Origin of the sequence: Isoptericola sp. NPDC019693 (genome assembly GCF_044389085.1) — a bacterium.
In the GTDB taxonomy this organism is placed as follows: Bacteria; Actinomycetota; Actinomycetes; order Actinomycetales; family Cellulomonadaceae; genus Isoptericola.
Genome location: NZ_JBIRXP010000003.1, coordinates 307,897 through 361,658, shown reverse-complemented (window position 1 = coordinate 361,658; position 53,762 = coordinate 307,897). Strand labels below are relative to the sequence as shown.

66 protein-coding genes (2 of these 66 only partly in view) are annotated in these 53,762 nt (G+C 73.7%); 26 read left to right on the top strand and 40 right to left on the bottom strand.

Annotated elements, in window-relative coordinates; genetic code table 11:
- Together guaB and ACH436_RS10825 are read right to left on the bottom strand one after the other, a co-directional pair.
- Positions 1-1,283: the 5' portion of an IMP dehydrogenase gene (gene guaB, locus ACH436_RS10830; protein WP_430560181.1), read on the bottom strand. It extends 235 nt beyond the left edge of the window; the window shows 1,283 of its 1,518 coding nt (coding positions 1-1,283); it begins with the start codon at positions 1,281-1,283; its stop codon lies off the left edge, out of view.
- Between the two features lie 107 nt (positions 1,284-1,390).
- On the bottom strand, positions 1,391-2,512 hold the full coding sequence (locus ACH436_RS10825) for a MerR family transcriptional regulator (RefSeq protein WP_430560180.1): 1,122 nt from the start codon (positions 2,510-2,512) through the stop codon (positions 1,391-1,393).
- Positions 2,513-2,715: 203 nt separating this feature from the next.
- Between ACH436_RS10825 and ACH436_RS10820 the strand changes: the two genes are divergently transcribed.
- On the top strand, positions 2,716-3,006 hold the full coding sequence (locus tag ACH436_RS10820) for a WhiB family transcriptional regulator (protein WP_430560179.1): 291 nt from the start codon (positions 2,716-2,718) through the stop codon (positions 3,004-3,006).
- A gap of 56 nt (positions 3,007-3,062) precedes the next feature.
- Here the strand turns inward: ACH436_RS10820 and groES are convergent, their stop codons facing one another.
- Complete coding sequence (gene groES, locus ACH436_RS10815; RefSeq protein WP_079572552.1) at positions 3,063-3,359, bottom strand: co-chaperone GroES; 297 nt, start codon at positions 3,357-3,359, stop codon at positions 3,063-3,065.
- A 207-nt stretch (positions 3,360-3,566) separates the two neighbouring features.
- Between groES and ACH436_RS10810 the strand changes: the two genes are divergently transcribed.
- Together ACH436_RS10810 and ACH436_RS10805 are read left to right on the top strand one after the other, a co-directional pair.
- Complete coding sequence (locus ACH436_RS10810; RefSeq protein ID WP_430560178.1) at positions 3,567-4,784, top strand: SAM-dependent methyltransferase; 1,218 nt, start codon at positions 3,567-3,569, stop codon at positions 4,782-4,784.
- 75 nt (positions 4,785-4,859) lie between these two features.
- A complete protein-coding gene (locus ACH436_RS10805) occupies positions 4,860-6,011 on the top strand; it encodes a glutamate--cysteine ligase (RefSeq protein WP_430560177.1) in 1,152 nt (383 codons plus the stop codon).
- A gap of 24 nt (positions 6,012-6,035) precedes the next feature.
- Here the strand turns inward: ACH436_RS10805 and ACH436_RS10800 are convergent, their stop codons facing one another.
- The gene (locus ACH436_RS10800; RefSeq protein ID WP_430560176.1) at positions 6,036-6,992 is read right to left on the bottom strand and encodes a class I SAM-dependent methyltransferase; all 957 of its coding nucleotides are present in this window, start codon (positions 6,990-6,992) and stop codon (positions 6,036-6,038) included.
- 84 nt (positions 6,993-7,076) lie between these two features.
- Complete coding sequence (gene tsaD / locus ACH436_RS10795; protein ID WP_430560175.1) at positions 7,077-8,138, bottom strand: tRNA (adenosine(37)-N6)-threonylcarbamoyltransferase complex transferase subunit TsaD; 1,062 nt, start codon at positions 8,136-8,138, stop codon at positions 7,077-7,079.
- A gap of 172 nt (positions 8,139-8,310) precedes the next feature.
- Here tsaD and urtA point away from each other — a divergent pair, with 172 nt between their 5' ends.
- From urtA to ACH436_RS10735, 12 genes are read left to right on the top strand one after another with little or no spacing between them, the layout of a single operon-like run.
- On the top strand, positions 8,311-9,594 hold the full coding sequence (urtA, locus tag ACH436_RS10790; RefSeq protein WP_430560174.1) for an urea ABC transporter substrate-binding protein: 1,284 nt from the start codon (positions 8,311-8,313) through the stop codon (positions 9,592-9,594).
- Between the two features lie 21 nt (positions 9,595-9,615).
- Positions 9,616-10,500, top strand: a complete 885-nt coding sequence (urtB, locus tag ACH436_RS10785) for an urea ABC transporter permease subunit UrtB (RefSeq protein WP_430560173.1) — start codon at positions 9,616-9,618, stop codon at positions 10,498-10,500.
- Complete coding sequence (urtC, locus tag ACH436_RS10780; protein ID WP_430560172.1) at positions 10,497-11,672, top strand: urea ABC transporter permease subunit UrtC; 1,176 nt, start codon at positions 10,497-10,499, stop codon at positions 11,670-11,672. The genes urtB and urtC overlap by 4 nt, the downstream gene beginning before the upstream one ends.
- Complete coding sequence (urtD, locus tag ACH436_RS10775; protein ID WP_430560171.1) at positions 11,669-12,532, top strand: urea ABC transporter ATP-binding protein UrtD; 864 nt, start codon at positions 11,669-11,671, stop codon at positions 12,530-12,532. Before urtC ends, urtD begins: the two co-directional genes overlap by 4 nt.
- Positions 12,529-13,230 (top strand): ATP-binding cassette domain-containing protein, encoded by a 702-nt coding sequence (locus tag ACH436_RS10770; RefSeq protein WP_430560170.1) that lies wholly within the window; start codon positions 12,529-12,531, stop codon positions 13,228-13,230. The genes urtD and ACH436_RS10770 overlap by 4 nt, the downstream gene beginning before the upstream one ends.
- 28 nt (positions 13,231-13,258) lie before the next feature.
- Complete coding sequence (locus ACH436_RS10765) at positions 13,259-13,561, top strand: urease subunit gamma (RefSeq protein WP_430560169.1); 303 nt, start codon at positions 13,259-13,261, stop codon at positions 13,559-13,561.
- A gap of 36 nt (positions 13,562-13,597) precedes the next feature.
- Positions 13,598-14,008, top strand: coding sequence for an urease subunit beta (gene ureB / locus ACH436_RS10760; RefSeq protein ID WP_430560168.1), 411 nt, complete (start codon positions 13,598-13,600; stop codon positions 14,006-14,008).
- Positions 14,008-15,711, top strand: coding sequence for an urease subunit alpha (locus ACH436_RS10755; RefSeq protein ID WP_430560167.1), 1,704 nt, complete (start codon positions 14,008-14,010; stop codon positions 15,709-15,711). The genes ureB and ACH436_RS10755 overlap by 1 nt, the downstream gene beginning before the upstream one ends.
- 7 nt (positions 15,712-15,718) lie before the next feature.
- Positions 15,719-16,480, top strand: a complete 762-nt coding sequence (locus tag ACH436_RS10750; RefSeq protein WP_430560166.1) for an urease accessory protein UreF — start codon at positions 15,719-15,721, stop codon at positions 16,478-16,480.
- The gene (gene ureG, locus ACH436_RS10745; RefSeq protein ID WP_430560165.1) at positions 16,473-17,231 is read left to right on the top strand and encodes an urease accessory protein UreG; all 759 of its coding nucleotides are present in this window, start codon (positions 16,473-16,475) and stop codon (positions 17,229-17,231) included. Before ACH436_RS10750 ends, ureG begins: the two co-directional genes overlap by 8 nt.
- A complete protein-coding gene (locus tag ACH436_RS10740; protein WP_430560164.1) occupies positions 17,209-18,003 on the top strand; it encodes an urease accessory protein UreD in 795 nt (264 codons plus the stop codon). Before ureG ends, ACH436_RS10740 begins: the two co-directional genes overlap by 23 nt.
- Positions 18,000-18,986, top strand: a complete 987-nt coding sequence (locus ACH436_RS10735) for a HoxN/HupN/NixA family nickel/cobalt transporter (protein ID WP_430560163.1) — start codon at positions 18,000-18,002, stop codon at positions 18,984-18,986. The genes ACH436_RS10740 and ACH436_RS10735 overlap by 4 nt, the downstream gene beginning before the upstream one ends.
- Here the strand turns inward: ACH436_RS10735 and ACH436_RS10730 are convergent.
- Entirely contained in the window at positions 18,927-19,379 is a 453-nt protein-coding gene (locus tag ACH436_RS10730) for a MarR family winged helix-turn-helix transcriptional regulator (RefSeq protein ID WP_430560162.1), read from the bottom strand. The genes ACH436_RS10735 and ACH436_RS10730 overlap by 60 nt on opposite strands.
- 86 nt (positions 19,380-19,465) lie before the next feature.
- On the opposite strand from ACH436_RS10730, the gene ACH436_RS10725 reads away from it, so the two are divergent.
- Positions 19,466-20,521, top strand: a complete 1,056-nt coding sequence (locus ACH436_RS10725; RefSeq protein WP_430560161.1) for a substrate-binding domain-containing protein — start codon at positions 19,466-19,468, stop codon at positions 20,519-20,521.
- Between the two features lie 71 nt (positions 20,522-20,592).
- Positions 20,593-21,216: a malonic semialdehyde reductase gene (locus tag ACH436_RS10720; protein WP_430560160.1), complete on the top strand. Its 624-nt coding sequence runs from the start codon at positions 20,593-20,595 to the stop codon at positions 21,214-21,216.
- A gap of 104 nt (positions 21,217-21,320) precedes the next feature.
- Here ACH436_RS10720 and ACH436_RS10715 read toward each other — a convergent pair whose 3' ends face one another.
- From ACH436_RS10715 to ACH436_RS10685, 7 genes are all read right to left on the bottom strand, one after another.
- On the bottom strand, positions 21,321-22,370 hold the full coding sequence (locus ACH436_RS10715; RefSeq protein WP_430560159.1) for a zinc-binding dehydrogenase: 1,050 nt from the start codon (positions 22,368-22,370) through the stop codon (positions 21,321-21,323).
- Positions 22,371-22,450: 80 nt separating this feature from the next.
- Complete coding sequence (locus tag ACH436_RS10710; protein ID WP_430560158.1) at positions 22,451-23,347, bottom strand: sulfurtransferase; 897 nt, start codon at positions 23,345-23,347, stop codon at positions 22,451-22,453.
- The gene (rimI, locus tag ACH436_RS10705; RefSeq protein WP_430560529.1) at positions 23,344-23,874 is read right to left on the bottom strand and encodes a ribosomal protein S18-alanine N-acetyltransferase; all 531 of its coding nucleotides are present in this window, start codon (positions 23,872-23,874) and stop codon (positions 23,344-23,346) included. The genes ACH436_RS10710 and rimI overlap by 4 nt, the downstream gene beginning before the upstream one ends.
- 113 nt (positions 23,875-23,987) lie before the next feature.
- Positions 23,988-24,719: a tRNA (adenosine(37)-N6)-threonylcarbamoyltransferase complex dimerization subunit type 1 TsaB gene (tsaB, locus tag ACH436_RS10700; RefSeq protein ID WP_430560157.1), complete on the bottom strand. Its 732-nt coding sequence runs from the start codon at positions 24,717-24,719 to the stop codon at positions 23,988-23,990.
- 114 nt (positions 24,720-24,833) lie between these two features.
- Positions 24,834-25,379, bottom strand: a complete 546-nt coding sequence (tsaE, locus tag ACH436_RS10695; protein WP_430560156.1) for a tRNA (adenosine(37)-N6)-threonylcarbamoyltransferase complex ATPase subunit type 1 TsaE — start codon at positions 25,377-25,379, stop codon at positions 24,834-24,836.
- The gene (gene alr / locus ACH436_RS10690) at positions 25,376-26,629 is read right to left on the bottom strand and encodes an alanine racemase (RefSeq protein WP_430560528.1); all 1,254 of its coding nucleotides are present in this window, start codon (positions 26,627-26,629) and stop codon (positions 25,376-25,378) included. The genes tsaE and alr overlap by 4 nt, the downstream gene beginning before the upstream one ends.
- Before the next feature lie 71 nt (positions 26,630-26,700).
- Positions 26,701-27,702 (bottom strand): pseudouridine synthase, encoded by a 1,002-nt coding sequence (locus ACH436_RS10685; RefSeq protein ID WP_430560155.1) that lies wholly within the window; start codon positions 27,700-27,702, stop codon positions 26,701-26,703.
- A 32-nt stretch (positions 27,703-27,734) separates the two neighbouring features.
- Here ACH436_RS10685 and ACH436_RS10680 point away from each other — a divergent pair, with 32 nt between their 5' ends.
- Positions 27,735-28,217: a glutathione peroxidase gene (locus ACH436_RS10680; protein ID WP_430560154.1), complete on the top strand. Its 483-nt coding sequence runs from the start codon at positions 27,735-27,737 to the stop codon at positions 28,215-28,217.
- A 91-nt stretch (positions 28,218-28,308) separates the two neighbouring features.
- Here the strand turns inward: ACH436_RS10680 and ACH436_RS10675 are convergent, their stop codons facing one another.
- Positions 28,309-29,904, bottom strand: a complete 1,596-nt coding sequence (locus ACH436_RS10675; protein WP_430560153.1) for a bifunctional ADP-dependent NAD(P)H-hydrate dehydratase/NAD(P)H-hydrate epimerase — start codon at positions 29,902-29,904, stop codon at positions 28,309-28,311.
- Positions 29,905-30,005: 101 nt separating this feature from the next.
- Between ACH436_RS10675 and ACH436_RS10670 the strand changes: the two genes are divergently transcribed.
- From ACH436_RS10670 to ACH436_RS10655, 4 genes are all read left to right on the top strand, one after another.
- Positions 30,006-30,293, top strand: a complete 288-nt coding sequence (locus ACH436_RS10670; protein ID WP_430560152.1) for a recombinase family protein — start codon at positions 30,006-30,008, stop codon at positions 30,291-30,293.
- A gap of 114 nt (positions 30,294-30,407) precedes the next feature.
- Positions 30,408-31,511, top strand: coding sequence for a recombinase family protein (locus ACH436_RS10665; RefSeq protein ID WP_430560151.1), 1,104 nt, complete (start codon positions 30,408-30,410; stop codon positions 31,509-31,511).
- On the top strand, positions 31,466-32,521 hold the full coding sequence (locus ACH436_RS10660; RefSeq protein WP_430560150.1) for an LLM class F420-dependent oxidoreductase: 1,056 nt from the start codon (positions 31,466-31,468) through the stop codon (positions 32,519-32,521). Before ACH436_RS10665 ends, ACH436_RS10660 begins: the two co-directional genes overlap by 46 nt.
- 4 nt (positions 32,522-32,525) lie before the next feature.
- Positions 32,526-33,356 carry an alpha/beta fold hydrolase gene (locus ACH436_RS10655; RefSeq protein WP_430560149.1) on the top strand — a complete coding sequence of 277 codons (831 nt, stop codon included), beginning with the start codon at positions 32,526-32,528 and terminating at the stop codon, positions 33,354-33,356.
- A gap of 7 nt (positions 33,357-33,363) precedes the next feature.
- Here the strand turns inward: ACH436_RS10655 and ACH436_RS10650 are convergent, their stop codons facing one another.
- Both ACH436_RS10650 and ACH436_RS10645 read right to left on the bottom strand, forming a co-directional pair.
- Positions 33,364-33,714, bottom strand: coding sequence for a holo-ACP synthase (locus ACH436_RS10650; RefSeq protein ID WP_429764727.1), 351 nt, complete (start codon positions 33,712-33,714; stop codon positions 33,364-33,366).
- 25 nt (positions 33,715-33,739) lie between these two features.
- Positions 33,740-34,087: a pyrophosphatase gene (locus tag ACH436_RS10645; RefSeq protein ID WP_430560148.1), complete on the bottom strand. Its 348-nt coding sequence runs from the start codon at positions 34,085-34,087 to the stop codon at positions 33,740-33,742.
- Positions 34,088-34,167: 80 nt separating this feature from the next.
- On the opposite strand from ACH436_RS10645, the gene ACH436_RS10640 reads away from it, so the two are divergent.
- Both ACH436_RS10640 and coaA read left to right on the top strand, forming a co-directional pair.
- Positions 34,168-35,004 (top strand): DUF72 domain-containing protein, encoded by an 837-nt coding sequence (locus ACH436_RS10640; RefSeq protein WP_430560147.1) that lies wholly within the window; start codon positions 34,168-34,170, stop codon positions 35,002-35,004.
- A 154-nt stretch (positions 35,005-35,158) separates the two neighbouring features.
- Entirely contained in the window at positions 35,159-36,118 is a 960-nt protein-coding gene (coaA, locus tag ACH436_RS10635) for a type I pantothenate kinase (RefSeq protein WP_430547513.1), read from the top strand.
- A gap of 10 nt (positions 36,119-36,128) precedes the next feature.
- Here coaA and ACH436_RS10630 read toward each other — a convergent pair whose 3' ends face one another.
- The 5 genes from ACH436_RS10630 to rplM all read right to left on the bottom strand — a co-directional run bounded on the left by ACH436_RS10630 (position 36,129) and on the right by rplM (position 40,166).
- A complete protein-coding gene (locus ACH436_RS10630; protein ID WP_430560146.1) occupies positions 36,129-36,794 on the bottom strand; it encodes a DedA family protein in 666 nt (221 codons plus the stop codon).
- 159 nt (positions 36,795-36,953) lie between these two features.
- Positions 36,954-37,652, bottom strand: a complete 699-nt coding sequence (locus ACH436_RS10625; RefSeq protein WP_430560145.1) for a peptide deformylase — start codon at positions 37,650-37,652, stop codon at positions 36,954-36,956.
- Positions 37,649-39,013, bottom strand: a complete 1,365-nt coding sequence (glmM, locus tag ACH436_RS10620; protein WP_430560527.1) for a phosphoglucosamine mutase — start codon at positions 39,011-39,013, stop codon at positions 37,649-37,651. The genes ACH436_RS10625 and glmM overlap by 4 nt, the downstream gene beginning before the upstream one ends.
- A gap of 182 nt (positions 39,014-39,195) precedes the next feature.
- Positions 39,196-39,684, bottom strand: a complete 489-nt coding sequence (rpsI, locus tag ACH436_RS10615) for a 30S ribosomal protein S9 (protein ID WP_430560144.1) — start codon at positions 39,682-39,684, stop codon at positions 39,196-39,198.
- Positions 39,685-39,716: 32 nt separating this feature from the next.
- The gene (gene rplM / locus ACH436_RS10610) at positions 39,717-40,166 is read right to left on the bottom strand and encodes a 50S ribosomal protein L13 (protein ID WP_430560143.1); all 450 of its coding nucleotides are present in this window, start codon (positions 40,164-40,166) and stop codon (positions 39,717-39,719) included.
- A 307-nt stretch (positions 40,167-40,473) separates the two neighbouring features.
- Between rplM and ACH436_RS10605 the strand changes: the two genes are divergently transcribed.
- The gene (locus tag ACH436_RS10605) at positions 40,474-40,887 is read left to right on the top strand and encodes a DUF5709 domain-containing protein (protein ID WP_430560142.1); all 414 of its coding nucleotides are present in this window, start codon (positions 40,474-40,476) and stop codon (positions 40,885-40,887) included.
- 21 nt (positions 40,888-40,908) lie between these two features.
- Here the strand turns inward: ACH436_RS10605 and truA are convergent, their stop codons facing one another.
- Complete coding sequence (gene truA, locus ACH436_RS10600) at positions 40,909-41,811, bottom strand: tRNA pseudouridine(38-40) synthase TruA (protein WP_430560141.1); 903 nt, start codon at positions 41,809-41,811, stop codon at positions 40,909-40,911.
- A gap of 30 nt (positions 41,812-41,841) precedes the next feature.
- Here truA and ACH436_RS10595 point away from each other — a divergent pair, with 30 nt between their 5' ends.
- Entirely contained in the window at positions 41,842-42,672 is an 831-nt protein-coding gene (locus ACH436_RS10595; protein ID WP_430560140.1) for an ROK family protein, read from the top strand.
- 55 nt (positions 42,673-42,727) lie between these two features.
- Here ACH436_RS10595 and ACH436_RS10590 read toward each other — a convergent pair whose 3' ends face one another.
- From ACH436_RS10590 to rplE, 18 genes are all read right to left on the bottom strand, one after another.
- A complete protein-coding gene (locus ACH436_RS10590) occupies positions 42,728-43,513 on the bottom strand; it encodes an alpha/beta fold hydrolase (RefSeq protein ID WP_430560139.1) in 786 nt (261 codons plus the stop codon).
- 83 nt (positions 43,514-43,596) lie between these two features.
- Positions 43,597-44,145: a 50S ribosomal protein L17 gene (gene rplQ / locus ACH436_RS10585; protein ID WP_430560138.1), complete on the bottom strand. Its 549-nt coding sequence runs from the start codon at positions 44,143-44,145 to the stop codon at positions 43,597-43,599.
- A gap of 76 nt (positions 44,146-44,221) precedes the next feature.
- Entirely contained in the window at positions 44,222-45,238 is a 1,017-nt protein-coding gene (locus ACH436_RS10580; protein WP_430560137.1) for a DNA-directed RNA polymerase subunit alpha, read from the bottom strand.
- A 160-nt stretch (positions 45,239-45,398) separates the two neighbouring features.
- Complete coding sequence (gene rpsK / locus ACH436_RS10575; protein WP_380321664.1) at positions 45,399-45,803, bottom strand: 30S ribosomal protein S11; 405 nt, start codon at positions 45,801-45,803, stop codon at positions 45,399-45,401.
- Positions 45,804-45,877: 74 nt separating this feature from the next.
- On the bottom strand, positions 45,878-46,252 hold the full coding sequence (rpsM, locus tag ACH436_RS10570; protein ID WP_380321661.1) for a 30S ribosomal protein S13: 375 nt from the start codon (positions 46,250-46,252) through the stop codon (positions 45,878-45,880).
- 192 nt (positions 46,253-46,444) lie between these two features.
- Positions 46,445-46,558: a 50S ribosomal protein L36 gene (gene rpmJ, locus ACH436_RS10565; RefSeq protein WP_009740505.1), complete on the bottom strand. Its 114-nt coding sequence runs from the start codon at positions 46,556-46,558 to the stop codon at positions 46,445-46,447.
- A gap of 130 nt (positions 46,559-46,688) precedes the next feature.
- Positions 46,689-46,910 carry a translation initiation factor IF-1 gene (infA, locus tag ACH436_RS10560; RefSeq protein WP_012877432.1) on the bottom strand — a complete coding sequence of 74 codons (222 nt, stop codon included), beginning with the start codon at positions 46,908-46,910 and terminating at the stop codon, positions 46,689-46,691.
- A gap of 240 nt (positions 46,911-47,150) precedes the next feature.
- Positions 47,151-48,041: a type I methionyl aminopeptidase gene (gene map, locus ACH436_RS10555; protein WP_430560136.1), complete on the bottom strand. Its 891-nt coding sequence runs from the start codon at positions 48,039-48,041 to the stop codon at positions 47,151-47,153.
- Between the two features lie 13 nt (positions 48,042-48,054).
- Positions 48,055-48,612, bottom strand: coding sequence for an adenylate kinase (locus tag ACH436_RS10550; protein WP_430560526.1), 558 nt, complete (start codon positions 48,610-48,612; stop codon positions 48,055-48,057).
- A gap of 101 nt (positions 48,613-48,713) precedes the next feature.
- Positions 48,714-50,012, bottom strand: a complete 1,299-nt coding sequence (secY, locus tag ACH436_RS10545) for a preprotein translocase subunit SecY (RefSeq protein WP_430560135.1) — start codon at positions 50,010-50,012, stop codon at positions 48,714-48,716.
- A 304-nt stretch (positions 50,013-50,316) separates the two neighbouring features.
- Positions 50,317-50,781, bottom strand: coding sequence for a 50S ribosomal protein L15 (rplO, locus tag ACH436_RS10540; RefSeq protein ID WP_430550493.1), 465 nt, complete (start codon positions 50,779-50,781; stop codon positions 50,317-50,319).
- A 2-nt stretch (positions 50,782-50,783) separates the two neighbouring features.
- Entirely contained in the window at positions 50,784-50,966 is a 183-nt protein-coding gene (gene rpmD / locus ACH436_RS10535) for a 50S ribosomal protein L30 (protein ID WP_079573239.1), read from the bottom strand.
- Positions 50,966-51,643: a 30S ribosomal protein S5 gene (gene rpsE / locus ACH436_RS10530; RefSeq protein ID WP_430560134.1), complete on the bottom strand. Its 678-nt coding sequence runs from the start codon at positions 51,641-51,643 to the stop codon at positions 50,966-50,968. Before rpsE ends, rpmD begins: the two co-directional genes overlap by 1 nt.
- A 43-nt stretch (positions 51,644-51,686) precedes the next feature.
- Complete coding sequence (gene rplR / locus ACH436_RS10525) at positions 51,687-52,058, bottom strand: 50S ribosomal protein L18 (protein WP_429764754.1); 372 nt, start codon at positions 52,056-52,058, stop codon at positions 51,687-51,689.
- Complete coding sequence (gene rplF / locus ACH436_RS10520) at positions 52,058-52,594, bottom strand: 50S ribosomal protein L6 (RefSeq protein ID WP_430560133.1); 537 nt, start codon at positions 52,592-52,594, stop codon at positions 52,058-52,060. Before rplF ends, rplR begins: the two co-directional genes overlap by 1 nt.
- A 20-nt stretch (positions 52,595-52,614) precedes the next feature.
- The gene (rpsH, locus tag ACH436_RS10515; RefSeq protein ID WP_429764758.1) at positions 52,615-53,013 is read right to left on the bottom strand and encodes a 30S ribosomal protein S8; all 399 of its coding nucleotides are present in this window, start codon (positions 53,011-53,013) and stop codon (positions 52,615-52,617) included.
- Positions 53,014-53,086: 73 nt separating this feature from the next.
- Complete coding sequence (locus tag ACH436_RS10510; protein ID WP_013837851.1) at positions 53,087-53,272, bottom strand: type Z 30S ribosomal protein S14; 186 nt, start codon at positions 53,270-53,272, stop codon at positions 53,087-53,089.
- 1 nt (position 53,273) lies between these two features.
- Positions 53,274-53,762, bottom strand: the 3' portion of a protein-coding gene (rplE, locus tag ACH436_RS10505) for a 50S ribosomal protein L5 (RefSeq protein ID WP_380244186.1). The gene runs 84 nt beyond the window's last position; only the last 489 of its 573 coding nucleotides appear in the window; its start codon lies off the right edge, out of view; it ends in the stop codon at positions 53,274-53,276.

Here is a 53,762-nt window from a genome sequence, read left to right as displayed (position 1 = left end):
TCGTCGCTGGTGACCTCGGCCTGGAAGTAGCGGTCCTTCGAGTAGGACTTCTTGCCCCGCGACGACATCGCCCCCATGGAGCCCATGCCGCGGTACGCCTTGTACTGCTTGCCGTTGACGAGGATCGTCTCGCCCGGGGCCTCCTCGGTGCCGGCCAGCATCGAGCCGAGCATGACGGCCTCCGCGCCGGCCACGATCGCCTTGCCGATCTCGCCCGAGTGGCGCATGCCGCCGTCGGCGATGACCGGGATGCCTGCGGCACGCGCGGCCAGCGACGCCTCGTAGACGGCGGTGATCTGCGGGACGCCGACACCGGTCACGATGCGCGTGGTGCAGATCGAGCCCGGGCCCACGCCCACCTTGATGCCGTCGGCGCCCGCGTCGACGAACGACTGCGCGCCCTCCCGCGTCGCGACGTTGCCGCCGATCACCTGCACGTGGCGCGTCGCCGGGTCCGTCTTCAGCTTGCGGACCATGTCGATGAGCATCCGGACGTTGCCGTGCGCGGTGTCCGCGACCAGGACGTCGACCCCGGCGTCGACCAGCGTGGTCGCCCGCTCCCACGCGTCGCCGAAGTAGCCGATCGCCGCGCCCACGAGGAGGCGGCCCTGGCCGTCCTTCGACGCGTTCGGGAACTGCTCGGACTTCACGAAGTCCTTGACGGTGATGAGACCCGCGAGGCGGCCGTCGTCGTCGACCAGCGGCAGGCGCTCCAGCTTGTGCTTGCGCAGCAGCAGCGTGGCGTCCTCGCGCGAGATCCCGGCCGGGCCCGTGATGAGGGGGGCGGGCGTCATGACCTCGGAGACCTTGGTGGTGGCCCACTCGGCGACGGGCGTGAAGCGCAGGTCGCGGTTGGTCACGATGCCGGTGAGCCGGCCGTCCGCGTCGACCACCGGGAACCCGGAGATGCGGTACTCGCCCGCCCGCTTGTCCAGCTCCTCGAGCGTGACGTCCGCGCCGATCGTCACCGGGTTGGAGATGATGCCGGTCTGCGTCCGCTTGACCAGGTCCACCTGGTACGCCTGGTCCTCGATCGACAGGTTGCGGTGCAGCACGCCGATGCCGCCCTGGCGCGCCATCGCGATCGCCATGCGCGACTCGGTGACGGTGTCCATCGCGGCCGAGACGAGCGGCACGCGCAGGGAGATCTCCCGCGTGAGGCGCGAGGTGGTGTCGATGTCCGACGGGGCGAGGTCGGAGTACCCCGGCAGCAGCAGGACGTCGTCGTAGGTGAGGCCGAGGAATCCGAACGGGTCGTGCGCGGGCGAGGTCGAGTCCGTCATGACAGGAGTCTACGTTCTGGCGGGCCGCGTTATTCCGGCCCGCCAGGCGCTCGGGGCCCGCCGTGGCGGACCTCACGTCGCGGGCCCCGGGGACCGGGCGCTCCCCCTCAGGTCACGACGGCGAGCGCCTCGTGCAGCATCGCGGTGAACGACCGCACCCGCTGCACCGTCGCGGCCAGCGGCAGCTCGCTCGCCGCGTCGTCCCGGCGCAGGCTGACGATGATCGGCAGCTCGGCGAAGCCGTCGTGCACCGCGTGGATGAGATCGAGGTCGGGGCGCCGCTGCGCCGTCGCGAGCACGAGCGCCGCCGGGCGGACCATCGTCACCAGCTCCAGGGAGCGGTGCGTGCTGGCCGGGCCGGTCACGATGCGCGCCGTCGCACCCTTCGCCGTCAGGGCCGCGGCGAGGGCGTGCGCCGACAGCGGCACGACCTCGTCCGGCGCGGCGAAGATGAGCACGATCTTGCGCATGCGGCTCGGGTGGTTCGCCGGCGGGGCGCCGCCCGCGACCATGGCCCGCTCGAAGGCCTCGGTGAACTCGCGCAGCGCGCGCAGGGCCGCCGTCGCGAGCACCACCTCGGGGACCGCGCCGGGGCCGGCGAGGACCGTCCGCTGCGCGACGCGCTGCCAGGCGGGCTCGGCGATCTCGGTCCACCAGGCGGCGGGGTCGCCCTGCGCGGGGATGGCGAGAAGGTCGTCGCACCCCGCCTGGTCGTAGGCGAGGGCCGCGTCGACCACCGCCGACACCCGGCCGGAAGCGCTCCCAGGGGGGACGTGGCCGGGCGACGCCCCGGCGCCCTCGCCGCCACCGGGCAGCGCGCGCAGGTGCGCGCGGGCGCGCGGCGCGTCTCCCCCGGCGGCCGGCGCGCGACGTTCGGGGTCAGGTTCCGCGTCGTCCCCGTCCTCCGGCTCGGCGCCGGCGCTCGCAGCCTCCTCGGTCGCCTCCTCCAGCTCGTCGACGCCCGCCTCGAGGGCCGCCTTCGCGGCGTCGACCGGCGCGACACCCTCGAGGGTGAGCCGCCGCATGACGAGGAGGCGCCCGACGTCCTCGGGCGTGTACCGGCGGTGCGATCCCGCGGTGCGGGCGGACGGGCCGAGGCCGTAGCGACGGTCCCATGTGCGCAGGGTCGCCGGAGCCACCCCGAGGCGCCTGGCGACCGCCGCGACGGCGAGGCCCGGGCTCGACGCGCGAGACCCGCCCCCGTGAGGAGCGGGTCGGGATGAGGTCATGGCCTCGATTCTGCCGAGAGGACCGGAGGGTCGCCACTGCTCCCCCGGGCGCGCCGCGGTAAACCTCGACCGCGCAGGTCAAAGCGGTTCAGAAGTCGGTCGAACCAGTTCAGGCGCCTCGCGGAAGTTGAACACTGAACCATCAAAGCCGGTCACGAAATCGGACCTTGAACAACTTCTGCACAACTTGTAGGTTGTTCGCCATGACGGAGATCTCGAGGCTTCCCGGTCCGGTGATGGAGCTGTGGGAGTGGCAGTACCAGGGCTCCTGCCGCGACGCGGACGACACGTTGTTCTTCCACCCCGAGGGTGAGCGCGGATCCACGCGCCGACGCCGCGCCGAGGCGGCCAAGGCGATCTGCCGCGCGTGCCCCGTGATGATGCAGTGCCGGGAGCAGTCGCTCCGGGTCCGCGAGCCGTACGGCGTGTGGGGCGGGCTCAGCGAGGACGAGCGCTCCGCGATCCTCGCCGGCACCGCCCGCAAGACCGGCTGACACGCACGAAGGCCTCGCACCGACGACGGTGCGAGGCCTTCTGCGTTCCGGCGTCGTCAGGCGACGACGACCGCGAGGATGTCGCGGGCGGACAGGACCAGGTAGTCCTCGCCGGCGTACTTGACCTCGGTGCCGCCGTACTTGCTGTAGATGACCTTGTCACCGACCTTGACGTCGACCGGGACGCGGTTGCCCTTGTCGTCGAAGCGACCCTCGCCCACGGCCAGGACCTCGCCCTCCTGGGGCTTCTCCTTGGCGGTGTCCGGGATGACCAGGCCGGAAGCGGTCGTGGTCTCGGCCTCGATGGCCTTGACGACGATCCGGTCCTCGAGCGGCTTGATGGGGACCGACACGTCGGACCTCCTTGATTCGCGATGCATGGATGGACTAGCTGATTGACCAGGTCGCGTCCGAGGGCTGGCCGTCGTCGCGGGTGCCGGTACAGCCTGCGGTCGCTGACGACAAATCTAGGCAGGCGTTAGCACTCTGACAAGTCGAGTGCCAGAACTCGGCGCGTCGTTCGCCCAGGGCGTCACCCGCGGGCCTGAGACGATGGCCCGATGGACGCCGCCTCCCTGAGCAAGCTGCTGAGCCCGGACGGGTGGGCGCTCGTCAACTCGCTCCCCCCGTACGACGAGAAGCAGGCCATGGCCCTGGCCACCCGGCTGCGCGCCGAGGGGGTCGACCCCGACCTCGCGGCGGCCGCCCTCACGCAGTCCCGGCTGCGGGCCAAGGCGCGCGCCAAGCTCGGCGACTTCGCGGACGGGATGCTGTTCACGCCCGACGGCGTGGAGCAGGCCACGCGGCTCGTCGTCGCCGCGCTGCACGCCCGCCGCTACCTCGCCGCGGGCGTCACCAGGGTCGCGGACCTCACCAGCGGGATCGGCGCCGACGCGCTCGCGTTCGCGGGCGTCGGGCTGCGCGTCCTGGCGACCGACGTCGACGAGGTCACCGCCGCGCTCGCCACCGTGAACCTGCGCCACTTCCCCGAGGCCGAGGTGCGGCACGCCGACGGGCTCACGCTCGACCTCGCCGCCGAGGGCGTGGACGGCGTCTACGCCGACCCGGCCCGGCGCACGCGCGGCGGGCGGCGGGTGTTCGACCCGGCCGCCTACGCGCCCCCGCTCGACGCCGTCTGGGACCTGCGCGCCCAGGTGCCGGCGCTCGGCATCAAGGTCGGCCCGGGCATCCCCCACCAGGGGCTCCCGGACGACGCGGAGACCCAGTGGGTCTCGGTGGACGGCGACGTCGTCGAGGCCGGGCTCTGGTTCGGGCCGCTCGCGCCCGGGGGGCCCGGCCGGTCCGCCCTGGTGCTCGCGACCGCGGGCGGCAGGACCGCGTCCCGCACGCTGCGCGCGGACGCGGACGACCTCGTCCCCGAGGTGGGACCGGTGGGCGCCTACCTGTACGAGCCGGACGGCGCCGTCATCCGCGCCGGGCTCGTGGCGCACGCCGCGGCCGAGCTCGGCGGCCGCCTGCTGGACCGCACCATCGCGTACGTCACGACCGACCAGCCCGCCGCACCGCCCGCCGAGGGCGCGGCGCCGCTGGCGACCGGCTACCGGGTCCTCGACGTCATGCCCTTCAACCTCAAGCGGCTCAAGGCCTACCTGCGCGAGCGCGGCGTCGGGCGGCTCACGATCAAGAAGCGGGGCACGGCCGTCACGCCCGAGCAGCTGCGCGCCCAGCTCTCGCCGAAGGGCGACGCCGAGGCCACCCTCGTGCTCACGCGCGTCGGCGGCGGGCAGCACGTGCTCGTCGTCGAGCCGCTGCGCTGACCTCCCCGGGCCCGCCGCCGGGGCACCGCCGGACCGGCGCGCGGCCCGGCGTCCAGCCGTGGAAGCATGGCCCGCATGGTGCTGGAATTCGCCGCCTCGGAGCGGTCGAGCGTCGGGCTCGAGTGGGAGCTCGCGCTGGTCGACGCCGACTCGGGCAACCTGCGGCAGGTGGCTCCCGCCGTGATCGAGGCGGTGGCCGACGACGTGCGGCACCGGTTCGTGAAGCCCGAGTTCCTGCGCAACACGGTCGAGGTGATCAGCGACGTGCGCCGCACGGTGCCCGAGGCGATCGCCGACCTCGAGCGCGGCATCGCCGCCATCCACGACGCGACCGGTCCGATGCGGGTCGACCTGATGGGCGCCGGCACCCACCCGTTCGCGCACTGGTCGCAGCAGAAGGTGACCGACAAGAAGCGGTACGCGACGGTCGTCGACCGGGCGCAGGTCGTCGGGCGCCAGCAGATCGTCTACGGCGTGCACGCCCACGTGGGCATCGAGGACCGCGCCAAGGTGCTGCCGATCGTCAACTCGCTGCTCGTGTACCTGCCGTACCTGCAGGTGCTGTCGGCGTCGTCGCCGTTCTTCGGGGGCGACGACACGGGCTACGCGTCGATGCGGACGATGATCTTCCAGCAGCTGCCCACGGCCGGGCTGCCGTACCAGTTCGGCGCCTGGTCGGAGCTCGAACGGTACGTCGCCGACATGCTGCACACCGGCGTGATCGACGACTTCACCGAGGTGCGCTGGGACGTGCGGCCCGCTCCGCACTTCGGCACGGTCGAGGTGCGCATCTGCGACGGCACGTCGAACACGTCCGAGCTGGCGGCGCTCGGCGCGCTGGTGCACTGCCTGGTGGAGCACCTGTCCACCCTGCTCGACGACGGCCGCCCGCTGCCCACCATGCCGCCGTGGTTCGTGCACGAGAACAAGTGGCGCGCGGCCCGCTACGGGACCGACGCGATCATCATCCTCGACGACGCCGGCGAGGAGGAGCTCGTCACCGACGCCCTCCCCCGCCTGCTCACGACGCTGGAGCCCGTCGCCGAACGGCTGGGCTGCGCCGCGGAGCTGGACAACGTGCGCGAGATCGTCCGCCGGGGCGCGTCGTACCAGCGCCAGCGCGAGGTGGCCCGCGCGCACGGTGGCGGGCAGGACGCCCTGGAGGCCGTGGTCGCGTCCCTCGTCGCCGAGCTGCACGCCGGTCGGCCCCTGCCCACCGCCGGCTGACGGCGGGCGCCGGGGTCCGGCCCGCTACTCCTTCTCGAAGTCCCAGACGATGAGCGAGGGCGTGCCCGCGTAGGCCGCGCCGGCCGCCGCCGGCACCCACGGCATCAGCTCCCAGATGGTCGGCGGCCTCGTCGGGTCCTCGGGCCCCAGGTCGGCGTGGGGGTCGAACGCGCCGGTCCCGGCGTCCGGGGCCGCGGTGTACTCCGGGCCCTCGACGGCGTCGTCGGCGCCCCCTCCGGCGTACTCGCGGCAGAACCGCGGCGCGAGGCCCACGGGCAGGGCCGCCCGCAGGTACTCGCTCGTGGCGTGGAACCAGTTCGGGATGTACCCGAACTCGCCGTCCGCGCCCTCGACGAGCGGGTAGAGCGGCGACCCGGTGAAGTACCCGCGGGTGTCGGAGACGACGAGGTGCCCGCCCGGGCGCAGCACGCGCGCCAGCTCGGCGAGCACCGGCCCCAGGTCCCGCACGTGGCACAGCGCGAGGGTGACGAGGACGAGATCGGCCGAGCCGTCGGGCACCGGCAGGTCGTGCAGGTCCCCCTCGGTGAACCGGGCGCCGGGCACCTTGGCGCGGGCGATCTCGAGCATGTCGGGCGACGAGTCCACGCCGAGCACGTCGTGGCCCTGCTCGACGAGCCACCCGGTGTGCCGGCCCGTGCCGCACGCCGCGTCGATCGCGACGCCGCGGGGCAGGCCCTCCATCAGCGGCCGCACGAGCGGCTCCTCCATCCCCCAGAACCCGTTCGGTCCGTCGTACCGGGGCGCCCAGTGCCGGTAGCCCTCGGTCGCGGTGATCGGCGGGACGTCGTACCCGTCGCCGAAGCGGTCCGCGGCGTCGAGCAGCGCACGGACGTCGGCGAGCCGGGCCTCGACGAACGCGCGGTCGTGCTCGCCGGCGAACGCCCGCATCAGCGCGACGCCCTCGAGGCCCACGAGGTACGCGAGCGGGTGCTGGTGGATGGTCGGGCGCGTCGTCGTCACGGGCCGCACGCTACCGACGCGGTGCCGCCACGCCGAGGGCTTTTCGGCGGCGGCGCGGGGGCTCGCCGAGCGGGCGGACGACGGTCAGACGGTGATGGTGGTCATCGGCATCGACGAGTCGACCGGGAAGTCGAGGTGCGACGGCGCGGCGCCGGCGCGCACGACTGCGGAGCCCAGCGCGGCGATCATCGCGCCGTTGTCGGTGCAGTACCGGATCGGCGGGATGCGCAGGTCGATGCCGGCCTCCGCGCACCGCTTCGCCGCCATGTCGCGCAGCTGGCTGTTCGCGGAGAACCCGCCGCCCACGACGAGGGTCTCGACGTCGTGCCGCCGGCAGGCGGCGATCGTCTTGGCCGTGAGCACGTCGGCGACGGCGGCGGCGAACGACGCCGCGACGTCGGCCGCCGGCACCTCGCGCCCGGCGTCCACGCACGCCTCGATCCACCGCGCGACCGCCGTCTTGAGGCCGGAGAACGAGAAGTCGTAGGCGTGCTTCGCCTGGTCCTTCGCGGCCGTGAGCCCCCGCGGGAACCGGATGGCCTCGGGGTCGCCCTCGCGCGCGAGCCGGTCCACGTGCGGGCCGCCCGGGTACGGCAGGCCGAGCAGGCGGCCGACCTTGTCGAACGCCTCCCCCGCGGCGTCGTCGAGGGTGGAGCCGAGCTCGGTGACGTTCGTCGCGACGTCCTCGACGAGCATGAGCGTGCTGTGTCCGCCGGAGACGACGAGCGCCATCGTGCGGCCGGAGAACGGCCCGTCGACGAGCTGGTTCACGGCGGCGTGGCCGATGACGTGGTTGACGCCGTACAGCGGCTTGTTCAGGCCGATCGCGAGCGCCTTGGCCGCCGACGCCCCGATCGTCAGGGGCCCGACGAGCCCCGGCCCGGCGGTGACGGCGATCGCGTCCACCTCGGACAGGTCGACGTCGGCCTCGCCGAGCGCGCGGCGGATCGTGGGGACCATCGCCTCCAGGTGGGCCCGGCTCGCGACCTCGGGGATGATGCCGCCGTAGCGCGCGTGCTCGTCCATGGAGCTGGCGACGGCGTCGACCAGGAGGGTGTCCCCCCGCACGAGCGCCACTCCCGTCTCGTCGCAGGAGGTCTCGATGCCGAGGACGAGGGGGTCACCGACCCCGTGCGCGGATGCCATGGCCCCATGATCGCACCGGCGCGGGGACGACTGCTCCGACCGCCTCTCCGACACCGCCCCCACCAGCCGTAACACGATGGTGACACCGAACTCACGGCGCGGACACGTGGGCGTACTTGGGTTCATCTGAACCTAAGACGGGCCCGCGGGCCCCGGCCACGAACGGAGCACCATGCGTCCTCGAAGCAGCACGGGCACCACGCGTACCGGCACCACCCGACCTGTCGTCGCCTCGCTCGCCGTCCTCGCGGTCACGGCCCTGTCGGCCTGCGGGGCGCGGGTCGACGCCGCCGGGGACGGCGCGTCCGCGTCGTCGTCGGCCGGGTGCGTGGACACGTCGGGCGACTCGGTCAAGGTCGGCTTCCTCAACTCCCTCTCGGGCACGATGGCGATCTCCGAGCAGACCGTCCACGACTCCCTGCAGCTCGCGGCGTCGGAGATCAACGCGGACGGCGGGGTGCTCGGCAAGCAGCTCGAGATCGTCTCCGAGGACGGACAGTCCGAGCCCACCGTCTTCGCCGAGAAGGCCACCAAGCTCATCACCAGCGACTGCGTCGCGGCCGTGTTCGGCGGCTGGACGTCGGCGTCGCGCAAGGCGATGCTGCCGGTCTTCGAGGCGAACGACTCGCTGCTGTTCTACCCGGTGCAGTACGAGGGCCTCGAGGCGTCGGAGAACATCTTCTACACGGGCGCCACGACCAACCAGCAGATCGTGCCCGCCCTCGACTACCTGGCCGAGCAGGGCGCGACGTCCCTGTTCCTGGTCGGCTCCGACTACGTCTTCCCGCGCACGGCGAACAAGATCATCAACGCCTACGCCGAGGCCCACGGCATCGAGATCGTCGGCGAGGAGTACGCGCCGCTGGGCCACACCGACTTCTCCACCATCGTCAACAAGGTCAAGGCCGCCGACGCCGACGCCGTCTTCAACACCCTCAACGGCGACTCCAACGTGGCGTTCTTCAAGGAGTACAACAACGCGGGCCTCGCCGCCGACGACATGCCCGTCCTGTCCGTGTCGATCGCCGAGGAGGAGGTGGGCGGCATCGGCGTCGACAACATCGAGGGCCAGCTCACCGCCTGGAACTACTACCAGACGGTCGACAGCCCCCAGAACGACGCCTTCGTCGAGGCGTTCCAGGCCGAGTACGGCGACGACCGCGTGACCTCCGACCCGATGGAGGCGGCCTACACGTCGCTGTACCTGTGGAGGGCGATGGTCGAGAAGGCGGAGTCCTTCGACGTCGCCGACGTGCAGGCGGCCGCCGACGGGGTCACCTTCGACGCCCCCGAGGGGACCGTCGTCGTGGACGGCGACAACCACCACGTGGCCAAGACGGCGCTGGTCGGACGCATCGGCGACGACGGCCTCATCCACACCGAGTGGAGCTCGCAGGAGCCCATCGAGCCCGACCCGTTCCTCGAGGGCTACGACTGGGCCGACGGGCTCTCCTGACCCGGGGCCCCTGGACACGACATGGACACCCTCCTCTCGCAGCTCTTCGCGGGCCTGAGCCTCGGCTCGGTCCTGCTGCTCGCGGCCCTGGGCCTCGCCCTGACCTTCGGTCAGATGGGCGTGATCAACATGGCCCACGGCGAGTTCATGATGGCGGGCGCCTACACGGCGTTCGTGGTCCAGGGCCTCCTCGGCGACCCCGGCGCGAGCCTGCTCGTGTCGCTGCCGCTCGGCTTCCTCGTCGGCGGGGCGCTCGGGCTGCTGCTGGAGGCCACGCTCATCCACCGGATGTACCGGCGACCGCTCGACACGCTCCTCGTCACCTGGGGCGTCGCCCTGCTGCTGCAGCAGGTGGCGCGCGACGTCTTCGGCGCCCCCAACGTGGACGTGGCCGCGCCCGGCTGGCTGTCGGGCGCGGTCACGGTGGGCGGCCTGGCCCTGCCCAAGACGCGGCTGTTCATCCTGGCGCTGGCGGTGGTCTGCGTCGTGGCCCTGGCCCTCGTGCTGCGGGCCACGTCGCTCGGGCGGCGGATCCGCGCCGTCGTCCAGCACCGCGACCTGGCCGAGGCGTCGGGCATCTCGTCCCGCGCCACGGACCGGCTGACCTTCTTCGTCGGCTCCGGCCTCGCCGGGATCGCCGGGGTGGCGCTCACGCTGCTCGGCTCGATCGGGCCGACGCTCGGCACCGGCTACATCGTCGACGCGTTCCTCGTCGTCGTCGCCGGCGGCATCGGGCAGATCAAGGGCACCGTGATCGCGGCGACCGCCCTCGGCCTGCTGCAGGCGTTCTTCGAGTACTCCACCACGGCGTCCGTGGCGAAGGTGCTCGTCTTCGTCGTCATCGTCGCGTTCCTTCAGGTACGACCCCAGGGCCTGGTCTCGGTCCGGACGAGGAGCCTCGCATGACGCGCCCCACGAGCACCCTCACCGCACGACTGGGCGCGCTCCTGCGCCCGGGCCGGGGGCGGGCGCTGGCCGGGTTCGGCCTCGCCGCCGTCCTGCTCCTCGCCGTCGCCCCGGTGCTGCTCAGCCCGTTCCGGCTCGGGCTGCTGGGCAAGTTCCTGTGCCTGGCGATGGTCGCCGTCGGGATCGGCCTCGCCTGGGGTCGCGGCGGCCTGCTCACCCTCGGCCAGGGGGTCTACTTCGGGCTCGGCGCCTACCTCATGGCGATGCACCTCAAGCTCGCCGACGCCGGGCCGGGCGGCGTGCCCGACTTCATGCTGCTGTACGGCACGGGCGAGGTTCCCGGCTGGTGGGAGCCGCTGCGCTCTCCCGGCGTCGCCCTCGCGCTGGTGGTCCTGGTGCCGGCCGCGCTGGCCGCGGTGCTCGGCTGGGCGGTCTTCACGCGGCGGGTGCGCGGGGCGTACTTCGCGATCCTGTCGCAGGCGCTGGCCGCGGCGTTCGCCATCCTGCTCGTCGGCCAGCAGCAGACGACGGGCGGCACCAACGGGCTCAACGGGTTCCGGTCCTTCTTCGGCTACGACCTCGCCGACCCGGTCAACCAGCGGATGCTCTACCTGATCGCGGCCGGGGTGCTGCTCGTCATGGTGGCGGTCGCGCGGCAGCTCATGGTGTCGCGGTTCGGCGAGGTCCTCGTCGCCGTGCGCGACCAGGAGGACCGCGTGCGGTTCCTGGGCTACGACCCGGCCGCGGCGAAGACCGTCGTCTACGTCGTGGCGGCCGTGATGGCCGCCGTCGGCGGGGCGCTCTTCGTGCCGATCGTCGGGATCGTCTCCCCCGCCGACGTCGGCGTCGTGCCGTCGATCGGCTTCCTCGTGGGGGTGGCGATCGGCGGCCGGGCGACCCTGCTGGGCCCCGTCCTGGGGTCGGTCGCCGTGAGCTGGGCGCAGACCTCGATGTCGGAGGCCTTCCCCTCCGGCTGGATCTACCTCCAGGGGGCGCTGTTCGTCCTGGTGGTGGCCTTCCTGCCCGGCGGCCTCGCCTCGGTCGTGACGACGTGGCGCCGCCGGCGTCGGGCGGCGACACCGGGCGATCCGGGCGATCCGGGTGCCCCGGACGGCCCGGCGCCCGGCCGCGCCCCGGCGACCGACCTCGTGACCGAAGGGAGCCGCGCATGACCACCGACGAGAACCCGGAGATCGACCTGGCCGCGGCCGACGCGCTGCTCGGGGACGACACCGCCCGGTTCCGGCACGACTACCTCGAGGTCCGCGGCCTGCGGGTGGAGTTCGGCGGGTTCGTCGCCGTCCGCGACGTCGACCTCACCGTCACCCAGGGCGACCTGCGGTTCCTCATCGGCCCCAACGGCGCGGGCAAGACGACGCTCATCGACGCCGTGACCGGGCTCGTGCGGGCGGCGGCGGGCTCGGCCCGGTTCGGCGGCACGGAGCTGCTGGGGCGGGCCACGCACCGCGTCGCCCGCTCGGGCGTGGGCCGCACGTTCCAGACCGCGAGCGTGTTCGAGCAGCTCACCGTGCTGCAGAACCTCGACATCGCGGCGGGCGCACGGCGCGGCCCGGCCACGATGCTGCGCCGGCGCCGCGGGGTGCCGGAGGCGGTCGAGCAGGCGATGGAGACCGTCGGCCTCGCGGCGCTGCGCGACGTCCCGGCCGGCGTCCTGGCGCACGGCCAGAAGCAGTGGCTCGAGATCGGGATGCTGCTGGTGCAGGACGCGCACCTGCTGCTGCTCGACGAGCCCGTCGCGGGCATGACCCAGGCGGAGCGGGAGGAGACCGGCGAGCTGCTGCGCCGGGTGGGCTCGCAGCGCGTCGTCGTGGTCGTCGAGCACGACATGGAGTTCCTGCGCTCCTACGCCGACTCGGTGACGGTCATGCACCAGGGCCGCGTCCTCGCGGAGGGCACCGTCGCCGAGGTGCAGCAGGACCCCGCCGTCGTCGAGGTGTACCTCGGCTCCCCGGCCGTCAGCGCGACCGCGACGTCCTCGTCCACCACCACCGCCACGGGGGGAACCGCATGATGCTCGAGCTGGACGGCGTGAGCACGGGGTACGGCCGCACCGCCGTCGTGCACGACGTCGACCTCACCGTCGCCGACGGCGCCCTCACGGCCGTGCTCGGCCACAACGGCGCCGGCAAGACGACGTTGCTGAAGGCCGTGCTCGGGCTGCTGCCCGCGCGGTCCGGGGCCGTGCGGCTCGCCGGCGAGGACGTCACCCGCTGGCCGACGCACCGGCGCGTGCGGGCGGGGATCGCCTACGTGCCGCAGGGCCAGCAGTCGTTCGGCCAGCTCACCGCGCGGGAGAACCTCCAGGTGGTCGCGGACGCCCACGGCGCCGCCGGCCGCCGGCGCACGGACGACGCGCTCGACCTCTTCCCCGCCCTGCGCGAGCTGCTCGGCCGGCAGGCGGGCCTGCTGTCGGGCGGGCAGCGCCAGCAGCTCGCCATCGCCCGGGCGCTCGTCACCGGCCCGCGGCTGCTGGTGCTCGACGAGCCCGCCGAGGGCATCCAGCCGAACGTCGTCACCGAGATCTACGCGGCGATCACCACGCTCACGGCCGCGGGCGGTCTCTCCGCGCTGCTGGTCGAGCAGCACCTGGGCTACGCCGTCGAGCACGCCGCCGAGTACGCCGTGCTGGCGTCCGGCCGCGTGACCCGTCGGGGAGCCGGCGGGGGCGCCGAGGCCCTGGCGGGCGCACGCGAGGCGATGGCGCTGTGAGACCGACCGCGACCCCCGAGGAGGAGCCGTGCACCTGACCCCCGCCGACACCGAGAAGCTGCTGCTCGCCGTCGCCGGCATGGTGGCCCGCGACCGCCTGGAGCGCGGCGTGCGGCTCAACCACCCCGAGACCGTCGCGCTGCTGGCGTGCTGGGTGATCGAGCGCGCCCGCGAGGGCGCCGACGTCGCGACGCTCATGCGGACCGGCCGCGAGGTGCTGACCCGCGAGCAGGTCATGGACGGCGTGCCCGAGCTGCTCGCCGACGTCCAGGTCGAGGCCACGTTCCCCGACGGACGCAAGCTCGTGACCCTCCACCACCCGATCCCCTGACCCACCCGACCTGACCTGACCCGAGAGGTGGGCACCGTGTCCGCATCCCCGACCACCGGCCCCGGCGCGATCCGTGTCGCCCCCGGCCGGATCGAGCTCAACGCGCGCCCGCCGCACGAGCGGCTGCGCCTCGTCGTCGAGAACACCGGCGACCGGCCCGTGCAGGTGGGCTCGCACGTGCACCTGCCCGACGCCAACACCGCCCTGCGGTTCGACCGCGACGCCGCCCACGGCTTCCGCCTCGACGTGCCGTCCGGGACGTCGCAGCGGTTCGAGCCGGGCGTCAGCCGGGAGGTCGACCTTGTGACGGTCCGCGGGGCCCGGCGCGTGCCGGGCGTCCAGCGGGGCAAGGCCGACGGCGGCGCGCTCGGCGCCGTCCGGACCGCCCCGCGGGCCCCCCAGCAGGACCAGCAGGGCACGCAGCGCGACACCGAGCAGGAGGACTGATGGTCTGGATCGACCGCGAGCGCTACGCCGCCCTGTACGGGCCGACCGTCGGCGACCAGGTGCGCCTCGGCGACACCGACCTGTGGATCGAGGTCACCGAGGACCGCACGGTCGGCGGCGAGGAGGCCGTGTTCGGCGGCGGCAAGTCGATCCGGGAGTCGATGGCGCAGTCGACACGCACCCGGGCCGCCGGCGCGCTCGACACGGTGATCACCGGCGTCGTCGTCCTCGACTGGTGGGGCGTGGTCCGCGCCGACGTGGGGCTGCGCGACGGGCGGATCGTCGCCCTGGGTCGCGCCGGCAACCCGGACATGGCGGACGGCGTGCATCCCGACCTCGTCATCGGCCCGTCGACCGACGTCATCTCGGGCGAGGGAAAGATCCTCACCGCGGGCGGCTTCGACCCGCACGTGCACCTGCTGTCGCCGTCGGCGCTGCACGAGGCGCTGGCCACCGGCATCACGACGGTCGCCGGGGGCGGAACCGGGCCGTCGGAGGGCTCGAAGGCCACCACGGTGACGCCGGGCGCCTGGCACCTGCGGTCCGTGCTGCGGGCGCTGGACCACCTGCCGCTGAACGTGCTCCTGCTGGGCAAGGGCAACACGGTGAGCGCCGCGTCGCTCGCCGAGCAGGCGCTCGGCGGCGCCGCGGGCTACAAGGTGCACGAGGACTGGGGGTCCACCCCCGCCGCCCTGGACGCCGCGCTGCGGGCCGCGGACGAGTGGGGCCTGCAGGTGGCCCTGCACTCCGACTCGCTCAACGAGGCGGGCTTCGTGGCCTCCACCATCGACGCGATCGACGGCCGCGGCATCCACGCGTACCACGTCGAGGGCGCGGGCGGCGGGCACGCCCCCGACATCCTCACGATCGCGAGCCTGCCGCACGTGCTGCCCGGGTCGACCAACCCGACCCTCCCCCACACGGTGAACACCGTGGCCGAGCACCTCGACATGCTCATGGTCTGCCACCACCTCAACCCCGCCGTGCCCGAGGACCTGGCATTCGCGGAGTCGCGCATCCGGGCCACGACGATCGCGGCCGAGGACGTGCTGCACGACCTGGGCGCCATCTCCATCACCTCCTCCGACGCCCAGGCGATGGGCCGCATCGGCGAGGTGATCACCCGCACCTGGCAGGTGGCGCACGTGATGAAGCACCGCCGCGGGCCCCTGTCGGGCGCCGAGCCGGCGGACAACGAGCGCGCGCGCCGGTACGTCGCGAAGTACACGATCAACCCGGCCGTGGCGCACGGCGTCGACGCCCACATCGGCTCGGTCGAGCCCGGGAAGCTGGCCGACCTCGTGCTGTGGGACCCGCGGTTCTTCGGGTTCCGGCCGGAGCTGGTGCTCAAGGGGGGCGTCATCGCGTGGGCGGCGCTGGGCGACCCGAACGCGTCCATCCCCACCCCGCAGCCGGTCCTGCAGCGGCCGGCCTTCGGCGACGCCGTCGGCGCCGACACGTCCCTCGCGTTCGTCGCCCCGGCGGCGATCGAGGACGGCCTCGCGGGGCGGCTGGACCTGCGCCGGACGCTCGCTCCCGTCGCCCCCACGCGCGACGTCACCAAGGCGGACATGCGCAACAACGACGCGCTGCCGGCCATCGACATCCGCCCGGACACGTTCGAGATCCGCGTGGACGGCGACCTCGTGGAGCCCGCGCCCGCCGTCCGGCTGCCGCTCGCCCAGCTCTACTCGATGTTCTGACGGCCCCATGACCCCCGACGACCCGACCACGACGCCCCCGCGGGCGCGCGCGGCACCGCACCCGTTCTCGGTGGCGCTGCTGCTCGCCGACGCGCGCCTGCCGGGAGGCGGGCACGCCCACTCGGCGAGCCTCGAGCCCGCGCTGCGCGGCGGTCTGCCCGCCGCGGAGGTCCCCGCCTGGATGGCCGGCCGCGCGACGACGGTCAGCCTCGTCGAGGCGGGCACCGCCGTGGTCGCGGCGCGGCTGCTGGCCGACGCCCCGCCCGGGCCGCCGGACAGCCCGGCGACCGCGCAGGGGCTCGACGCCCTCGTCCGGGCGTGGTCGGCGCGGACGCCGTCGCGGGCGCTGCGCGACGCGTCCCGGCTGCTGGGGCGCGGCTACCTGCGTGTCGCCCGCGCGCTGTACCCGGGCAGCGGCGCGGTGCGGGCCGTCGTCGTCCACGAGACCCGCCGCGGGACCGGCACCGTGCCGCGGGCCGTCGTCATGGGCGCGATCGCCGCGGCGGCCGGGCTGCCGCCGGAGGACGTGGTGCGCCTCACCGTGTACGACGACGCCCAGACGGCGGCGTCGGCCCTGCTCAAGCTCGAGCCGCTGGACCCGCTCGCCCCCGCGCGGTGGGTCCTCGACGCGTGCGCCGCCGCGGAGGAGCACGTGCTCCGCGTGGCGGCGTGCGCCACCCCGGAGGACGTCCCGGCCTCCGGTGCCCCGTTGACCGAGGGCTGGGCCGAGGCCCACGCCCTCACGACCCAGAGGTTGTTCCGTGCCTGAGACCACACCCCCCGCCCGCGCCCTGCGCCTCGGCGTCGCCGGCCCCGTCGGCGTCGGCAAGTCGTCCCTCATCGCGACGGTCTGCCGTGCGCTCGCCGACGAGCTGCGCATCGGCGTCATCACCAACGACATCTACACCGACGAGGACGCGCGCTTCCTGCGCTCGGCCGGCGTGCTCGACCCCGAGCGGATCCGCGCCGTCGAGACGGGCGCCTGCCCGCACACCGCCATCCGCGACGACGTCACCGCGAACCTGCTCGCCGCCGAGGACCTCGAGCGCGACTTCGCCCCGCTCGACCTCGTGATCATCGAGTCCGGCGGCGACAACCTCACCGCGACGTTCTCCCCCGCCCTGGTGGACGCGCAGATCTTCGTGCTCGACGTCGCCGGCGGCGGCGACGTCGCGCGCAAGGGCGGCCCCGGCATCGGCCGCGCCGACCTGCTCGTCGTGAACAAGACCGACCTCGCGCCGTACGTCGGCGTGGACGTCCCGCAGATGGTGGCGGACGCGACGGCCGCCCGCGAGGGGCGGGACGTGGTCGCGCTGTCGCGCACCGACGCCGCGTCGGTCGCCGCCCTGCGGGCCTGGCTGCTCGGGGTGCTCGGACGCTACCGCGAGGGCGTGCACGTGGCGCAGGACCCGGGCCCGATGGCGCCGCACTTCCACGCGGACGAGGACGGCCAGGGCGTGCTGCACAGCCACGCGGACGGCGACGGGGCGCACGTGCATGAGCACAGCCACACCCACTGACGTGCGCCTCACGACCGTCGAGGTCGCCGCCGGCACCGTGCCGGGCTCGCCCGTGCGGGTGCGCACGCGCGACGACCTGCTCGCCGCCCGCACCCTCGGGCGCGGCGTCGAGCACGCCGAGGTGGCCCTCGTCGCGACCGGGGCGGTGCTGCTGGGTGGCGACCACGTGACGGTCCGGGTCCACGTGGCCGACGGGTGCGCGCTCACCCTCACCGACGTCGGCGGCACCGTCGCCTACGACGGGGAGGGCCGGCCGTGCCGCTGGGACGTCGAGATCAGGCTCGGCGCGGGCGCACGCCTCGACTGGGAGGGACTCCCGTTCGTCGTGTCCACGGGCGCGGACGTGACCCGGTCGACGGACGTGCTGCTCGGCGCCGGCGCCCGGCTGCGCCTGCGCGAGACCGTCGTGCTGGGGCGCGACGGCGAGCGCGGCGGCCGCGTGGTGCTGCGCAGCTCCGTGCGCGACGACGACGGTCCGCTGCTGGTCGAGGAGGTCGCCGTCGCGGGCGACCACCCGGTCCCGGGCGTGCTCGGCACGCAGCGGGTGATCGACACCGTCACCGACCTGCGCGGCGGCCCCGACGACGGCGCCGACGACCTCGACCCGGCGGGCGAGCCCGCCGGCGGTGAGGGGGCCGTCGTCCTGCACCTGGAGCGCGGCGGCACCCTGACCCGCTGGCTCGGCCGGTCCGCTCATCTCAGCCCGTTGCACCGGTCAGACCCTGTGCCGGCACGTCCTTCCCCTCCCGTCGCACGTCAGGAGCTCGTATGAACCGCACCACCGTCGTCGTCACCGCCCTGCACGTCGTGGGGGTCGCCGGCCTCGCCGCGACCCTCGCGCTCGACGGCGGCTCGGGCGCGATCACGCTCGTCATGGCCCTCACCGCGTACGGGCTCGGCCTGCGGCACGCGTTCGACGCCGACCACATCGCCACGATCGACAACACCACGCGCCGTCTCGTGCGCGAGGGGCGCGACGCCCGCGGCGTCGGCCTGTGGTTCTCGCTCGGGCACTCGACGGTGGTCGTGGGCGCCGCGCTGCTGCTCGCCGTCGGCGTGCAGGCCCTGGCCCCCGCCCTCCAGGACGAGTCCTCGCCGTGGCGCCGGTTCACCGGCGTGTGGGGGCCCGTCGTGTCCGGCACGTTCCTGCTGGCCATCGCCGTGGTGAACGTGCTCATGCTGCGACGGGCCCTGCGCGTCGCACGTGCGGGCACAGGTCCCGGCGCCGACGGGCACCACCACCCGGGCGGCGGCCCGGTCTCCTGGGCGCTGCGGCGGTTCTCGTGGGCCACCGACCGGCCCGGTCGGATGTACGGCGTGGGGCTCGTGTTCGGGCTGGGCTTCGACACGGCCACGGAGATCGGGCTGCTCGCCATGACGGCGTCGGCGGCCCTCGGGCAGGTGCCCTGGTACGCGCCGCTGCCGCTCGCGGTGCTGTTCGCCGCCGGGATGTCGCTGCTGGACTCCCTGCAGGGCTCGGCCGCGCGCCGCGCCTACGCCCAGGCCGGCAGCGGCGACGTGACCCGCGGACGCCTGCGCTACGACGTGCTGGTCACCGGGATCTCGGCGGCGGCCGCCGTCGGCATCGGCGGCGTGACGCTGGTGCAGGTCGCGGCGGAGCACCTGCCGGCGCTCTCGCGCGTGCCCGGCGCGTCGGTCAGCCTCGAGCCGTACGGCCTGGTGCTCGCCGGCGTGCTACTGGTCGCGTGGGCCGTCGGCCTGCTCGCCCTCCGTCAGCAGCGCCGCCAGGCCTGAGAGCACGTCCCGTCCGCGGGACGACAGGTGGACGCGGATCACGCGCCGGTCGAAGGCGTCGACCTCGCGGTACACGAGCGCGCGCGTCACGAGGGCGTCGACCCGGCGCCCGAGCGTCGCCTTGTCCGTGACCGTGGCGGCGCGCAGCTCGGACATCGTGATCCCCGCACGACGCCCCAGCGCGTCGAGCACGAGCCACTCGTCGACCGTGCAGCCGGCGTGCGCCAGCACGTCGGCGGCGCGCCGCGCGGCCCGGCGCCCGGCGAGCACGGACTCGCGCAGGTCGGTGGACGGGCCGGTGGACGGGCCGGTGAACAGGTCGGTGGGCGGCCCCGCGGGCACGGCCGTACCGGGGTCCGTCGTGGAGCGTCCCGCCCGTGCTGCTGTCCGCATGCTGACCCGCCTTCCCTCGCGCTCGTACACTACCGGCCATCACAGGCCGGGGCCCCGGGACGGGCCCCTCGCGCGGACGGGACGTCATGTCGGACTTCGTCGTCGGCGTCCTGCTGCACTTCCAGGGGCCGGGCGGGATCTACGGCCCCTCGTGCCAGGCCGTCACGGAGCTCGCGGTCGCCGAGCTCAACGCCACGGGCGGCATCCTCGGGCGCCCCGTGCGCGCCGAGCTGCTCGACGCCGGGCAGCCCGCCGCCCAGCTGCGGCACCGCCTCGGGGCGGCGCTCGACGCCGGGCGCCTCCACGCGCTCACCGGGTGGCACACGTCGGCGGTGCGGCACGCCGTCGTCCCGGTCGTTCAGCGGCGGGTCCCGTACGTGTACCCGGCGGCCTACGAGGGCACCGAGTCCCGGCCGGGCCTGTACGTCACCGGCGAGGTGCCCTCGGCCCAGCTGTTCCCGGCGATCGCCCGCCTGCGGGCGGACGTGGGGGCGCGGCGCTGGTTCGTCGTCGGCGACGACTACGCGTGGCCCCGCGGCACGTACGCGGCCCTCGCGCCGCGGCTGGCCGGGCTCGGCGCCTCCGTCGCCGGCGCGCGGTTCCTCCCCGCGCAGGGCGCGAGCGGCGCGCAGCTCGCCGGCACGCTGGACGACGTCGAGCGGTCCGGGGCCGAGGGGGTGCTGCTGCTGATGGTGGGGCAGAACGGGGTGCGGTTCAACCGCCTGTTCGCCCGGCGCGGCCTGCACGAGCGGGTGGTCCGCCTCAGCACGCTCATGGAGGAGAACATGCTCATGGGCAGCGGGGCGTCCGCGACGACGAACCTGTTCTCCGCCGGCGGCTGGTTCCGCAGCCTCGCGACCGGCGAGGCCCTCGACCTCGTCGGCCGCTACACGGCCCACCACGGCCTGCACGCCCCGGCGATCGGCGCCGCCGCGGAGGCCTGCTACGAGGGGATCCTCGCGCTGCGGTCGATCGTCGAGCGGGCGGGCAGCGCCGTCGTCGCCGCGACCGACCGGTCCGTCGACGGGCTCTCCTACGAGGGCCCGCGCGGCCTGGTGCGGTTCCGCGGCAACCACGCCGAGCAGAGGCTGTACCTCGCGCGCGCCGACGGCTTCGACTTCGAGCCCCTCACGGCGCTGTGACCTGGGCCGCTGTGGTTCATGTCACGGCCGAACGTGGAATCATGCGTCTGCATGGATCTGTTACGGCAACCATGACCGAGACCCTCACGCACCCGTCCTCGTCCCTCGCCGTCGGCGACGACGTGGCGGACCTCCTCTTCCGCGCCGCCCGCACGACGTCCCTGTTCACGGACGAGCCCGTCACCGACGAGCAGCTCGCCGCCGCCTGGGACCTGGCCAAGTTCGGGCCGACCGCGATGAACACGCTGCCGCTGCGCGTGCTCGTCGTGCGCCCGGGCGAGGCCCGCGACCGCCTCGTCACGCACATGGGCGGCGGCAACAAGGACCGCGTCGCCGCGGCCCCGGTCTCCCTCGTGCTCGCCGCCGACCCGGCGTTCCACGAGCACCTGGACTACCTGTTCCCCGCCGTCCCCGGTGTGAAGGAGCAGCTCGCCCCCGCCGCCGACGTGCGCGAGCAGATGGCCCGCAAGAGCGCGCTCATCCAGGCCGGCTACCTCATCGTCGGGCTGCGCGCCGCCGGGCTCGCGGCCGGGCCGATGGACGGCATGGACTTCGACGGCGTCGACGCCGAGTTCTTCGGCGAGTCGGGCTGGAAGTCCCTGCTGGTCGTCAACGTCGGCCACGCCGAGGGCGAGGGCTCGCCCTACCCGCGCGGCCCGCGCCTGTCCTTCGACGAGGTCGCGCAGGTCCTCTGACGACCTCCCGGCGCACCGACGGCACGACGGCCCGGTCCCCCTCGGGGGGCCGGGCCGTCGTCGTCCTCGCGTCACAGGCCGGCATCGCAGGCCGGCATCGCAGGCTAGGGCCGCAGCACGAGCTTCCCGACATGGGTCCGGTGCGCGAGCTCCTCCTGCGCCCTGGCGGCGTCCTCCAGCGGGTACGTCGCCGCGACCACGGGCTCGACCGCGCCGTCGCGGGCCAGATCCATGAGCAGGTCGAAGTGCACTCGCGTGTGCATCGAGGAGCCCACGACCCGCGCGTTGTGAAGGTACAGACGACGGACGTCGAACGCCACCTCGTGCCCGCCGAGCGCACCGGCGACGACCCACCGGCCCCCCTCGCGCAGCAGCGGCAGCCCGTCGGCCAGCAGGTCGCCCGCGACCACGTCGAGGACGACGTCGACGCCGTCCGGTGCGTCGGAGCGGACCTGCTCGCCGACGTCCAGCGCGCGGTCCACGACGACGTCAGCGCCCGCCGCGCGCACGGCGTCGACCTTCCCGCTGCTGGAGATCGCCAGCACGCGCGCCCCGCGTGCACGGGCGAGCTGGACGAGGGCCAGGCCGACACCGCCCGACGCGCCCGAGACCAGGGCGGTCTCCCCCTCCCGCAGCCCACCGCGCTCGATCATGCCCAGGGCGGTGCCGTAGGCGGTCGGCAGGGTCGCGAGCTGGTCGTCCGTGAGGGGCGACCCCGTCATGTCGTGCACCTGGTCGGCCGGCGCCGTCACGTACTGGGCGTACCCGCCGTCCCGCTCGCTGCCCATGAGGCCGACCGGGTTGGCGTCCGGGCCGTCGGCGTCGTAGATGGCCGGGTCGATCACGACGCGGCGCCCGACCAGCCCGTCGTCCACCCCGGGCCCGACGGCGGCCACCTGCCCCGCCACGTCCGCACCCTGGGTCCGCGGGAAGTCGACGGGGCCACGCCAGCCGGACAGCGCCGTCGGGTCCCCCGGCCTCCCGTAGGCGCCCTCCCGGGTCCACAGGTCGGTGTTGTTGAGCGCCGCCGCGGCCACGCGGACCAGCATCTCCCCCGGCCCGGGCGCCGGGACAGGGACCTCGGCCACCTCGAGGACCTCCGGGCCCCCGTGCCGGCGGATCCGCACCGCGCGCATCGTCTCGGGCGTGCTCATCTCTCGCCTCCCGTGTATACAGATCGGTATACACGCGACCGTAGCACGCCGCCTGGCACCACCAGGTGGGACGGGAAACCCTAGGGGCGGTCGCCCGTGGCCTCCGGCCGCGACGGGTCGTTCGACCACTGCGACCAGGACCCGGCGTACAGCGCGGCCGGGATGCCCGCGCACGCGAGCGCCGCGATCTCGTGCGACGCCGTCACGCCCGACCCGCAGTAGACGCCGACGGCGAGCACGTCGCCGCCCGCACCGGATGCCAGGCCCAGGTCGGCGAACCGGCGCCGCAGCGCCTCGTCGTCGAGGAACGTGCCGTCCTCGCGGAGGTTCTCCGACGTCGGCGCGCTCAGCGCGCCGGGCACGTGACCCGCACGCGGGTCCACGGGCTCGCTCTCGCCCCGGTACCGCTCGGCGGCCCGGGCGTCCAGCAGGGTCCCGGTCTCGGCCAGCTCCGCCGCGTCGTCGGCGTCCAGCACGGGCAGGTGGCCCGGACGGGCCACGAGGTCGCCCGGCGCGTGCACGACGTCGCCGCTCTCCAGGGCGTACCCCGCCCGGACCCAGGCGGGCAGTCCGCCGTCGAGGATGCGCACGTCCTCGACGCCGAAGTAGCGCAGGAGCCACCAGGCCCGCGCGGCGGACGTGCCGCCCACGGTGTCGTAGACGACGACGCGCGACGAGCCCCGCAGCCCCCAGGCCCGCGCGCTGCGCTGGAACGACGACGCCGAGGGCAGCGGGTGGCGCCCTTCCTCCGGCGACGCCTCCGCCGCCAGCTCGGACTCCAGGTCCACGTAGACGGCGTCGGGCAGGTGGCCCTGGAGGTAGCGCTCCCGGCCGTCGGTCATGCCGAGCGCCCAGCGGACGTCGAGCAGCACGGGCGCGCCGTCCGCCGGGTCCGGCCCGCCGCTCAGCCGCAGGTCCGCCGCGAGCTCCGCGACGCCGACCAGCACCTGCGAGCGGGCCGCGCCCTCGCCGGTCACGACGCCGCCCCTTGCTGCTCGTGCTGGTCGCGCTGGTCGCGCAGGTCGAGGCGCATCGTGAACGCGTCCTTGTCCTCGGGCTGGTAGTAGCGCCGGCGCAGCCCGATCCGCTCGAAGCCGTACCGCTCGTACAGGGCGAGCGCGGGCTCGTTGTCGACCCGCACCTCGAGCAGCACGGCCTCGGCGCGGAGCTTGCGCGCGCGCCCGACGAGCGCCTCCAGGAGGGCCCGCCCCACGCCGTGCCGCTGGTAGTGCGGGTCCACGCCGATCGTCATGATCTGCGCGACGTCGCCGTCGAACCACAGGCCCGCGTACCCGACCACCGGCTTCGGCCCGATCCCGTACACCGCGATCGCGTCCGGACCCGCCGGCTCGGCGACGACGTACCAGCGGCCCAGCGCGGCGAGCTCGTCGGCGAGCATCCCGTACGTCCACGCCCCGGCCCCGAACAGCACCCGCTCGAGCTGGAGCACCCGGTCGAAGTCCGCGCTGCCCAGCGGGCGCAGCCGGCACGACGGCGCGTACACGTGCTGCACCGTGCGCGGCAGGTCCGCGGCGGGGGACGTGGGCTCGCCCGTCGTGGGCTCGCCTGTCGTGGGCTCGTCGGTCGCGGGTCCCTCCGCCGTGGGGCGCTCGGTGGTCACGCCGGGCTCCCGGTGGCGGGCACGAGGCGGGCCTGTGCCGGCTCCTGCACGTCGGGCCGGCGCAGGTACAGCGGCTCCGTGGGCAGGTCGTCGCCGGCGGCCCGCCGGGCGAGCGCGACACGGGCGAGCACGGCGGCGTCGGGCACCAGCGGGCCGTCCTCGTCGGCGAGCAGGTGCTCGGGGTACAGGGACGCCCCCTCCCCCACGACGACGAGCCGGCCGTCCCCGGGCGCGTCCGCGAGCCGGGCGGCGACGTCGGCCGCCTTGTCCACCCCGGGGCCGGCCAGCGTCTCGACGACGGGCACGGCGTGCGGCCCCTCGTGCGCGACGACGCGGTAGTGCGCCCAGTAGACCTCCTTGCGGCGGGCGTCGGTCGCGACGAGCACCTCGTCGCCCGGGGTCATCCCGAGGTCGGCGACCGCCTGCACCGCGAGCGCGTCGACGCTCGGCACGCCGAGCACGTCGACCCCGAGGGCCAGGGCGAGCGTGCGCGCCGTGACGAGCCCGACCCGCAGGCCGGTGAACGGCGCGGGGCCGGTACCCACCGCGACGGCCGTGAGGTCGGCGCGCGTCAGGCCGGCGTCGGCGAGCACCGCGTCGACGAGCGGCGCGAGCGACTCGGCGTGCCGGCGGCGCTCGTCCGCGGAGCGTGCGGCGAGCCGGGCGCCGTCCGGGTCGACGAGCGCGACGGCGACGGCTGCGGAGGTGTCCAATGCGAGAACTGCCACGGCCTCAGCCTACGTTTCCCGCGCCCCCACCGGGGCGACGCAACGTGCGTGCTGAAATTCTCCTCAGATCGCGGTCATGAAGAACAAATCAGCACGCACGTTGCTGGCGGGTGGTCAGCGCGCGGTGAGGGCGGCGAGGTCGACGTCGGCCCAGCGCAGGCCGACGCCGCGCAGCGTCGCGTGGCGCGTGCCCGCTCCGGGGTCGGCGTCCTCGTCGTCGGGGGTGCCGGCGGCGGTGCCGCGCGGGCGCTCCAGGTCGATCTCCAGCCGGTCGTCGGTGAGCGCCTCGGCCAGCCCGCGGCCCCACTCGACGACGGTGACCGACTCGTCGAGGGACGAGTCCAGGTCGAGCGCGTCCAGCTCCCCGAGCCCGCCGAGCCGGTAGGCGTCCACGTGCACGAGGGCGGGCCCGCGCGAGCCGTCCTCGCGCGGCAGCGGCGGGTGCTCGCGCGCCACGATGAACGTGGGCGACGCCACCTGGCCGCGCACCCCCAGCGCCGCTCCCAGGCCCTGGGTGAGCGTCGTCTTGCCCGCCCCCAGGTCCCCGGTGAGGATCACCAGGTCGCCCGCCCGCAGCACGCCCGCCAGGGCCGCCCCCAGCGCGCGCGTCGACTCCGCGTCCGGCAGGTCCGTCTCCGTCCGTACGACGACGTCGCTCACTTCCGCCCGTCCTTCCTCGTGTCCTCGACCGTGCCCTCGACCGTGCCGAGGCCCGTGTACACGCGCACGGCGCGCGCCCCGATCCCGGTGACGATCTCATAGCTGATGGTGCCCGCCGCGCGGGCCCAGTCCTCGGCGTTCGGCAGCGTCCCGCCCCGCTCGACGCCGTCGGACGCGCCGAACAGGGTCACGACGTCGCCGGCCCGCTCCGTGGCGTCCGGGCCGAGGTCGAGCACGAACTGGTCCATGCACACCCGCCCCGCGACGCGCAGCACCCGGGCGGCCTGGCCGCTGCCCACGCCCACCGGGCCGCCGACGCCGAGGCTCCCGCCCGACGCGTGCCGCTGGATGCCGTCCGCGTACCCGAGCGGCACCACGCCGAGCCGCGTGTCCCGCGACGTCGTGTAGTGGTGGCCGTACGACACGCCGTGGCCGGCGGGCACGTCCTTGACCGTGGCGAGCCGCGCCTGGAGCGTCATCGCGCCGCGCAGCCCGTGGTCGCCGGGCGCAGCCAGCTGCGGCACCGGCGAGTGCCCGTAGACGGCGATGCCGGGGCGCACGAGGTCGTAGTGCAGCCGGTGGTCGGTGAGCACGGCGGCCGAGTTCGCGAGGTGCCGCACCTCGAGCGCGGCGCCCGACGCCTCGACCACCGCGACCGCGGCGTCGAACGCGGCCGCCTGGAGCGCGATCGACGGGTGCCCGGGCTCGTCGGCGCAGGCGAGGTGCGACATCACGCCGACCACCCGCAGCACGCCCTCGGCCTCGAGCGCGGCGGCCCGGCGCACGACGTCCGGCAGGTCCGCGGGCACGATGCCGCTGCGACCGAGCCCGGTGTCGACCTTGAGGTGCACGCGGGCGGGCTCGCCCGCGCGCCGGGCCCCGGCGGCCACCTCGTCGAGCGCCCACGGGGCCGCGACGCCGACGTCGACGCCCGCGGCCATGAGCCGGTCGAACGGCGCCCCCGGCGTCGCGAGCCAGGTGAGCACCCGCGCGTCGTCGGTCGTGACCCCGCCCGCACGCAGCGCGAGGGCCTCGGCGGGCACCGCCGTGCCGAGCCAGGTCGCGCCGCCGGCGAGCGCCGCCCGGGCCACCGGCAGCATCCCGTGCCCGTACCCGTCCGCCTTGACCACGGCCATCACCGCGGCGCCGGGGGCGTGACCCGCCAGCGCGCGGACGTTGTCGCGCACGGCGGACAGGTCCACGACCGCACGCGCCAGCGCGTCGTCGGGGAAGTCGTCGGGCACGGTCAGGTCGGCCGGCGCGGCGGGGGTGTCGGTCGGGACCTCGGACGGGACCTCGGTGCTCACGGTCATCGATTCTCTCACCGCGGGCCGTCGACCCCGCCGTCGCCCGCACCCTCCCCGCCCGGCCACGCGGCGAGCCGGCGCCGGGAGCGGAACTCCCGCGGTGCGCCGCTGAGCGGGTCGACGAACGCGAGCGAGCGGGCGAGCAGCTGCAGGGGCCGGTCCGGGTCGTCCGGCGCGTCCTCGCGCAGCACCGGCCAGAACGGGTCGTGCAGCAGGGGCAGCCCGAGGGAGGCCATGTGCAGGCGGAGCTGGTGCGTCTTGCCGGTACGCGGCTCGAGCCGGTAGAGCCCCAGGCCGCGGGCGCCGTCCCGCGCGACGAGCGTCACCCGCGACTCGGCGTTGGGCTCGCCGGGCTCCTCCTGCGCCCGCACGACGCCGCGGTGCTTGACGATGCGCGAGCGGACCGTCGTCGTGCCCTCCCCGTCGAGCGGCGAGCCCGCCGCGGGGAGCGGGGCGACAGCCTCGTAGACCTTCCGCACGGCGCGCTCCTGGAACGCCGTCTGGTACGCGCCGCGCACCTCGGGGCGCACGGTCAGCACCAGCACGCCGGCGGTCGGCCGGTCGAGCCGGTGCGCGGGCACGAGCTCGGGCAGGTCGAGCGTCGCGCGCAGGTGCACGAGCACCGTGCGGGTCACCCATCGCCCGCGCGGCATGGTGGCCACGAGGTGCGGCTTGTCGACCACGAGTAGGTCGTCGTCGCGGTGCAGCACCTCGAGCTCCTCGAGCGCGGGCGCCTCCGGCTCGTCGGCGGGCGGGTCCCGGTACAGGTACAGGAAGCCGCGCGGCTCGTACGGCGTGCCGTGGTCGACGACGGCGCCCCCGCCGGTGACGACCTCGCCCGCGGCGAGCTTCTCGCGCAGCCGGTCGGCGTCGTGCGCGAACCGCTCCAGCAGGTACTGCGCGGCCGTCGCGTACCGTCCGACGCTGGCCGCGTCGTGGGGCAGCACCAGGCGCGTGGGGTTGAGGCCGTCCCGCACGGGCAGGGGCGGGACGTGCTTGCGCGGACCGGGTGGCACCGGACCATTGTCGCGCGCGGCATGATGGCTGCATGAGCCTCTACGACATCCCGTTCGAGCGCATGGACGGCACCACGACCACCCTCGCCGAGCATCGTGACGACGTCGTGCTGGTCGTCAACGTCGCCTCGCGCTGCGGGCTCACCCCGCAGTACGAGGCGCTGGAGCAGCTGCAGAAGGCGTACGCCGACCGCGGCTTCACCGTCGTCGGCTTCCCGTCCAACCAGTTCCTGCAGGAGCTGTCCAGCGACGACAAGATCGCCGAGTTCTGCTCCACCACCTACGGGGTCACGTTCCCCGTCGTCTCCAAGGTCCGCGTGAACGGGCGGCACACGCACCCCCTGTACGCCGAGCTGAAGAAGACCGCCGACGACGGCGGGCACGACGGCCGCATCCGGTGGAACTTCGAGAAGTTCGTGGTGCTCCCCGGCGGCGACGTGCACCGCTTCTCCCCGCAGACGGTCCCCGACGCCCCCGAGATCGTCGGCCTGATCGAGAAGGCCCTGCCGAGGTAGTCCCCACCCCGCCGAGGTAGTTCGTGCCGCGCCGAGGTAGTTCCCTCTGCGGCGAGGTAGTTTGGCGCCGGCGTCGCGCGGGAGCGGCGCGTCAGCCGCCCAGCAGCGCGGCGATCTCTCCGGGCACCGCATGGGCGACGTCGAGCGCCGCCACCGGGCCGCCCGGGGTGGCCCGGTGCGCGGCGCGGCCGTGCACGAGCGCCGCGGCCGCGGCCACCTCGGCCGCGAGCCCCGGACGTTCGACCACCTCGTCCGACCGGGCCGCGAGCATCGCGCCCAGCACGCCCGCCAGCACGTCGCCCGCGCCGGCGGTGGCCAGCCACCCGGGGCCGTCGGCCTGCGCGTACGTGACGCCGGGCCCGACGACGACGGTGACGCCGCCCTTGAGCAGCACGGTCGCGCCCGTCAGCTCGTGCGCACGGAGGGCCCAGCGCCGCGGCTCGGCCTCGACGTCGGCACGGCGGACGTCCTCCCCGCGCGAGCGCAGCAACGACGTCAGCTCGCCGGCGTGGGGGGTGAGGACGAACCACGCCGGGACGCGTTCGTCGATCAGGCCCAGCCCGCCCGCGTCGACGACGGCGGGCACCGGGCCGCCCGCGGTCCCGGCGAGCCGGCCGGCCGCGGCGGCGAGGGCGGCGCGCCCGCGTTCGTGCTGGCCGTCGTCCTGGCCGTCGCTCTCCCCCTCGTGCGCGGCCTCCGGCCCGCCGGGCACCCCCGGGCCCACCACCCACGACTGCACCCGGCCCGGCGCGGTGACGACCTCGGGGCGGGCGTCGAGCACCCGGCCGCCCACCTCGGCCGACCCCCGGTAGCGCACCATCCCGGCGCCGGTGCGCACCGCGGCGGTGGTGGTGAGCACCGCCGCGCCGGGGTACGTCGCCGTGCCCGCGACGACACCGACCACCCCGCGCGTGTACTTGTGGTCCGCCGGGCCGGGCACCGGCCAGGCCGCCGCGACGTCGGCGGGCCCGAGCTGCCGGACGGCGGACGGGCCCGCGAGCTCCAGGCCGATGTCCACGACGCTCACCGCCCCCGCGAGGCCGGCGGCCGGCGGCAGCAGCAGGCCGGGCTTGGCCGCGCCGAACGTCACGGTGCGGTCCGCCGCGAGCGTCGGACCGGGCACCGCGCCGTCGTCCACCCCGATGCCCGACGGCGTGTCCACCGCCACCACCCACGGCCCGCCCCGAGGCGTTGTGAGCGCGATTTCGGGGACATTGGGCTGGCCCAATGTCCCCGAAATCGCGCTCACAACGTCCGCGGCGAGGCCGCGGAGGGGGCCGCGGGCGCCGATGCCGACCAGCCCGTCGAGGACGACGTCGGCGCGGGCGACGTCGTCGACCACGGCGTCCATGACGTCGGGCGCCGCGAACAGCTCCACGACCCGGCCGCCCGCGCGCTCCAGCGCCGCCCGGCCTCCCGCATGGAACCGCTCCGCGACCAGCACCGCCGTGACCGCCAGGCCGCGGCGCACGAGCACGGCGCCCGCGTGCAGGGCGTCGCCGCCGTTGTTGCCGGCCCCGGCCAGCACCACGACCCGCGCCCCCCGCACCGTGCCCCGGCGCGCCGCGACGTCGCGCAGGACGTGCGTCGCGAGGGCGAACGACGCCCGCTCCATCAGCGGCACCCCCGCCGCGAGCAGCGGCTCCTCGGCGGCGCGGACGTCGGCGGCGGACCAGGCGGAGATCATGGGACGCATCCTCCCGCGGGTACCGCACCGATGCCCGCCGCACCGCACGTTCAAACGGTCCTCTTGACAGTCGACTTTTCGAGGGTGCCAGCATCGGCCACGTGACCTGGGAAGACGCGCCTGACGCCGAGTACCGCCGCATCTCCAGCGACAAGTCGGGCGAGGGACGCGGCGTCGCGCGACTAGGCGAGGACAACGCGGCGCTCGCTGCGGCGGCCGGGCGAAGCGTCGGCGATGCACCGTACGTGGACCCCAGCGTGAGCGCTTCGGATGTCGATGCGGTCCGACCGGCGTTCGAGCGTCTCCTCGAAGACCTCGAAGCGGGGCGTACCAACGGCATCGTCGTGAACTATGCCGATCGTCTCGTCCGCCGGTTCGACGACCTCTAGCGACTCATTGACATCTGGGATCGGGCCGCTGAAATCGGCCGTGCAGTTCGGCCGATCCTCACGGCGACGCGGTCGTATGACCTTCATGTCCCGTCCGACGTGATGCTCCTCGCCATGGACGTCATCGCCGCCGACCAGGAGATCCGCAGGGCCCGACATCGGGCCGTCCGATCCCATCTCGACAATGCCCGGCAAGGCCGAGTCGGCGGAGGCCCCCGGCCCTTCGGCTGGCACGTCGACCGGCGTACCTTGCACCCGGTCGAGTCCACCGCGGTGCAGGCGGCAGTGATCGACGTCATGGCGGGCACCGCAGGGTGGGGGCAGATCGCGAACCGCTGGAACGATTCCGGGCTCCGCACACCGTTCGGCAACTCGTGGATCGCCGCCAACGTCCGTGCGACGCTGCGCAACCCTCGGCTTGCGGGAATCCGGACCTATCGGGGCGAGCCAGTCATCGAGGACGATGGCTCCTACGTCATGGGGCAGTGGCAGCCCATCCTCACAATCGAGCAGTGGGAGGCCTACTGGACCGTCGTCGGGCCGGATCGCGGTGTGAGCGGCGCGCAAGCACCTCGGGACTACCTCCTGTCTGGACTGCTGCGCTGCTCGAAGTGCACCAAGAAGCTGATCGGCAAGACGACGTTGAGCAAAGGCGTGATCTATGCGTGCCCACCCCGTGGTGCGGGCGGTTGTGGCGGAACCTCGATCCGCGGCCGAGCGGCCGAAGCCTTGGTCGAAGAACTCGTCATCCGGCAGCTCGAGCAGGGCCGCACGAGCCAGGTCACGTCCGTCGGGTTCCCCGGAGACGCAGAGCTGGAGGAGATCCGGTCGACCATCGAGCGACTCTTTCGAGAGATCCGGGACGGCAGGGCCCCAGCCCGGCGGCTGACAACGATCGAGGCGCTCGAAGAGCGGGAAGCACGGTTGGTCCGAGAGAAGCACCGGTCGACCACAGGCACCAAGAGCGGAGAGGCAGACGACATCCGCGCTGCGTGGCACTCGGCGCCAAGTGCGGTGAGGCGCGCTGCGATCCTCGAGGTACTACCCGTGGTCGTCGTCAAGCCATCCTCGGGCCCCAACAACAAGGTCGACCCCGACAGGCTGGTTCCGCAATGGGCCCACCGCGACTCGCAGACTAGAGCGGCCCTCCCCCCGGGCATAGGCTCGCGGCCATGGAGTTCGGACTCTTCATCCCGCAGGGATGGCGCCACGACCTGACCGATGTTCCGCCTGAGCAGCAGTGGGAGGTGATGCTCTCCCTCCTTCACTACGCCGACAACGCCGCAGCCGGTGAAGCCGTCCCGGGCGGGGAGTTCGCTTGGTCGTCCGTCTGGGTGTATGACCATTTTCATTCGGTTCCCGTCCCCAGCACCGAGGCGACGCACGAGGCCTGGACGCTGATGGCGGCGTTCGCGGCGTCGTCCCAGCGGGTGAAGCTGGGCCAGATGTGCACGTGCATGTCGTACCGCAACCCCGCCTACCTGGCGAAGGTCGCCTCGACGGTGGACGCGATCTCCGGCGGCCGCGCCCAGCTCGGCATCGGCGCCGGCTGGTACGAGCACGAGTGGCGCGCCTACGGCTACGGCTTCCCCCGCGCGGGCGAGCGCCTGCGCGCCCTGGACGAGGGCCTGCAGATCATCACGCAGATGTGGCGCACCGGGTCCTCCGGCAAGTTCGACGGCGAGCACTACCAGGTCGACGGCGCGCTGTGCTACCCGCAGCCGCTGCAGCAGCTCCCGGTGGGCGACGGCGGCGCCGAGGTGCCGAGCATCCCCGTGTGGGTGGCGGGCGGCGGCGAGAAGAAGACGCTGCGCACCGCGGCACGGTTCGCGCAGTACACGAACTTCGCGGGCGACGCGGAGACGTTCGCCCACAAGTCGTCGGTCCTGGAGCAGCACTGCCGCGACCTGGGCCGCGACTTCGGCGAGATCACCCGCTCGGCCGACTACAACGTGGTCATCGGGGAGAACCAGGCCGAGGTGGACGACCGCTTCGCCTGGATCGAGTCGCACTTCCGCAAGCACGCGCCCGGCGAGCGGGGCGAGCAGGAGATCGCGAACTGGCGGAACGGCCCCCTCGTGGGCACGCCCGAGCAGGTCGTCGAGAAGCTCTCCGCGCTGCGCGACCTCGGCATGACGTACGCCATCACGTACTTCCCGAACGCCGCCGCCGACCGCGACCAGATCGAGCTCTTCCAGCGACAGGTCATCCCCGCGCTGCAGGACTGACGGGGTGCCGCGGCACGAGCTCGACCTGCCGGACGGCCGACGGCTGGTCGTGCACGACGACGGGCCGTCGTCCGCCGACGTCGTGGTCTGGCACCACGGGTCGCCGCAGTCCGGCGAGCTGCTGCCCCCGGTCGTCGACGCCGCGCGGGCGCGCGGGCTGCGGGTGGTCTCCGCGGCCCGCGCGGGGTACGGCGGGTCCACCGGCCGTCCCGGGCGCACCGTCGCGGATGCCGCGTCCGACGTGGCGCACGCCCTGGACGCGCTCGGCGTGCTGCGGTGCGTCGCCGTGGGCGCCTCGGGCGGCGGCCCGCACGCCCTCGCGCTCGCGGCCCTCCGGCCGGACGTCGTGTCCGGCGCAGTGACCCTCGCGGGCGTCGCCCCCTACCCCGGGCCCGGCCGCGACGGCCCGTGGTTCGCGGGCATGGCGGACGACGGCGGCCTGCGCTCGGCCCTCGACGGCCGGGCCGCCCGCGAGCGGCACGCGCAGACGGCAGAGTTCGACGGGTCGAGCTTCACCGCCGAGGACTACGCGGCGCTCGCGGGCGCGTGGGCGTCGCTCGGTGCCGACGCCTCGCGGTCCGGGGAGACCTGGCCGGGCGGGCAGTTCGACGACGACCTCGCGTTCGTGCAGCCGTGGGGCGTCGAGCTCGGCGGCATCGCGTGCCCGACCCTGGTCGTGCAGGGCGGCGCCGACCGGGTGGTGCCCCGGCACCATGCGGACCGACTGGTCGACGCGCTGCCCGCCGCGGAGCTGTGGCTGCGTCCCCGGGCCGGGCACGTGAGCATCCTCACCGCGCTGCCGGTGGCGCTCGACTGGTGGCGGTCGGCGACCTGAGGGCCGCTCAGCCCTCCGCCACGACCATGGCGGAGGCGATGCCCGCGTCGTGGGAGATGGACAGGTGCCAGGCCTTGACGCCGAGCTCGTCGGCGCGGGCCTGCACGGTGCCGCGCAGCTCGACCTCGGGCGGCCCCCCGACGGTGCGGTGCACGGTCGCGTCGTGCCAGTGCATGTTCCCCGGGGCCCCCAGAGCCTTGGCGATGGCCTCCTTGGCCGCGAAGCGCGCCGCGAGGGAGGACGCCGGCAGGTCGCGCTCGGCCTCGGTGAAGAGCTTCTCGCGCAGGCGCGGCACCCGCTCCACCGTCGCCATGAACCGGGCGACGTCCACCACGTCGATGCCCACGCCGATGATCATGCGCCCACTCTAGGTGGGGGCACGGTCAGTCCCCGGCGCGGACGCCCGCCTCGTCCACCGGCTCCACCAGGTGCCGCCAGCGGAACCACTTGCGCTCGAGCTCCGCCTCCAGGTCGACGTCGAACCGGCGCGCGACGAGCAGGAGCTGTGCGAGCACGTCGGCGAGCTCGGCCCGGAAGGCGGCGTCGACCTCGCCGGCGCCCGCCCCGCGGTCGCGCGACCGGCCGGACCGGGCGAGGTAGGCCTGCGTGAGCTCCCCGACCTCCTCGTGCAGCTTGAGCACCAGCCAGTCGTCCGTGCGCGGCACCCCGAAGCGCCGCTCGTACACCCGGGAGATGATCTCCAGCTCGTCGGACAGCTCGCCCAGCTCCATGTGCCGATCATGCACCCTGGGCAGGAAGCGAGGACGGCCCCGCGCGCGAGCACCGCCACCCCGTCCCTAGGCTCGACGCCGTGGCCAGCGTCCGTGTGGGCCTGTCGGGGTGGCAGTACCGCCACTGGCACGGCGCCTTCTACCCGCCCGGGACGCGGCGTGCCGACGAGCTGCGATACGCCGCGGAGCAGTTCTCGACACTCGAGCTCAACGGCACCTTCTACGGGCTCCAGCGACCCTCCTCCTTCCTGCGCTGGCGGGACACCGTGCCGGCGGGCTTCACGTTCGCGGTCAAGGGCAGCCGCTACGTCACCCACCTCAAGCGGCTGCGCGAGCCGCGCACCGCCCTGGCGAACTTCGTCGCGAGCGGGCTCCTCGCCCTCGGCGACAGGCTCGGCCCCGTCCTGTGGCAGCTCCCGGAGCGCGCGACCTTCGACGCCGAGGTGCTCGGCGGGTTCCTGGACGCGCTGCCCCGCACGACGACGGACGCCGCGCGCCTGGCCGCGGACCACGACGACCGCCTCCGGGCGGAGGCGTGGACCGAGCCGGTCGCGGACCGGCCCCTGCGGCACGCCCTGGAGGCCCGCCACGCGTCCTTCGAGGACCCCGCGGCGCTGCGGCTGCTGCGCGACCACGACGTCGCGCTCGTCGTCTCGGACGGCGCCGGGCGCTGGCCGCTCCTCGACCACCCCACCGCCGGACTCGCCTATCTCCGACTGCACGGCCCCACGACGCTCTACGCGAGCCGGTACGACGACGCGCGCCTCGACCGCTGGGCGGACTGGGTCCGTCGTCGGGCGGAGGCCGGACAGGACGTCGTGGCGTACTTCGACAACGACGGCGACGCCCATGCCCCGCGGGACGCCCGGCGCCTCGTCGAGCGGCTCGGCGACGTCGTCGCCCCGTGGCCGCGCTGAGCCGCGCTGTGCCGCCCTGTGCCGCCCCGAGCCGCCCTGTGCCGAGCCGCCCGGGTCGGCGACGGCCACGGTTGTCGTTCCCCGCCCCGCCTCGGGCAGAATCGTGCAGGTGGCACCGCAGTCCTCCGACACCGCACCCGGCACGGCCCAGCCGCTGGGCGAGCACCTCACCCGGCTCGCGCCCGCGTCCCCGTACGTCGACCTCGACCGCGCGGCGTGGAGCCGCCTGTCGGCGTCGACGCCGCTCCCGCTGACCGACGCCGACGTCGAGCGGCTGCGCGGGCTGGGCGACCCGATCGACCTCGCCGAGGTGGACGCCGTCTTCCGTCCCCTGTCGCGGCTGCTCAACCTCTACGTGGCCGCGAGCGCCGGACTCCATCGCGCCACGTCGACGTTCCTGCACGAGGAGCCGCCGCGCACCCCGTACGTCATCGGCGTGGCGGGCTCGGTCGCGGTCGGCAAGTCGACGACGGCGCGCATCCTGCGCGAGATGATGGCGCGCTGGCCGGACACGCCGCACGTCGAGCTCATCACGACCGACGGCTTCCTGTACCCGAACGCCGAGCTGCAGCGCCGCGGGATCATGGACCGCAAGGGGTTCCCGGAGTCGTACGACCGGCGGGCCCTCATCCGGTTCCTCTCGCGGGTGAAGGCGGGGCAGGCGGAGGTCCGTGCGCCCGTGTACTCGCACGTCGTGTACGACATCGTGCCCGGCGAGGAGGTCGTGGTGCGCAAGCCGGACGTGCTCATCGTCGAGGGCCTGAACGTCCTGCAGCCGGCGCGGCCGTCGGCGATCGACGAGTCGACGGTCGCGGTGAGCGACTTCTTCGACTTCTCGATCTACGTCGACGCCCGCACGCGCAACATCCGCCAGTGGTACGTGGAGCGCTTCCTGCAGCTGCGCCGGACGGCGTTCAGCAGGCCGGAGTCGTACTTCCGGCGCTACGCGGACCTGTCGGACGCGGAGGCGACGGAGCGGGCGCTGTCCATCTGGGAGTCGATCAACGCGCCGAACCTGGAGCACAACGTGCTCCCGACGCGCGGGCGCGCCACCCTCGTGCTCACGAAGGGGTCGGACCACTCCGTGCAGCGGGTCCGCCTGCGCAAGCTCTGAGGTCGGCCGGTCAGGCCGCGCGGCTCGTGGGTTCGGCGTCGGCCTCGTCGTCCTCGTCCGCGGGCACCGGCTCGGCCTTGGGCGGCCCGGCGACGCGCTGCACCACCTGGTCGACGAGGACGCCGAGCAGGATGCCCGCGACCACGCCGACGGCCATGGCGAGGAGCGTGTTGTGGCCGAGCCAGGACGCGGCGGCGAGGCCGATGAGCATCGAGTAGATGCCCCACGTCACGGCGGCGATGCCCGAGTAGAGCATGAACCGGTGGCGCGGGTAGCCCACGGCGCCGGCGGTCATGTTGACCGCGACCCGCCCGATGGGCACGTACCGCGCGGCGAGGATGAACGACGCCCCGCGGTGCTCCAGCGCGTGCCGCGCCCAGTCGACGGCCTTGCGGCCGCGGGCGGAGCGCAGGAACGCGAAGCGTTCCGTGCCGACGGCGCGGCCGATCTGGTAGGCGATCTGGTCGCCGGTCCACGCGCCGGCGATGGCGAGGAGGAGCACGCCCGGCAGCCACGGCTCGCCCTCGGAGTGGGCGAGCACCGTGAGGGTGATGACGACGGACTCGCTGGGGACCGGGGGGAAGAACCCGTCGATCGTGGCGAGGGCGTACATGGCCGGGTAGATCCACAGGGACGCGCCCAGGTCGAGGACCCAGCCCTCCAGCTGTACCAGCATCGTCGACAGGTTCACCAGGCAGGTCCCTCGGTTCGTCGGCCGGGAGGCGTCGCTCCGGCGGTCGCACGACGCCAGGTGGCGTCACGGCACCAGCCTAGGCAGAACCAGGTCACCGACCGCATGGGGGAGACCCCCCGTTCCACCCTGAGTGCCGAATGTTCACCCCTGTTCCACGAACCCCGGGTCCACAAGGTTCCCGTACCGCAGCAGGTTCTCGTTCGAGGTGAGCGTGCGCAGGCGCGCGTGGTCCAGGTAGAGCTCGCCCGCCAGGTGGTCCGTCTCGTGCTGCACGATGCGGGCCGGCCAGCCGGTGAGCACCTCGTCCACCGGGGCGCCGGTCTCGTCGCGGGCGGTGAGCCGCACGCGGCGGTGGCGTGCGACGACCGCCTGCCACCCGTGCACGGACAGGCACCCCTCGTGGAACGCGGCCAGCTCGGGCTCGCCGTCCGGCCCGGGCAGGGGTTCGTAGGCCGGGTCGAGCAGCACCCGGTACGGCAGCGGCGACCGCTCCCGCGGGTCGGCCCCGGCGTCGGGCGACGCGCCGGCGTCCTCGACGACGGCGATCGCCAGCCCGATCCCGACCTGCGGGGCCGCGAGCCCCACGCCGGGGGCGGCGTGCATGGTGCGACGCATCGCGTCCAGGAGCCGCGGGAGCGTGTCGCCGAGCTGTCCGGCGTAGGGGGTCGCCGGGGTGCGCAGCACCGGCGCGCCGGCCTGCACGATCGGCAGCAGGCCGGTGCCCGGCCCGTCCGCCGCCGCGTCCGCCCGGTCGAGCAGGTCGACGACGGCGGCCCGCAGCGCGTCGTCCGTGCCCGCGACCTCGCCCGTCCCGGCGCTGGTCCCGGCGCCCTCGCTCACAGGGCCAGCCGGTCGCGCACGACGGCGGCGAGGGTGTCCGCCACGCCGTCGGCCTGGGTCTGGGTGGCGGCCTCGACCATGACGCGCACGAGCGGCTCGGTGCCGGACGGGCGAAGCAGCACGCGGCCCGTCTCCCCCAGCAGCGTCTCCGCGCTCTCGATCGCGGCGCGGACGCCCTCGTCGTCGGCCGCGCGCGCCTTGTCGACGCCCCGGACGTTGACGAGCGTCTGCGGCAGCCGCGGGACGTCGGCGGCGAGGTCGGCCAGGCGCCGTCCGCTCGCCTTGACGCGCGCGGCGAGGTGCAGGGCCGTGAGCACGCCGTCGCCCGTCGTGGCGTGGTCCGCGAGGATGATGTGGCCCGACTGCTCGCCACCGAGGCCGTACCCGTGCGTGCGCATCTCCTCGAGCACGTAGCGGTCGCCCACGCCCGTCTGGACCGTCGTGATGCCCGACTCGCGCATCGCGAGCAGCAGGCCCAGGTTGCTCATCACGGTGACGACCAGGGTGTCCGACGGCAGGCGGCCCTCGTCCTTGAGCGCGCGGGCGAGGATGCCGAGGATCTGATCGCCGTCGACGAGCACGCCGCCGTGGTCGACCGCGAGGCAGCGGTCGGCGTCGCCGTCGAACGCGACGCCGAAGTCGGCCTCCGCGGCCACGACCACGGCCTGCAGCTGCTCCGGGTGGGTGGACCCGGCCTTCTCGTTGATGTTGCGGCCGTCCGGGCTGGCGTTGATGACGACGACGTCGGCCCCCGCCTCGCGCAGGGCCTCCGGGCCGACCTGGCTCGCCGCGCCGTTCGCGGCGTCCACCGCGATGCGCAGCCCCTCGAGGGGGCGCACGTCCGGCGTCGTGCCGATGCTCGCCACGAGGTGCTCGACGTACTGCTGCGCCGCGATCCCCGTGTCGGAGCGCATGCGCCCGACGTCGGCGCCGATCGGCCGCTCCCAGTCCTGGCCGAGGCGCGCCTCGATCTCGTCCTCCACGTGGTCGGCCAGCTTGTGACCGCCTCGCGCGAAGAACTTGATGCCGTTGTCCGGCATCGCGTTGTGGGACGCGGAGATCATGACACCGAGGTCCATGTCCATGGCGCCGACGAGGTGCGCGAGCGCCGGGGTGGGCAGCACCCCGAGGTTCACCACGTCCACGCCGGAGCTGGCGAGGCCCGCGCCGACCGCGGCCGACAGGAACTCCCCCGAGACGCGCGGGTCGCGCCCGACGACGGCGCGCGGGCGGTGCCCGGAGAAGTCGCCCGACGTGCCGAGCACGTGGGCCGCCGCGCTGCCGAGCCCGAGGGCCAGGTCCGCGGTGACGTCCCGGTTGGCCAGCCCACGGACCCCGTCGGTGCCGAACAGTCGCACGATGTCTCCTCCTCCGGGTGCGGCGGCAGGTCCGCGCTGGCACCCCGCGGCGCCTCGACGGACGCCGCACCGATCGTATCCGGACGTGCGGACGGCCCCGCCGGAGATGTTCCGACGGGGCCGTCCGTGGCGCTGAGGCTCCTGTCGTCGCCCGGGGGCAGAGCCCTCGAGCAAGGAGCGCTCGATCAGCGCTTCGAGTACTGCGGCGCCTTGCGCGCCTTCTTGAGACCGGCCTTCTTGGACTCGACCGCACGCGGGTCACGCGTGAGGTAGCCGGCCTTCTTCAGCGCGGGGCGGTTCGCCTCGGCGTCGATCGCGTTGAGCGCACGGGCGATGCCCAGGCGCACCGCGCCGGCCTGGCCCGAGGGGCCACCGCCGGTGATGCGGACGATGACGTCGAAACGGCCCTCGACCTCGACCAGCTTGAGCGGCGAGTTCACGAGCTGCTGGTGCACCTTGTTCGGGAAGTAGTCCTCGAGGGTGCGACCGTTGATCTTCCACGTCCCGGTGCCGGGGACGAGGCGCACGCGCGCCACGGCCTCCTTGCGGCGGCCGACGGCCGCGCCGGGAGCGGTGATGGACTGGCCGCCGTCCGCGACGGGCGCGGCGGACTCAGAGGTGTAGGTGCTGGGCGTGTTCTCGTCCAGCGCGGTGTCGACGGTGGTCTCGGCCACTGTGAATCCTTCGCTTTGCATCCGGCAGCGGCTCAGGCCTGCTGCGAAACCTGGGTGATCTCGAACGGCTTGGGCTGCTGCGCCGCGTGCGGGTGCTCCGCGCCGCGGTAGACCTTCAGCTTGCCCAGCTGGTCGCGACCGAGGGACGTCTTCGGGAGCATGCCGCGCACGGCCTTCTCCACGGCCCGCTCGGGGTTCTTCTCGAGAAGCTCGCCGTAGTTGACCGAGCGGAGACCGCCCGGGTAGCCGGAGTGGCGGTAGGCCAGCTTGGTCTCCCGCTTGTTGCCGCTCAGGGCGACCTTGTCCGCGTTGATGACGATGACGAAGTCACCGCCGTCGACGTGCGGGGCGAAGGTCGGCTTGTGCTTCCCGCGCAGGAGGGTGGCGACCTGGCTCGCCAGGCGGCCGAGGACGACGTCGGTCGCGTCGACGACGAGCCAGTCGCGCTGGACGTCGCCGGGCTTGGGGGTGTACGTACGCACGGTTGCGTCACCTTTTCGTGTTCGGTGTCGTCGGGCGAGAAGCGGCGCCCGATGAGTCAGGTGTTGTGCGCGGGTGCTCCGGTGGCGTCCTGGCCGTGGCATCGTCGGTGCGAGTGGGCGCGCTGACGATGCGGGACGCCGGAGGCATAGCACAACGACGAGCCAGTTTAGCGGCGGCTTGGTGCCAGGGTCAAAGCGACCTCGCTCACGTGGCGCACCTGCCCGTCACGGTAGCGGCACCGCCCGGCCTCGCAACCGTTCCGGCGCCCTCGTTGCAGCGGTCCCCGCGCGGGTGCACCGTGGTGCCATGACCCAGGAGACACCCGGCACCAGCCCGGACCCCGAGACCGGCGCCGAGGGCGACGAGGACCAGCTCCCCCAGGAGGACACGCTCCTCGACCCCGAGCTCGACGACGTCCTCGACGAGGGCTACTCCCCCCTCGAGCGGTCCCGGTCGAACCACTGGGGCGAGACGGCGTGGGAGGAGTCCGCCGGCGAGCCCCTCGACCGGCGCCTGGCCGAGGAGCAGCCCGACATCTGGGAGCGCGACCCCCTCGAGCGGCCGGACACCACCCGCGCGGGCCGGCTCGCGGAGGACCCGTTCGCCGACCCGGGCGAGGACGGCGACCGCGAGAACGACATCTACGGCGAGGACGCGGGGATCGACGGCGCCGGCGCCAGCGCGGAGGAGGCCGCCGTCCACTGGGTCGAGGAGCCGTAGCCGACGCACCGGGCGGCAGTCTCAGCCCGCGCCGACCTCGCCCGGGTCCCGCTTTGCGCGGACGCGCTCGGCCCGTGCGGCCAGCTCGTCGTCGCCCGGGTAGGCGACGTGCTCGAGGGTCAGCCCGCGGGCCGCGACGACGCCGGCCGCCGCCGACCGGGACCGTCCCGCCAGCACGGCGGCCGGGTCCTCCGGACCGCGGCGCCCCTCCCCCACGGCCAACGACATGCCGACCAGCGCGCGCACCATCGAGTGGCAGAACGCGTCCGCCTGCACGGTCGCGACGGCCAGCCCGGCGTCCGGACCGTCCGCGGGCCGGTCCCACGACAGGCGGGTGAGCTCGCGGATGGTCGTGGCACCCTCGCGGGGCTTGCAGAACGCAGCGAAGTCGTGCAGCCCGACCAGCGGCTGCATCGCCTCGTGCATCGCCGGGACGTCGAGCGGGCGGCGGTGCCAGAGCACCCAGTCGCGGCGCAGCGGGTCGCGGAGGGCCGGGCTGTCGGCCACCCGGTAGGCGTAGCGGCGGTGCAGCGCGGAGAACCGCGCGTCGAACCCTGCGGGCGCCTCCGCGGCCCGGTGCACGACGACGTCCGGCGGCAGCACCCCGGCGAGACGGTCGGCGAGCGCCGCACCGGGCTCCCGGTCGGAGCGGCCGGGCATCTCCTCCCAGCGCTCGCGCGGCACGTCCAGGTGCGCCACCTGCCCGCGGGCGTGCACGCCGGCGTCGGTGCGCCCCGCCACGGTGAGCCGCGGCCGGGGCAGGCCGAGGGGGCCCGTCCGCAGCACGGTCGCGAGGGCGTCCTCGAGCACCCCCTGCACGGTGCGCAGCCGCGGCTGGGTGGCCCAGCCCGCGAAGTGGGTGCCGTCGTAGGCGAGGTCGAGCCGCACGCGGAGGGCGTCGGCGGGGGGTGTCGGCGTGCTCACCGCCCCATTGTGGCCGGATGATGTCCCGTGATGGTCGACCCAGGCGCCACGGCGCGCACCCCCGCACCCCGTCCCGGCGACGGCCCCTCGCGCGCCTCCGCGCCCTCCGACGTGCTCACCCTCGCCGTCGACTGCGGCGGCGGGGGCATCAAGGCGGCCGTGCTCGACTCCGCGGGCACGGCCCACGCGACGCCCGTGCGGGTCCCCACGCCCTACCCGCTGCCGCCGAGCCTGCTGCTGGACACCGTGGCCGACATCGCGGGACGCCTGCCCGCCGCGCACCGGGTGACGCTCGGGATGCCCGGCATGATCCGCCACGGCGTCGTCGTCCACACCCCGCACTACGTCACGCGTTCCGGGCCCCGTTCGCGCGTGCTGCCGGAGCTCGTGGAGGCGTGGGCCAGCTTCGACGTCCGCGGCGCGCTCGCCCGCCGGCTCGGCGTGCCCGCGCTCGTGCTCAACGACGCCGAGGTGCACGGCGCCGGCGTCGTCGCGGGCTCCGGGATGGAGCTCGTGCTCACCCTCGGCACCGGGCTGGGGTCCGCCCTCTTCGACGGGGGCCTGCTGGCCCCGCACCTGGAGTGGTCGCACGCCCCGGTGCGGCGCGGGGCGACGTACGACCAGTACGTCGGGGAGCCGGAGCGACGGCGGCTGGGCGACGGCCTGTGGTCGCGCCGGGTCCTCGCGATGGTGGACGGGCTGCGACCGGTGTTCCTCTGGGACCGGCTCTACCTCGGCGGCGGCAACTCCCGCCGCATCACCCCTGCCGCCCTCGAGCGCCTGGGCGACGACGTCGTCGTCGTGCCCAACTCCGCCGCGCTGGTCGGCGGCGCGCGGGCGTGGGACCTGACGCTGCCCTGAACCCCTCGAGAGCAACGTGCGTGTTGGCTTTCTCCTCAAGATCGACGTTTGAGGATCAAGTCAGCACGCTCGTTGCCTTCCGGGGGTGCGCGGCGACGGCTGCCTCCGCCTCGAGCAGGACCCGGGTGAAGGCGACCGGCGCGTCGAGGCTCACGAGGTGGCGGGCGTGCGGCACGACGACGAGCCGGGCGTCGGCGCCGCCCGCCCGGGCCGCGGCGAGGAACGCCCGCTCCTGGGTACGGAAGTGGTCGTAGCGCCCGTTCACGAGCCACACGGGGCTGCCGGCGGCGGCGAGCGCGCCGAGCGTGTCGGTCGGCCCGAGCTCGCGCAGCACCTGGGCCATGGCGGTCAGCGCGAAGCCGTCCCCTGCCAGGTCCCGCGCCCCCTCCGCGTCGAGGGCCAGCCGGACGAACGTGTCGTTCAGGCGGGCACCGTGGTCCGGCCAGCCCTCGATCCACCGTGCGAGCGACAGCCAGGCCGGCCGCAGCACCGAGGAGGACACCGTGCAGCACGACGCGGCGACGAGGCCCGCGCTCTGCTCGGGGTGGCGCGCCCGGTGCTCGATGGCGACGTAGCCGCCCAGCGAGAGACCGGCCACCAGGGCGTGCCCGCCGAGGCCGTCGACGGCGTGCCGCACCGCCGCCACCGCGCCGTCGAGCGTGAACGGCTCGCCCCGGCGCGCGCCGTGGCCCGGCAGGTCGGCCGCCACGGCGGGGACCCCGGCGCGCTCCAGGGCGGCCAGCTGACGTCGCCACATGCTCGCGGAGGTGCGGGAGCCGTGCGCGAGCACGACCGGCACCGGGGCATCGGGCCGTGACGACGGTCCAGGACGCTCGACCATGCCCCCACCCTAGGAACGACGAGGCCCCGCGCCACCTCTCGGGTGGCGCGGGGCCTCGTCGTGATCGCGGGCGACGCGGGAGGTCAGGCCTCCTTGGTCTCCTCGGCCTTCTCGTCGGCCTTGTCCTCGGCGGGCGCCTCGGCCGGAGCCTCGGTGGCCTCCTCGGTCGCCTCGACGGCGGCCTCGTCCTTGGCGGGCTTCTCGTCCTCGGCCTTGGTCGACGCCTTCTCGGTGGCCTTCGTGGCCTCCTTGACGACGGCCTGCTTCGGGCTCACCGGCTCGGTGACGAGCTCGATGACCGCCATGGGCGCGTTGTCGCCCTTGCGGTTGCCGATCTTGGTGATGCGCGTGTAGCCACCGTTGCGCTCGGCCATGGCCGGGGCGATCTCGGTGAACAGCGTGTGCACCACGGACTTGTCGCGCACGACCGTCAGCACCCGGCGACGGGCGTGCAGGTCACCGCGCTTGGCGAACGTGATGAGGCGCTCGGCCAGGGGGCGCAGGCGCTTCGCCTTCGTCTCCGTGGTGGTGATGCGGCCGTGCTCGAAGAGCGACGTCGACAGGTTCGCGAGGATCAGTCGCTCGTGAGCCGGGCTGCCACCGAGCCGCGGACCCTTGGTGGGGGTAGGCATTTCTGGTTCTCCTTGAGGGTGGTTCCGCACCGCGCGGCCCGGTCAGGTCGAGCGGGCTGCTGCGGGCGCGGAGACGTCAGTACGACTGCTCGTCCGAGTACGTGGCCTCGTCGTCCCCACCGCTGAAGTACGCGGCGCTGGACGGGTCGAAGTCGAGGGGCGAGTCCTTCAGCGAGAGGCCCAGCTCGGCGAGCTTCTCCTTGACCTCGTTGATGGACTTCGCACCGAAGTTGCGGATGTCGAGCAGGTCGGCCTCGCTGCGAGCCACGAGCTCACCCACCTGGTGGATGCCCTCGCGCTTGAGGCAGTTGTACGAGCGGATCGTGAGGTTGAGCTCCTCGATCGGCAGCGCCAGGTCCGCGGCCAGCGCGGAGTCCGTCGGCGACGGGCCGATCTCGATGCCCTCGGCCTCGACGTTCAGCTCGCGGGCGAGGCCGAACAGCTCGACGAGCGTCTTGCCGGCCGAGGCGAGCGCGTCGCGCGGGGCGATCGCAGCCTTCGTCTCGACGTCGACGATCAGCTTGTCGAAGTCCGTGCGCTGCTCGACACGCGTGGCCTCGACCTTGTAGGTGACCTTGAGGACCGGCGAGTAGATCGAGTCGACGGGGATCCGACCGATCTCGGCCTCGTCGTTCTTGTTCTGCGCCGCGGACACGTAGCCACGACCGCGCTCGACGGTGAGCTCGATCTCGAGCTTGCCCTTGTCGTTGAGCGTGGCGACGTGCAGGTCCGGGTTGTGCACCTCGACGCCCGCCGGCGGCACGATGTCCGCGGCGGTGACCACGCCCGCACCCGTCTTGCGCAGGTACATCACGACGGGCTCGTCGTTCTCCGAGGAGACCACGAGGTTCTTGATGTTGAGGATGATCTCGGTGACGTCCTCCTTCACACCCGGCACGGTGGAGAACTCGTGGAGCACTCCGTCGATGCGGATGGAGGTGACGGCCGCGCCCGGGATGGACGACAGGAGGGTCCGGCGCAGGGAGTTGCCGAGCGTGTAGCCGAAGCCAGGCTCGAGCGGCTCGATGGAGAAGCGCGAACGGTACTCCGAGATGACCTCTTCGGTCAGGGAGGGGCGCTGTGCGATCAGCACGGTCAGGTCCTTTCAGTGTGCGTCCGCCATATGACGCATCACGGATCCGCGAGTACTCGCGGCCCCGGGTGGGACTCGGTCCACCCGCCCGGGCAGGCTGCGGCGTCGTGCGGGCCCGGGGCCGATCCCTCGGCCCCGGGGTCCGACGACGTCGGGAGGGTCAGACGCGGCGGCGCTTCGGGGGACGGCAGCCGTTGTGCGCCTGGGGCGTCACGTCCTGGATCGAGCCGACCTCGAGGCCGGTCGCCTGCAGGGAGCGGATCGCGGTCTCACGACCGGAGCCCGGGCCCTTGACGAAGACGTCGACCTTCTTGACACCGTGCTCCTGGGCGCGGCGGGCGGCCGACTCGGCGGCGAGCTGCGCGGCGTACGGCGTGGACTTGCGGGAGCCCTTGAAGCCGACGTGGCCGGCGGACGCCCACGAGATCACGGCGCCCGACGGGTCGGTGATCGAGACGATCGTGTTGTTGAAGGTGCTCTTGATGTGGGCCTGGCCGAGCGGGACGTTCTTCTTGTCCTTGCGACGCGGCTTGCGCGCGGCCGTGGCACGAGTCTTGGGAGGCATGTGTTCTCTGATCTCCTGGTCTGATCGGACCGGGGCGGTTCAGCTCGGGGAGCCGACCACGCCACGGACTGCTCTCAGCGGGCCTTCTTCTTGCCCGCCACGGTGCGCTTCGGGCCCTTGCGGGTGCGCGCGTTGGTCTTGGTGCGCTGACCGCGCACCGGGAGGCCGCGGCGGTGACGCAGGCCCTGGTAGGTGCCGATCTCGACCTTGCGGCGGATGTCGGCGGCGACCTCGCGGCGCAGGTCGCCCTCGAGCTGGAAGTTGCCCTCCAGGTAGTCGCGGAGCGCGACGAGCTGGTCGTCGCCGAGGTCCTTGACCCGCAGGTCCGGGTTGATCCCGGTCGCGGCCAGCGTCTGCTGGGCGCGGGTACGGCCGACGCCGTAGATGTAGGTGAGCGCAACCTCGAGCCGCTTCTCGCGGGGGAGGTCAACGCCGATCAGACGTGCCATGTGCCTTCCGGCTCCTGTACTTCTTCCAGAGGTCTGCCGCACCGCCCTCCCGCGAAGACCGCGGGCCCCGGCCCCTGGACCGGAGGTTCCCCCCGTCCCCGCCAAGGAGCTTCGCTCCGAAAGGCGAGGTCAGGGTTCGTGGTGGTGCGCTGTGTCCGACGGCGAGCGCGTGCCGTCAGCAGGTGGCTGCGATCAGCCCTGGCGCTGCTTGTGGCGCAGGTTCTCGCAGATCACCATGACGCGACCGTGCCGGCGGATCACCTTGCACTTGTCGCAGATCTTCTTGACGCTCGGCTTGACCTTCATGTGTCTTTCCTTCGCCGCCTCGGCCCCGGACAGCCCGTCACAGCTGTTCGAGGACCCCGTGGTTCGCACCGCGGGTGTCGGCGTGATCGGTGGTGGGACCGCCCGGAGGCCCGGGCGGTCGTGACGGTGACTACTTGTAGCGGTAGACGATCCGACCGCGGGACAGGTCGTACGGGCTGAGCTCGACCACGACGCGGTCCTCCGGGAGGATGCGGATGTAGTGCTGACGCATCTTGCCGGAGATGTGCGCGAGGACCTTGTGGCCGTTCGCCAGCTCCACACGGAACATCGCGTTCGGCAGGGCTTCGATCACACTGCCCTCGATCTCGATGACGCCGTCCTTCTTTGCCATGTCCTCCGCTAACTCTCGTCTGTCCCCGGGCGCCCGTCAGCTACGTGACGGAGGTCCGGATGTCGTGCGTGCCGCCTGCTCACCCTCGCCCTGCCCGGCCGACGTGACGTCGAGCCGGTGCTGGTCGGTGGCGCCACCTTCTCGCGCCTCCAGATCGAGGAACTGCCGAACGGACTACACCCGACAGACCATCGTACTCCATCGGACCAGCAGCGGCGACCGTGCCCCGGGCGGGGTCGGTCACACCTCCACGGGCACGACCTCGAACGGGGCCAGGCCCGCCCGCCCGCCGTCGGGGGCGGTCAGCACGCTGATGCCGCCGTCGAGCAGGGCCACGGTGTGCTCCCAGTGGGCGGCGCGCGAGCCGTCCTGCGTCACGACCGTCCAGTCGTCGGCGAGGACGCGGGTCGCCCCGATCCCCCGCGTCACCATCGGCTCGACGGCGAGGCACATGCCGGGCCGCAGCCGCGGGCCGCGGTCCGAGGTGCGGAAGTTCACGACGTCGGGCGGCTGGTGCATCGCGGTGCCGATGCCGTGCCCGACGTAGTCCTCGACGATCCCGTACTCGACGCCGGCGACGCCGCCCGCCAGCTCCACGGCCGTCTCGACCGCCGTGCCCACGTCGTTCAGCCGCTTGCCGCCGGCCAGCGCGGCGATCCCCGCCCACATGGCCGTGCGCGTGGCGCGGACGAGGTCGAGGTCCGCCGGGTCGACGCCGGCGACCGACGGAGCGCCCCCGACGTCCGTCCCGTCGTCCAGCGCGCCGTCCGGGCCCAGCACGAGGCTGATCGCCGAGTCGCCGTGCCAGCCGTCCACGATCGCACCGCAGTCGATCGACACGACGTCGCCGACCTCGAGGACGCGGCCGCCGGGGATGCCGTGGATGACCTCCTCCGAGACGGACACGCAGATCGTCGCCGGGTAGCCCTCGTAGCCGAGGAACGACGGGGTCGCCCCCGCCTCCCCGATGACCCGCGCCGCCACCGCGTCGAGGTCCGCCGTCGTCATGCCCGGCCGGGCCGCCGCGCGCACGGCGTCGAGCGCCGACGCGACGACCAGGCCGGCACGTCGCATGACGCGCACCTGGTCGGGCGTCTTGAGCTCGACGCGCTCGCGCGAACCGAAGATCATGGGGTCGCGGACCTCAGCCGAGCTCGGCGGCCAGCGCCTGGACGATGCGCTCGGTGACCTCGGAGACGTCGCCGATGCCGTCCACCTGCGCGAGGATGCCCCGCTCGGAGTAGGCGGCCGTCAGCGGCGCGGTCTGCTCGTCGTAGATGTCGAGCCGGCGCGCGATCGCGTCCGGGGTGTCGTCCTCCCGGCCCTCGATCTCGGCGCGCTTGGCGATCCGCGACAGGAGCTCCTCGCGCGCGGCGGTGAGCTCGATGACGCCGTCCAGCTCCCACCCGAGGTCGGCCAGGATGCCGTCGAGCGCCTCGACCTGGTGCGCGTTGCGGGGGTAGCCGTCGAGCAGGAAGCCCGCCTTCACGTCGTCCTCGCCGAGGCGCGAGCGCACCATCTGGTCGGTGACCTCGTCGGGCACGAGCTCGCCCTTGGCGCTGTACTCCTGCGCGAGCCTGCCGAGCTCCGTCCCGCCCTTGATGTTGGCGCGGAAGATGTCGCCCGTCGAGATGGCGGGGATGCTGAAGAGCTCGGCGAGGCGCGCGGCCTGCGTGCCCTTGCCCGCGCCCTGCGGCCCCATGATCACCAGGCGCGTCACCCGTGCCTCGGCGCTGGGCGCGCCGTGGAGCTCGCGGCGGGTGGTCGGCGTGGCAGCGGTGGAGCCGCCTTCGGTCGTCTCGGTCAACGGAGGAACCCTTCATAATGACGCTGCTGGAGCTGGGAGTCGATCTGCTTCACGGTCTCGAGGCCGACGCCCACGATGATGAGGATCGACGTGCCGCCGAACGGGATGTTCGTGGTGACTCCGAGCACCACGAGCACGATCGTGGGGATGAGCGCCACGATCGCCAGGTAGATCGAGCCCGCGGACGTGATGCGGGTGATCACGTAGTCGAGGTACTCGGCGGTGGGCCGGCCCGCGCGGATGCCCGGGATGAAGCCGCCGTACTTCTTCATGTTGTCCGCGACCTCGTCCGGGTTGAACGTGATCGACGTGTAGAAGAACGCGAAGAAGATGACCATCAGCACGTACAGCACGATGTACAGCGGGTCGGACTGCTGGACCAGGTTCTCGGAGATCCACAGGACCCAGCCCGCGGTCGGCTCGCCGAACTGGGCGATCAGCCCGGGGATGGCCAGGATCGACGCCGCGAAGATGACCGGGATGACGCCGGCCATGTTGATCTTGATCGGGATGTAGGTGCTGGTGCCGCCGTACATGCGGCGACCCACCATGCGCTTCGCGTACTGCACCGGGATGCGGCGCTGGGACTGCTCGACGAAGACGACGAGGCCGACGACGAGGACGATCACCAGGATCATCACGATGAAGTTCAGGACGCCGTTCGAGCCGCCCGCGATCGACCAGAGGGCCGACGGGAAGCTGGCCGCGATCGACGTGAAGATCAGCAGCGACATGCCGTTGCCGACGCCGCGCTCGGTGATCATCTCGCCGAGCCACATGACCAGGCCGGTGCCGGCGGTCATCGTGACGACCATCAGCGTGGCGGTCATGAAGCTGTCGTCCGCGATCACGTCGACGGGGCAGCCCTGGAAGAGCATCCCGGTGCGCGCGGTCGTGATGATCGTCGTCGACTGCAGGATCGCCAGGGCGATGGTCAGGTAGCGCGTGTACTGGGTGAGCTTCGCCTGCCCCGACTGGCCCTCCTTGTGCAGGGCCTCGAACCGAGGGATCACCACGCGCAGCAGCTGCACGATGATGCTCGCGGTGATGTACGGCATGATGCCGAGCGCGAAGATCGACAGCTGCAGCAGCGCACCGCCGCTGAAGACGTTGACGAGGCCGAGCAGAGAGGTGCTGCCCTCGAGGGCCGCGACGCACTGCTGCACGTTGCCGTAGTCGACGCCGGGCGTGGGTACGAGCGACCCCACCCGGAAGAGCGCCATGATCGCGATCGTGAACAGCAGCTTGCGCCGCAGGTCCGGTGTCCGGAAAGCCCGGCCGAATGCGCTGAGCACCTATCCTCCTGACCCGCCGCGGCGGGTTGTCGTGTCGCCGGGGACCGGCGAGGTGTGGCGCGAGCTCCCGACGTCGTGACCCGTGGGCCACGCCGCCGTCACGCCGACTCGGTCAAGGTCCGACCGGGGAAGCCCCGAACTCGCCGGCACCCGGATCAGGTGCGTGGCGCGAACCGTGACGGATTCTACGTGCCCCGGACCAGTGATCCAGACCACACGCCGTCACGTGGGCCTGGCCTGCCGAAGCACCCCGGGAGCACACAGGGCCGGCAGCGCATGTGCGCCGCCGGCCCTGATGCGGATGTCAGTCCTCGGAGACCGTGCCGCCGGCCGCCAGGATCTTGTCCTTGGCGGAGCCGGAGACGCGGTCGACCGTGACGTCCAGCTTGACGGTGATCTCGCCGTTGCCGAGCACCTTCACCGGCTGACCCTTGCGGACCGCGCCCTTGGCGACGAGGCCCTCGACGGTGACGGAGCCACCCTCGGGGTACAGCGCGGCGAGCTTGTCCAGGTTGACGACCTGGTACTCGACGCGGAACGGGTTCTTGAACCCACGGAGCTTCGGGAGGCGCATGTGCAGAGGCATCTGCCCACCCTCGAAGCCGGCGGGAACCTGGTAGCGAGCCTTCGTGCCCTTGGTACCGCGACCCGCCGTCTTGCCCTTCGACGCCTCACCACGACCCACACGGGTCTTGGCGGTCTTGGCGCCGGGGGCCGGACGCAGGTGGTGCACCTTGAGCGGCTGCGACTTCTCGGTGTTGTCGGCCATGATCACTCGACCTCCTCGACGGTGACGAGGTGCGCCACCGTGGTGACCATGCCACGGATCTCCGGACGGTCCTCCTTCACGGCGGTGTCGCCGATCCGCTTGAGGCCGAGGGTCCGCAGCGTGTCACGCTGGTTCTGCTTGCCGCCGATGGCGGACTTGACCTGGGTGACCTTCAGTCGAGGCATCACGCACCCACCTTCTCGCCGGCCTTCTCCGCCTTGGCGGCAAGTCCGGCAGCCTGCGCACGCAGGAGCGCGGCCGGGGCCACGTCCTCGAGCGGCAGACCACGGCGGGCGGCCACGGCCGCCGGCTCCTCGAGGCCCTTGAGGGCCGCGACGGTCGCGTGCACGATGTTGATCGAGTTCGACGAACCGAGCGACTTGCTCAGCACGTCGTGGATGCCGGCGCACTCCAGCACGGCGCGCACCGGACCACCGGCGATCACACCGGTACCCGGCGAGGCCGGACGCAGGAACACGACGCCGGCGGCCTCCTCACCCTGGATGGGGTGAGGGATGGTGCCCTGGATGCGCGGGACGCGGAAGAAGTTCTTCTTCGCCTCCTCGACACCCTTGGCGATCGCCGCGGGCACCTCCTTGGCCTTGCCGTAGCCGACACCGACGGTGCCGTCGCCGTCGCCCACCACGACCAGCGCGGTGAAGCTGAAGCGACGACCGCCCTTGACGACCTTCGAGACGCGGTTGATCGTCACCACGCGCTCGAGGAAGGCGTTCTTGTCGGCCTGGTCGCGGCCACCGCCACGGCGGTCGTCACGACGACCGCCACCGCCGCCGCGGCGGCCGTCGGTCTTGTTGGACTCGTTGGCGCCCTGGGGGGCGCCGGTGCGCTGCCCTGCAGCCATCAGAGGATCCTCATCTTCCGTGCGAAATCGCGGACGTCGGCCATCACAGCTCCAGCCCCGCTTCCCGGGCGCCGTCGGCGACCGCAGCCACCCGACCGTGGTACTTGTTGCCACCGCGGTCGAAGACCACGGTCTCGACGCCGGCCGCCTTGGCACGCGCGGCGACGAGCTCGCCGACCTTGCGGGCCTTCGCCGTCTTGTCGCCGTCGAGGGCGCGCAGGTCGGCCTCGAGGGTCGAGGCCGAGGCGACGGTCTTGCCGACCGTGTCGTCGACGATCTGCGCCACCATGTGGCGCGAGGAACGGGTCACGACGAGGCGCGGACGCGCCGCGGTGCCCTTGATCTTCTTGCGCAGGCGCAGGTGACGGCGCTGACGAGCGACGGCCTTGCCCTTGCCCAGAACCTTGAGAGCCATCACTTACCAGCCTTTCCGACCTTGCGGCGGACGACCTCGCCGGCGTAGCGCACGCCCTTGCCCTTGTAGGGCTCGGGCTTGCGGATCTTGCGGATGTTCGCTGCGACCTCGCCGACCTGCTGCTTGTCGATGCCCGCGACCGAGAACTTGGTCGGGCTCTCCACCGCGAAGGTGATGCCCTCGGGTGCGGTCACGGTGACCGGGTGCGAGAAGCCGAGAGCGAACTCCAGGCTCTGCCCCTTGGCCGCGACGCGGTAACCGGTACCGACGATCTCGAGCTTCTTCTCGTAGCCCTGGGTCACACCGGTGACGATGTTGGCCAGGAGGGTGCGGGTGAGGCCGTGCAGCGCACGGGACTCACGCTCGTCGTCCGGGCGCGACACCACGAGGGAGCCGTCGTCCTGGGCGACCGTGATGGGGGCGGGCACCGCGTGCTCCATGGTCCCCTTGGGGCCCTTGATGGTCACGAGCGCACCGCTGATGGTGACGTCCACGCCGGCCGGGACCGGAACGGGGAGCTTGCCGATTCGAGACATGGCGATATCTCCTTTCCGGATTACCAGACGTAGGCGAGGACTTCGCCGCCCACGCCCTTGGCCTGGGCCTGACGGTCGGTCAGCAGGCCGGAGGACGTGGACAGGATCGCCACGCCGAGGCCGCCGAGGACCTGGGGCAGGTTGGTGGACTTCGCGTAGACGCGGAGGCCGGGCTTCGAGACGCGGCGGACGCCGGTGAGGGCGCGCTCGCGGCTCGGGCCGTACTTGAGGGTCAGGGTGAGGGACTTGCCGACCTTCGCGTCCTCGACGCTCCAGCCGGTGATGTACCCCTGCGCCTGCAGGATCTCCGCGATGTTCGACTTCAGCTTCGAGTGCGGCATGGTGACCGTCTCGTGGTGCGCCGAGTTCGCGTTACGCAGACGCGTGAGCATGTCTGCGATGGGGTCTGTCATGGTCATTGGGCTCCAGCCCTTCCTCGCCGGGGTATCCAGTCAGTGCGTGCGCACCGCCCGGACCTGCGGCGTAGTGGTTTTACCAGCTGCTCTTGGTGACGCCGGGGAGCTCGCCGCGGTGGGCCATCTCCCGCAGGCAGATCCGGCACAGGCCGAACTTGCGGTAGACCGAGTGCGGACGGCCGCAGCGCTGGCACCGGGTGTAGGCGCGGACGGCGAACTTCGGCTTGGCGTTCGCCTTGTTGATCAGGGCCTTCTTCGCCATGTCAGTTCTCCTTGAAGGGGAAGCCGAGACGGCGCAGCAGGGAGCGGCCCTCGTCATCGGTCGTCGCCGTGGTCACGACCGTGATGTCCATGCCGCGGACGCGGTCGATCTTGTCCTGGTCGATCTCGTGGAACATCGACTGCTCCGTGAGACCGAAGGTGTAGTTGCCGTGCCCGTCGAACTGCTTCGGGCTCAGCCCGCGGAAGTCGCGGATACGGGGCAGCGCGATCGACAGCAGCCGGTCGAGGAACTCCCACATCCGGTCGCCGCGCAGCGTGACGTGCGCGCCGATCGGCATGCCCTCGCGCAGCTTGAACTGCGCGATGGACTTCTTGGCCCGGGTCACCTGGGGCTTCTGCCCGGTGATCGCCGTGAGGTCGCGGATCGCGCCCTCGATGAGCTTGGAGTCCTTGGCGGCGTCACCGACACCCATGTTGACGACGATCTTGGTCAGACCGGCGACCTGCTGGATGTTCTGGTGGCCGAACTC

What these genes read in the sequence shown, in the direction of transcription:
- ACH436_RS10680 (WP_430560154.1), top strand. Translation starts at nt 27,735, where the DNA reads ATGAGCCTCTACGACATCCCGTTCGAGCGCATGGACGGCACCACGACC.
- ACH436_RS10740 (WP_430560164.1), top strand. Translation starts at nt 17,209, where the DNA reads ATGAGCACAGCCACACCCACTGACGTGCGCCTCACGACCGTCGAGGTC.
- ACH436_RS10720 (WP_430560160.1), top strand. Translation starts at nt 20,593, where the DNA reads ATGACCGAGACCCTCACGCACCCGTCCTCGTCCCTCGCCGTCGGCGAC.
- rpsH (WP_429764758.1), bottom strand. Translation starts at nt 53,013, where the DNA reads ATGACCATGACAGACCCCATCGCAGACATGCTCACGCGTCTGCGTAAC.
- ACH436_RS10590 (WP_430560139.1), bottom strand. Translation starts at nt 43,513, where the DNA reads ATGGTCGAGCGTCCTGGACCGTCGTCACGGCCCGATGCCCCGGTGCCG.
- rpsK (WP_380321664.1), bottom strand. Translation starts at nt 45,803, where the DNA reads ATGCCTCCCAAGACTCGTGCCACGGCCGCGCGCAAGCCGCGTCGCAAG.
- rpsM (WP_380321661.1), bottom strand. Translation starts at nt 46,252, where the DNA reads ATGGCACGTCTGATCGGCGTTGACCTCCCCCGCGAGAAGCGGCTCGAG.
- ACH436_RS10825 (WP_430560180.1), bottom strand. Translation starts at nt 2,512, where the DNA reads ATGACCTCATCCCGACCCGCTCCTCACGGGGGCGGGTCTCGCGCGTCG.
- urtB (WP_430560173.1), top strand. Translation starts at nt 9,616, where the DNA reads ATGGACACCCTCCTCTCGCAGCTCTTCGCGGGCCTGAGCCTCGGCTCG.
- ACH436_RS10630 (WP_430560146.1), bottom strand. Translation starts at nt 36,794, where the DNA reads ATGCTGGTACAGCTGGAGGGCTGGGTCCTCGACCTGGGCGCGTCCCTG.
- infA (WP_012877432.1), bottom strand. Translation starts at nt 46,910, where the DNA reads ATGGCAAAGAAGGACGGCGTCATCGAGATCGAGGGCAGTGTGATCGAA.
- urtC (WP_430560172.1), top strand. Translation starts at nt 10,497, where the DNA reads ATGACGCGCCCCACGAGCACCCTCACCGCACGACTGGGCGCGCTCCTG.
- ACH436_RS10595 (WP_430560140.1), top strand. Translation starts at nt 41,842, where the DNA reads ATGGTCGACCCAGGCGCCACGGCGCGCACCCCCGCACCCCGTCCCGGC.
- ACH436_RS10750 (WP_430560166.1), top strand. Translation starts at nt 15,719, where the DNA reads ATGACCCCCGACGACCCGACCACGACGCCCCCGCGGGCGCGCGCGGCA.
- tsaD (WP_430560175.1), bottom strand. Translation starts at nt 8,138, where the DNA reads ATGGCATCCGCGCACGGGGTCGGTGACCCCCTCGTCCTCGGCATCGAG.
- rpmJ (WP_009740505.1), bottom strand. Translation starts at nt 46,558, where the DNA reads ATGAAGGTCAAGCCGAGCGTCAAGAAGATCTGCGACAAGTGCAAGGTG.
- urtA (WP_430560174.1), top strand. Translation starts at nt 8,311, where the DNA reads ATGCGTCCTCGAAGCAGCACGGGCACCACGCGTACCGGCACCACCCGA.
- rplR (WP_429764754.1), bottom strand. Translation starts at nt 52,058, where the DNA reads ATGGCTCTCAAGGTTCTGGGCAAGGGCAAGGCCGTCGCTCGTCAGCGC.
- ACH436_RS10820 (WP_430560179.1), top strand. Translation starts at nt 2,716, where the DNA reads ATGACGGAGATCTCGAGGCTTCCCGGTCCGGTGATGGAGCTGTGGGAG.
- ACH436_RS10715 (WP_430560159.1), bottom strand. Translation starts at nt 22,370, where the DNA reads ATGAGCACGCCCGAGACGATGCGCGCGGTGCGGATCCGCCGGCACGGG.
- rpmD (WP_079573239.1), bottom strand. Translation starts at nt 50,966, where the DNA reads ATGCCTCGACTGAAGGTCACCCAGGTCAAGTCCGCCATCGGCGGCAAG.
- rplQ (WP_430560138.1), bottom strand. Translation starts at nt 44,145, where the DNA reads ATGCCTACCCCCACCAAGGGTCCGCGGCTCGGTGGCAGCCCGGCTCAC.
- ACH436_RS10730 (WP_430560162.1), bottom strand. Translation starts at nt 19,379, where the DNA reads ATGCGGACAGCAGCACGGGCGGGACGCTCCACGACGGACCCCGGTACG.
- ACH436_RS10650 (WP_429764727.1), bottom strand. Translation starts at nt 33,714, where the DNA reads ATGATCATCGGCGTGGGCATCGACGTGGTGGACGTCGCCCGGTTCATG.
- ACH436_RS10550 (WP_430560526.1), bottom strand. Translation starts at nt 48,612, where the DNA reads ATGGGGCCGCAGGGCGCGGGCAAGGGCACGCAGGCCGCGCGCCTCGCC.
- rpsE (WP_430560134.1), bottom strand. Translation starts at nt 51,643, where the DNA reads ATGGCTGCAGGGCAGCGCACCGGCGCCCCCCAGGGCGCCAACGAGTCC.
- ACH436_RS10510 (WP_013837851.1), bottom strand. Translation starts at nt 53,272, where the DNA reads ATGGCGAAGAAGGCCCTGATCAACAAGGCGAACGCCAAGCCGAAGTTC.
- map (WP_430560136.1), bottom strand. Translation starts at nt 48,041, where the DNA reads ATGATCTTCGGTTCGCGCGAGCGCGTCGAGCTCAAGACGCCCGACCAG.
- ACH436_RS10675 (WP_430560153.1), bottom strand. Translation starts at nt 29,904, where the DNA reads ATGATCTCCGCCTGGTCCGCCGCCGACGTCCGCGCCGCCGAGGAGCCG.
- ACH436_RS10660 (WP_430560150.1), top strand. Translation starts at nt 31,466, where the DNA reads ATGGAGTTCGGACTCTTCATCCCGCAGGGATGGCGCCACGACCTGACC.
- ACH436_RS10810 (WP_430560178.1), top strand. Translation starts at nt 3,567, where the DNA reads ATGGACGCCGCCTCCCTGAGCAAGCTGCTGAGCCCGGACGGGTGGGCG.
- ACH436_RS10605 (WP_430560142.1), top strand. Translation starts at nt 40,474, where the DNA reads ATGACCCAGGAGACACCCGGCACCAGCCCGGACCCCGAGACCGGCGCC.
- ACH436_RS10755 (WP_430560167.1), top strand. Translation starts at nt 14,008, where the DNA reads ATGGTCTGGATCGACCGCGAGCGCTACGCCGCCCTGTACGGGCCGACC.
- ACH436_RS10645 (WP_430560148.1), bottom strand. Translation starts at nt 34,087, where the DNA reads ATGGAGCTGGGCGAGCTGTCCGACGAGCTGGAGATCATCTCCCGGGTG.
- urtD (WP_430560171.1), top strand. Translation starts at nt 11,669, where the DNA reads ATGACCACCGACGAGAACCCGGAGATCGACCTGGCCGCGGCCGACGCG.
- ACH436_RS10805 (WP_430560177.1), top strand. Translation starts at nt 4,860, where the DNA reads ATGGTGCTGGAATTCGCCGCCTCGGAGCGGTCGAGCGTCGGGCTCGAG.
- ACH436_RS10735 (WP_430560163.1), top strand. Translation starts at nt 18,000, where the DNA reads ATGAACCGCACCACCGTCGTCGTCACCGCCCTGCACGTCGTGGGGGTC.
- ACH436_RS10665 (WP_430560151.1), top strand. Translation starts at nt 30,408, where the DNA reads ATGGACGTCATCGCCGCCGACCAGGAGATCCGCAGGGCCCGACATCGG.
- ACH436_RS10770 (WP_430560170.1), top strand. Translation starts at nt 12,529, where the DNA reads ATGATGCTCGAGCTGGACGGCGTGAGCACGGGGTACGGCCGCACCGCC.
- rplF (WP_430560133.1), bottom strand. Translation starts at nt 52,594, where the DNA reads ATGTCTCGAATCGGCAAGCTCCCCGTTCCGGTCCCGGCCGGCGTGGAC.
- rplO (WP_430550493.1), bottom strand. Translation starts at nt 50,781, where the DNA reads ATGGCCGACAACACCGAGAAGTCGCAGCCGCTCAAGGTGCACCACCTG.
- ACH436_RS10725 (WP_430560161.1), top strand. Translation starts at nt 19,466, where the DNA reads ATGTCGGACTTCGTCGTCGGCGTCCTGCTGCACTTCCAGGGGCCGGGC.